We start from the raw sequence: 49,620 nt of genomic DNA on the forward strand, positions 1-49,620 counted from the left end.
CCCCCCTGCCCGGCCACGCCCACATCGCCCACCGCGACGGCGCCCTGCACGTCGAAGGCGTCGCGCTCGACGCGCTGGCACGCACGCACGGCACGCCGCTGTTCGTCTATTCGAAGCAGTGGATGCTCGATGCCCTGGCCGCCTACCAGCGCGGCTTCGAGGGCCGCGAGGCACTGATCTGCTACGCCATGAAGGCCAACTCCTCGCTCGGCGTACTGCGCGTGTTCGCCGAAGCCGGCTGCGGTTTCGACATCGTCTCGGGCGGCGAGCTGTCGCGCGTGCTGGCCGTGGGCGCCGACCCGAAGAAGATCATCTTCTCGGGCGTCGGCAAGACGCGCGCCGAGATGCGCCAGGCCCTGGCGGCCGGCATCGCCTGCTTCAACGTCGAGAGCGAAGCCGAGCTCGACGTGCTCAACGAGGTGGCGCTGGCCGAGAAGGTGCGCGCACCGATCAGCATCCGCATCAATCCGAACGTCGACCCGAAGACGCACCCGTACATTTCCACGGGCCTGAAGGGCAACAAGTTCGGCATCGCGCACGACCGCGCGGTGCAGGCCTACCAGCACGCCGCCCGGCTGCCGGGCCTCGAGGTGGTCGGCATCGACTGCCACATCGGCTCGCAGATCACCGAAGCCTCGCCCTACCTGGACGCCTGCGACCGCGTGCTCGACCTGGTGGAAGCCATCGAGGCCGCCGGCGTGCCGATCCATCACCTGGACTTCGGCGGCGGCCTGGGCATCGACTACAACGGCGAAGTGCCGCCCAAGGCCGATGCGCTGTGGCAGCAGCTGCTCGCCAAGCTCGACGCGCGCGGCTTCGGCCAGCGTAAGCTGGTGATCGAACCCGGCCGTTCGCTGGTCGGAAATGCCGGTGTCTGCGTGACCGAGGTGCTCTACACCAAGCCCGGCGAAGACAAGAACTTCTGCATCGTCGACGCGGCCATGAACGACCTGCCGCGCCCCGCGATGTACCAGGCCTTCCAGAAGATCGTGCCGCTGCGCGAGCGCGCCGGCGACGCACCGACCTACGACGTGGTGGGCCCGGTCTGCGAAAGCGGCGACTGGATCGGCCGCGACCGCGCACTCAACGTGGTGGCCGGCGACCTGCTGGCCGTGCTGTCGGCCGGCGCGTACTGCATGAGCATGGCGAGCAACTACAACACGCGCGGCCGTGCGGCCGAGGTGCTGGTGAGCGGCGCCACAACGAAGCTGATCCGTCGCCGTGAGACGATGGAAGACCAGCTGCGCGCCGAGATCGACGGCTGATCCGGTCTCAGCCGGTGCGCAGCGGCTTCTCGCTGCCGCGCACGGCCACTGCGGGCCTGGCCTGGCGCTTGCGCGCGAAATTCCAGACGCGCCACGCCAGCAGCACCCCGATGATCGCGGCATAGACGAACACTTCGGCGAAGTTGTTCTTGCCCGCGCGCATCCAGAAGAAGTGCAGCAGCCCGAGCCCCGCGATCACATAGACCAGCTTGTGCAGCAGCTGCCAGCGCTTGGCGCCCATCGCCTTGATCGCGCGGTTGAATGACGTGGCCGCCAGCGGCGTCAGCAGCACGAAGGCCGAGAAGCCCACCAGGATGAACGGCCGCTTGGCGATGTCCTTGGCGATCTCGCCCCACTCGAAGCCCATGTCGAACCAGCTGTAGCACAGCAGGTGCAGCACCACGTAGAAGTACGCGAACAGGCCCAGCATGCGACGCAGCCGCGCCAGCGCGTTGAGCTTGGCGATCACGCGCAGCGGCGTCACCGCCAGCACGATGCACAGGAAGCGCAGGGTCCAGTCGCCCGTCGCGCGGATCAGGAACTCGGCCGGGTTCGCGCCCAGCCCGTCGGTGAAGGCACCGAAGGCCAGCCGCGCGAACGGCAGCAGGCACAGCAGGAAGACGACCGGCTTGGTCGCCGGGTGCATGAGCAGCTTGTTCAGCATGGCGCAACGACCGGGCGGGCGCGCCCGCTCAGTAGTTCTTCTTCAGGTCCATGCCGGCGTAGAGCTGGCCGACCTGCGCCTCGTAGCCATTGAACATCTCGGTCTTGCGCCGCTTTGCGAACAGGCCGCCGCCGTCGCCGATGCGGCGCTCGGTCGCCTGGCTCCAGCGCGGGTGGTCGACGTTCGGGTTCACGTTCGAATAGAAGCCGTACTCCTGCGCCGCCGCCTTGTTCCAGGCCGTGCTCGGCTCCTTCTCGACGAAGCGGATCTTGACGATCGACTTGGCCGACTTGAAGCCGTACTTCCATGGCACCACGAGCCGCACCGGCGCGCCGTTCTGGTTGGGCAGCACCTCGCCGTACATGCCGAAAGCCAGCAGCGTGAGCGGGTGCATCGCCTCGTCCATGCGCAGGCCTTCGGTGTAGGGCCAGTCGAGCACGCGCGAGCCGACGAAGGGCATGGTCTTCGGGTCGGCCAGCGTCACGAACTCGACGAACTTGGCATTGCCCTGCGGCTCGACCTTCTTGATGAGCTCGGCCAGCGAATAGCCGACCCACGGAATCACCATCGACCAGCCCTCGACGCAGCGCAGGCGGTAGATGCGCTCTTCCTGCGCGCTGAGCTTGAGCAGGTCCTCGATGCCGTACTTGCCCGGCTTCTTGACCAGGCCTTCGACCTCCACGGTCCACGGCCGCGTCTTGAGCGTGCCGGCGTTCTTCACCGGATCGCCCTTGTCGACGCCGAACTCGTAGTAGTTGTTGTAGCTGCTCGCGTCCTTGTAGTCGGTGAGCTTTTCCATGGTCTGCGCGCCCGGCACGGCCGACTTGGCGCCCGGCAGCAGGGCCAGCTTGTGCGGGCCGGTCGCCTGGGCGAAGGCCTCGCGCCCGGCGAAGGTGGCGAGCGCCGCACCCGCGGCACCGCCGGCCATCAGCTTGAGCAGGTCGCGCCGGCCTTCGTAGGCGGCGCGCGGCGTGATCTCGCTCGACAGCGGATGGGTGAAACCCTGGGTGTCGCGACGGTGCGAACGGGAATGGAACGACATGGCAGGCCTTTCGCGTGAATCGTTGTGCTCAGGGTAGTTCGTGACATGCCCCGGTTTGGTTACGCGCCATGGCGGCGCGTGGTTTCAATTCTTCGCAAAAGGCGCCAGGCCTGCGCTTACAGCGTGCCGTAGCTGTGCAGCCCGCTCAGGAACATGTTCACGCCGAGGAAGGCGAAGGTGGTCACGGCCAGGCCGGCCAGCGCCCACCAGGCCGCCACGGTGCCGCGCAGGCCCTTCACGAGGCGCATGTGCAGCCAGGCCGCGTAGTTGAGCCAGACGATCAGCGCCCAGGTTTCCTTCGGGTCCCAGCTCCAGTAGCCGCCCCAGGCATCGGCCGCCCACAGGGCGCCGAGCACGGTCGCGATGGTGAAGAAGGCGAAGCCGACGGTGATCGACTTGTACATGACGTCGTCGAGCACCTCGTTGGCCGGCAGGCGCGCCGCGATGCGCTTGCGTCCCAGCAGGATGCCCGCGGCGATCAGCGCCGAGATGCCCGCGTAGATCACCCAATAGCTGCCGCCGGCTTCCTGCACGCGCTGGCGGAAGGCCACCGGCACGAAGCACAGCGCCACGCCCAAAAGCCAGATCGGCGTGAGCTTGTACCAGCGGGTCTCGCTCGCCTGCTCCTTGATGAGGTACGCAAACGCGACCATCGCCGCGAGCGCGAAGGTGCCGTAGCCGATGAAGTTGGCGGGCACGTGCAGTTTCATCCACCAACTCTGCAACGCGGGCACCAGCGGCTGGATTTCATGCGCTTCGCGCACGATCGTGTACCAGAGCAGGAAGCCCACCGCCGCGCTCACCACCAGCATCACGAAGGCGCCCAGCGCGCGCGTGTTGTAGCGCTCTTCGAAGTAGAGGTAGAACGCAGCCGTCAGCCAGCAGAACAGCACGAACACTTCGTACAGGTTGCTCACCGGGATGTGGCCGATGTCCGGGCCGAGCTGGTGGCTTTCGTACCAGCGCACCATGGTGCCGATCAGCGCCATCGTCACGGCCGCCCAGGCCAGGCGGGAGCCGATCAGGTCGAAGGTGTCGGCCTGCTGCTTGCCGGCGGCGAAGCCGATCCAGTAGAACAGCGTGCTCATGAAGAACAGCACGCTCATCCAGAGGATGGCCGACTGGCTCGACAGGAAGTACTTGAGCCAGAACACCGAGTCGGCGCGCGCCAAGTCGCCCTGGTAGGAGCTGATGGCCAGCAGCGAGGCCGCGGCCACCACCAGCGTCAGCACCCGCAGCGGGCGCCAGAACCAGCAGATGCCGATGACCGAAATCAGCGCGGCCACGAGGATCGGCTTTTCGTAGCTGTCCATCGAGCCGGCGTGGCGCATGAAGGCGAACGCGCCGCCGGCCAGCACCAGCGCCGCGAACACCCAGTCGAACAGGTTGCGGCGGGAGAGCCAGCTTTCGTGGAGCGTGAGGGTCGTGGTGTTCATGGTGACGCCGGTTCTTCTTTCTTCAGGGCGAGCAACCTGTGCTTCAGGTGCTCGAATTCGCGATCGCTGTCCAGGGTCTTGCGGTTGACCGAGAACGCCATCGTGGCGACCGTTTCGCGGCCGTCGTTGTCTCCAGAGGCGCCGCCGCCGGGTGTCAGCCACACCCACAAACGGCGCTCGCGCACGTACAGCATGGCAAAAATACCGACGATCAGCAACAGACACCCCAGATAGACGATGTTCTTGCCAGGGGCGCGTGCCACCTGGAAGACGCTGGCCTGCACCTGGGTGAAGTCGGTCATCATCATCGCGACCGGCGCCGGGTAGAAGTGCGCGTCGCTCAGGGCCAGCACGGCCTGCGTGAGGTAGCCCTGCGATTTCTCGTCGTTCGGCAGCGCGGCCAGGCCGGCGCCTTCGCGGCTCAGGTTGAGCACTTCGAACAGCACGTCGTTGAGGATGCGCACCAGCACCGTGCCGGCGCGCTCGCGCTCGGCCTCGGGCACGTTGGCCTCCATGAATTCGGCAATCGCCTGCCAACCGCCCTGCGACGCGGCGTCGGCCTTGGCGCGCTCGGCGCCCGAGAACAGCGCCAGCGCGCGGGCGGCCGACACGCGCAGCTGCTCGGCCATTTCGGGGCGCTTGGGGTCGGTCGCCTTGGCGATGTAGCGCTGGATGGCGCGCTCGCGCGTGGCAGGGTCGCCCAGCGCGGTGCGCATGCGCACGAAGCCGTCCATCGAGCCCTGCTCGTCGGCCGGCACGCGCAGGTAGCGGAACGGCTCCTCGGGCTTCTCGCGCATGCCCAGCAGGAACACCGGCTGGCCGTCGCCGGCGTCGACCGGCACCATGTAGTTCTGGTACTCGCGCGCCTGGCCGGCCGCATCGCGCAGCTTGTAGCCGATGCTGGGGCCGATGTTGCGCAGCACCTTGGGCTTGTTGGTCTTGTTGGCCGCGCCCAGGCGCGACTCGATGCCGTGGCGCAGGTCGACCTTGCGCACGTCGGCGCCGCTGCCCATGGCGCCACCGTCGGCGAAGTTCTCGACGTTGATCACCCGCAGCGCGGCGTACTCGAGCGTGAGCTTGTCCTTGCCATTGGTGATCTCGGTGCTCGGGCCACCGATGATGCCCTCGACCTCGAAAGGCTTGGCCGCGGCCGCCATCGGCACCGCCTTGAGCTTCACCGTGGAGCCGCCGTCGTCGAAGCTCGACTGGTAGATCTCCACGCCCTTGTAGCTGGCCGGATGGTTCACCTCGATGCGCGCGGGCACCTGCTCGCCGCTCTCGCGGTCGTGCAGCACCACCTCGCTGGCGAACAGCTTGGGCATGCCGGTCGAGTAGTAGTCGACGATGAACTTCTTCAGCTCGATGGTGAACGGCAGCTCCTGCAGAAGCACGCCGTCGGCCTGGTTCAGGATGGCCACGTTGCCCCGCCCGCCCTCGGGCACGAGGATGTTGCCGCGGAAGGTCGGGTTGGCGGTCGACAGGCGGTGCTCGGGCGCCACGTCGGCAATCATGCCGCCGCCCGTGAACACGCTCTTGCCGTTGAACCAGGTCTGGGCGCGCACCACCAGGTCGCCGTCGAGCAGGCCGCCGATGCACACCAGCACGATGGCGCTGTGCGCGGCGATGTAGCCCAGCTTGTGCGCGCCGCCGGCGCGCGCAGCCACCATCCAGCCGGCCGCGGCCTTGCCGTCGGCGCTGGCGTTGCGCTGCTGCAGCTTGACCTTCCAGCCGCCGCTCACCAGCAGCTGGCCGATGCGGTTGGCCGCCATGTCGGGCGTTTCCGCCAGGCGGTTTTCGGCGCGCTGACCGAAGGCCTTGAGGCTCTGCGCGCGGATGTCTTCCTTGAAGGTGCGCAGGTCGATCAGGATGCGCGGCGTGTTGCGCGCGACGCACAGCGACGTGCTGATCACCAGGAACAGCAGGATCAGCAGGAACCACCAGGCGCTGTAGACCGAGTCGAGCCGCGCCGTGCGGAACAGCTCGGTCCAGAAGGGCCCGAACTGGTTGATGTAGTTGTTGATCGGCTCATGCTGCTTGAGCACGGTGCCGATGATCGAGGCGATGCAGATGACCGTGAGCAGCGCGATCGCGAAGCGCATCGACGACAGCAGTTCCACCGCGGCGCGAAGCAGCTGCGGGCCGCGATGCACGCGAAGGCCATGGGTGGAGACGGTCATCGGGAGGGAACCAGGAAAGAGGAAAAAAACAAAAGGGCGGGCCATCCTCCTGGATCGGCCCGCCCTTTGTTTGGGATTTTTATCGGCGGTTAGTTCACGCTGGACAGCGCGACGGCGGAAATCAGCGCAGGCCGGCGATGTAGTCGGCGACAGCCTTGATTTCGCGGTCGTTGAGCTTGGCGGCCACGCCGTTCATGGGCGAGCTGTTCAGGCGGACGTTGTCGCGGAAGGCCACGAGCTGGGCCACGGTGTAGTCGGCGTGCTGGCCGCCCAGGCGCGGGTACTGGGCCGGCAGGCCGGCACCGTTCGGGCTGTGGCAGCCGGCGCAGGCCGGGATCTGGCGATCGCCGATGCCGCCGCGGTAGATCTTCTCGCCGAGGGCGACCGTGTCCTTCTCCTTCGAGAAGCCCGGCTTGATCTTCTTGGAGCCGACGAACCAGGCGATGTTGCGCATGTCTTCTTCGGACAGCGCCGACGCCAGCGGCTTCATGATGGCGCTCTTGCGCTTGCCGGACTTGAAGTCCTGCAGCTGCTTGAGGATGTATTCGGGGTGTTGTTGCGCCAGCTTGGGGTTGGCTGCGATGGCCGAGTTGCCGTCCGCGTTGTGGCACGAAGCACAGCTTTGGCTGTTGGCCGGCGTCGCATTGAACAGCGTGTCGCCCTTGGCGGGATCGGGCTTGGCCGGCTTGGCGGCTGCCGCTGCGGGGGCAGCTGCATGCTCATCGGCTGCAAAACTCGCGCTGGCTGCGACGCCCATGAGGGCTGCAAGCAGAATATTGGCAAACAACTTCATATCGGGGGCTTCGAATTTATGGCGCAAAACCCCGCGATTCTACAATGGCGCCCCGTTCCGAAAGCCCATTGATGACCTCCCCGCGCGCCAAGTCCGCCGCTTATCCTCCCCGCGCGGCCCCTGCCGTGGACCCGCAGGTCGCTGAACGCGAGCGCGTGGCCCTCGGTTGGCTGCACACCGCCCACTTCCTGACCAGCGCTCCGCAGCTGGAACACCTGCCCCCGGTCGACCTGCCCGAGATCGCTTTTGTCGGCCGATCCAACGCTGGCAAATCGACCGCCATCAACACCCTGACGCAGCAGACACGGCTGGCCTTCGCCTCGAAGACGCCGGGCCGCACGCAGCACATCAACCTGTTCGGCATCGGCAAGCAGAAGGTCGACGACGCCGTGCTGGCCGACCTGCCGGGCTACGGCTACGCCGCCGTGCCGAAGGAAGCCAAGCTGCGCTGGCAGCGCGTGATGGGCAATTACCTCATGACGCGCGAAAGTCTGCGCGGGGTTGTCCTGATGTGCGATCCGCGCCACGGCATGACCGAGCTCGACGAGATCCTGCTCGACGTGATCCGTCCGCGCGTCGAACAAGGCCTCAAATTCCTGGTGCTGCTGACCAAGTCCGACAAGCTCACCCGCACCGAAGCCGCCAAGGTGCTGTCGATTACGCGACTGAACGCCGGCGGCGGCGAGGTCAAACTGTTCTCGGCCCTGAAGAAGCAAGGGGTCGGCGAAGCGGCCGAGCTGCTGTGGCGCTGGGTGCACCCCGACGACGCCGCGCCAGCGCCCGCGCCGCCACCGGCCGACGACGCCTGATGCGCTAGAGGAACCGGCTGCATCGAGCGTCCCGCCTGCGAAGTTCACTATCAAAACAATAGCGACAGTCAACCCAAGGAGACACGAAGCATGATCGAGACCTTCCAACGCAGCCTGCCCAACGGCACCACCCTGAGCTGCCGCGCCGCCGGCAAGCCGGGCCAGCCGCTGATGGTGTTCCTGCACGGCTTCCCCGAAGCCGCGTTCATCTGGGACGAACTGCTCGCCTACTTCTCGGACCCGGCCCACGGCGGCTACCGCTGCGTGGCGCCCAACCTGCGCGGCTTCGAGAAGTCCAGCGCGCCCACGGAAGTGGCCGACTACAAGGCCCACCTGCTGATCCAGGACATCCAGCAGCTCGTGACCACCGAGAGCGCCGACGGCACCATGGCCGCGCTGGTCGCCCACGACTGGGGCGGCGCCTTCGCCTGGGGCTACGCCAACGCCTTCCCGCAGCAGGTCGGCAAGCTGGTCATCATCAATTCGCCGCACCCGGGCACCTTCACGCGCGAGCTGCGCAACAACCCGGCGCAGCAGCAGGCCAGCGCCTACATGCACTTCCTGGCGCGCCCCGACGCCGAAGCCCTGCTCGCGGCCGACGACTTCAAGCGCATGTGGCCCTTCTTCCTCTTGATGAAGGCCGGCCCGGACGGCTTCGGCTGGCTCACCGAAGAGGTGAAGCAACAGTACCGCGAGATCTGGAGCGCGGGCCTCACGGGCGCCTGCAACCTGTACCGCGTGACGCCGATGAAGCCGCCGCTGCCGGGCCAGACCGTCGACAGCATTCCGGTGCTGCCGCGCGAACGCCTCACGGTGACCATGCCGACCTTCGTGTTCTGGGCACTCGACGACGCCGCGCTGCTGCCGGGCCTGCTCGAAGGGCTGGAAGAGTACGTGCCCAAGCTCGAGGTCAAGAAGGTGCCGAACGCCACCCACTGGATCGTGCACGAGCAGCCGCAACTGGTCGCGCGTGAAATCGAAGGCTTCCTGGCCCGCAATCAGTAAATCGGCGGCTCGCCTTCCGGGCGGGTCTTGAAGCGCCGGTGCACCCAGTAGTACTGGGACGGCATCGTGTCGATGTAGCCCTGCAGGCGCTCGTTCATGAGCGCCGTGTCGGCCTCGACGTCGTCGGTCGGGAAGTTCTGCCACGCCGACAGCACCTGGATCTCGTAACCACCGGGCGTGAGCTTCGCCACCACCGGCACCACCTTGGCCTTGCCCAGCCGCGCGAAGCGCGAGAGCGAGGGCACGGTGGCCGCCTGCACGCCGTAGAAGGGCACGAAGATCGTCTGGTCGCGCCCGAAATCCATGTCGGGCAGCAGGTACAGCAGGCCGCCCTTGCGCAGCCCCGCGAGGATGGGCTTGATGCCGTCCACCCGGTTGAGCGCCGCCACGTCGCCGAAGCGCGTGCGGCCTTCGCGGATCCAGGCGTCGACCATCGGGTCGCGCTGGGTCGTGTAGATCGTGGCCGACGGGCGCGCCGTGTGCATGGTGAGCGCGGTGGCCGCGGCATCGAGCCCGTAGAAGTGCGGCGCGAACAGGATCATCGGCGCGTCGCCCTCGGCGATCTCGCGGATTTCCGAGGCCGCGCCCACGATCGTGAGCCGGCTCTTCACCACCTTTTCGGGCGCATGCCACAGCCAGCTGCGGTCCAGCCATGACTGCGCGACGAAGACGAAGGTCTCGCGTGCGATGGCGCGGCGCTCGGCCTCCGATTTCCCGGGGAAGCACAGGGCCAGGTTCCGGTCGACCACGCGCCGCCGCGGCACGGCGATGGTGTGCAGCAGGCGGCCAAGGACCCTGCTGAAGCCGCGCACGAGCGGCAGGGGCAGCGGGGCCAGCACGCGCATGAAGCCGATACCGAGTCGGGAACTGAGGCTCATGGCGCAGCCCCTCCGGCGGCATTGGCCACCACGGCGGGTTCGCCGCGCGGCTCCTTGTAGCGCGCGTAGTCCCACACGTACTGCCCGGGCAGGCTGTGGATCAGGCGGCCGATGCCGTCGTTCATGGCGGCGGCGGCGTCTTCGATGGACGCCTCGGGGTCGGTGAGCGCGGTGCCGACGATCGGCTCGAAGCGGATCACGTAGCCCGCGCCGCGCGGCAGGCGCTCGCACACGCTGAGGAAGCAGGCGGCGCCGGTCTGTTGGGCCAAACGGGGAAGCAGGGTCATGGTGTAGGCGGGGCGGCCGAGGAAAGGCGCCCACACGCCCTGCCCCAGCGGCGGCACCTGGTCGGGCAGGATGCCGGTGTAGCCGCCGCCGCGCAGCGTGCGGATCAGGCCGCGCACGCCGGTGTTGTTGGTCGGCAGGGTCTGCAGACCGGGCCGGTCGCGCGAGCCCGCGGCGATCAGGTCGGCCATCCATTTCTTGCGCGCCGGACGGAACAGCGCGGTGATCGGCCCGAAGTCCGCGAGAAAGCGCTCGCCGATGGCCTGGCCGCACATCTCCCAGCTGCCCAGGTGCGGCGCCACGAGGATCACGCCTTTTTTCGCGCGCATCGCGGCCTCGAAGGCCTCGACGCCTTCCCAGCGCACCACGCGCGTCAGCACGCTCTCGCCCTGCGGGCGCAGCCACAGCCAGGGCAGCTCGGACGCCATGTGGCCGGCGGCTGCGATGGCGGGACGGTACTGCGCGGGCGAGAAGCCGGCGCTCTCGGCGTTGGCCTTGAAGCGGCGGCGGTAGTCCGGCGCGCACCACCAGACCAGCCATCCCAGCAAGGCGCCGAGCCGATGCATCAACGGCATCGGCACGCGGGCAAGCAGGCGGAACAGGGTGATCATTGAACGGGGAGGGGGAGAGAGTCAGGGAGGGTCAAAAGGCGGACGCGCGCGCATGGTATTGCGCGGCTCGAATAGAATGCAAATTGTCGCCGAGTTACGGAACAACTTGCAGGGCGACACCCACAAGCGCGAATGCGATTGTGTCCCGTCGATTCATCGACATCTGCTAAAGCGTTCGCCAGGGCTCCGCAGAGTTGGCAACGCGCCAATTGAACTTCAAGGAGTGACCACAGTGGCGAACGACTTTCTCTTTACCTCCGAATCGGTCTCCGAAGGCCATCCCGACAAGGTCGCGGACCAGATTTCGGACGCGATCCTCGACGCGATCTTCGAACAAGACCCCCGCAGCCGCGTCGCCGCCGAAACGCTGACCAACACCGGCCTCGTGGTGCTTGCCGGCGAGATCACGACCAACGCGCACGTCGACTACATCCAGGTCGCGCGTGACACCATCAAGCGCATCGGCTACGACAACACCGAGTACGGCATCGACTACAAGGGCTGCGCGGTGATGGTCTGCTACGACAAGCAGTCCAACGACATCGCCCAGGGCGTGGACCACGCCTCCGACGACCACCTGAACACCGGCGCCGGCGACCAGGGCCTGATGTTCGGCTACGCCTGCGACGAGACGCCCGAGCTGATGCCCGCGCCGATCTACTACGCGCACCGCCTCGTGGAGCGCCAGGCCCAGCTGCGCAAGGACGGCCGCCTGCCCTTCCTGCGCCCTGATGCCAAGAGCCAGGTCACGATGCGCTACGTGGACGGCAAGCCCCACAGCATCGACACCGTGGTGCTCTCCACGCAGCACAGCCCCGACCAGAGCGAAACGCCGACCAAGATGAAGGCCTCGTTCAACGAAGCCATCATCGAAGAGATCATCAAGCCCGTGCTGCCCAAGGAATGGCTGCAGAACACGCGCTACCTGATCAACCCGACCGGCCGCTTCGTCATCGGCGGCCCGCAGGGCGATTGCGGCCTCACCGGCCGCAAGATCATCGTCGACACCTACGGCGGCGCCTGCCCGCACGGCGGCGGTGCGTTCTCCGGCAAGGACCCGTCCAAGGTCGACCGCTCGGCCGCCTACGCCGCGCGCTACGTGGCCAAGAACATCGTGGCCGCCGGCCTGGCACGCCAGTGCCAGATCCAGGTGGCGTACGCCATCGGCGTGGCCCAGCCGATGAACATCACGGTCTACACCGAAGGCACCGGCGTGATCCCCGATGAGAAGATCGCCGAGCTCGTGCGCGAGCACTTCGACCTGCGTCCGAAGGGCATCATCCAGATGCTCGACCTGCTGCGCCCGATCTACCAGAAGACCGCCGCCTACGGCCACTTCGGCCGCGAAGAGCCCGAGTTCACCTGGGAAGCCACGACGCAAGCGGCCGCACTGCGCGCCGCAGCCGGCCTCAAGTAAGCACTGCGACTACCGGGTCTCAAGGCCCGCCGTCCCCTCGGGGCGGCGGGCCTTTTCCTTTTCGTGGTGCGTTCGCTCAGAAGCGGTACGCGCCGCTCAGGCCCACCGTCCAGTTGCGCCCCGGCGCGGGCTCGTAGAAGCGCGCATTGCCTTCGTTGACGATGACCGAGCCCATGTAGCGCCGGTCGAACAGGTTGTCGACGCGCGCGAAGGCGTTGAAGTCCCAGCGCTCCCACTTCTTCAGGTAGCCGGCGTACAGCGCCGCCACGGCGTAGCCGTGCGCGCTCGCGGTGTTCAGGTCGTTGGCCTGGATGCGGCTCAGCGCGCGCATCTCGACGCCCGCGCGCCAGCCCTCGGGCGGCACCCAGCCGAGCGAGGCGAACAGCGACTGCCGCGCGATGCCCGGGATGCGGTTGCCCGCGTTCACCGCGTTGCTACCCGCGCAAGGCGACGGCGAGCAGAACGCATCGCGGTAGGTCGCGTCCAGCCAGGTGTAGGCGACCTGCGTGCGCCAGTGGTCGGCCGTTTCGTGCTGCCAGCCCAGCTCGAAGCCGTTGCGCCGCGTGCGCCCCGCGTTCTGGAAGGTGGCGCGGCCGCCGCTGTTGGTGGCGGTGACGATCTCGTCGCGCGTGCGGGTGTGGAACAGCGCCGCCGTCAGCAGGCCGCCGCCCAGCCGCGCCTTCGCGCCCACCTCGAGGCTGTCGTTCACCGACGGCCGCAGCCCGAAGTTGAGCCCGCTCGCGCCGCCCGGGCGGTACGACAGCTCGTTGAGCGTCGGCGTCTCGAAGCCCCGGCCGACCGAGCCGTACACCGCGAGATCGGGCGTGGCCTGGTAGCGCAGCGAGGCCACGGGCAAGGTCTTGCTGTAGCTCGCGCTGCCGCTGTCGTTGCGGTTGGCGCCGGCTATGTACAGGTCGTGCGAATCGAAGTGCACGCGGCTGCGGCGCACGCCGGCCTCGAGCGTCCAGCGCTCGGCAAAACGCCAGGCCGCCTGCGCATACGGATCGAGGTTCCAGACCTCGTTGCGCTCGTTGCGGCGCAAGCGCCCCTGCACGCCCAGCAGGGGCGCGGCCACCGGGCCCAGGTAGTTCTCGTAGCCACGGCGGCGCTCGCGCAGGCTGTCGTAGCCCAGGCCCGCCACGAGGTCGAAGGGCCGGTCGGCCAGCTGCAACGCGGCGGTCCAGCGCAGGTCGACGCCGCCGTACTGGCGCGTGAGGTCGATCACGCCGCCCGCATGCAGCGGGCTCTGCTGCGCCGACGGCGGGATCGACTGGAACTGCACGGTCTTGCGTTCGCCGCCATAGACCATGAACTGCAGCGCCTGCTCGGCATTCAGGCGCCGCTCGTAGCGCAGGCCGACCTGCGTCTGCTCGACCGTCTTGCGCGTGTCGTACTGCAGCGCGAGCGGCGCCTTGCGCGGTGCCTGCGCGACCTGCTCTGCCGTCAGGCCCAGCGGGTCCTGCGCCTCGATGCGCACGCTGTTGAACACCAGCGTCAACTTGTCGCCGTTGTCGAGCGCAACGCCCAGCTTGCCGTTCGCGATGTTGCGCCGCGCGGCACTCTGCTCGCGCCAGCCGTCGGTGCGAAAGTGGCTCGCGCCGAGCAGGTAGTCGACCGCGCCCTGCGAACCGCTCACCTGCAGCGACTGGCGCCAGCTGCCGAAGCTGCCGCCCGCCAGCGAGTACGACAGGCGCGGCGCGCCCTCCCCCGATGCGGTGAACGCCTGCACCACGCCGCCCGACGAATTGCCGTACAGCGCCGAGAACGGCCCGCGCAGCACTTCGACGCGGTCGACCGAGCCGATGTCGATGTTCGAGGTCTGCCCCTGCCCGTCGGGCAAGGTGGCCGGAATGCCGTCGACGTACAGGCGCACGCCGCGCACGCCGAAGGTCGAGCGCGCGCCGAAGCCGCGCACCGACAGCTGCAGGTCCTGCGCGTAGTTCATGCGGTTCTGCACCTGCAGGCCGGGCACGGCGCCCAGGCTCTCGGACAGGTTGACCTGCATCCGGCTGTCGCGCATCTCGTCGCCGTCGACGCGGTCGACCGAGCCGGGCACGAGAAACGGAGACAGCGTGCCGCGCGGCGTGGAAACGGTGACATCGCGCAGCGTGCCGGCCGGCGACGTGGCGGGCTGCTGGCCATGCACGGCCAGCGGAGCGCCCAGGATCAGCAGGCGAAGCGGATAGGAGAGTGCGGCATTCATCGGCACCGATTCTGCGTCGGTGCCCTGCCCCTTCCGCCTAGCGGGAACCCGTGCGCGGCGACCGGCGCCAGCCGTACCAGGCGCACACGAGCACCGGAATGCCCAGGCCGACCCAGGCCACCATGTCGCCGAGGCCGCCGTCGCTGAACAGCGCGGTGATGAGGCCGACCGTGGTCATCACGCCCAGCGCGATGGGCCAGCCCCACATGCGCCAGAAGGACTGGTGCGGTGCCTTGTGGTGCGTCGTCATGCCTGCACCTTCATGGCCGGTGCCGGGTCAGGCTGCGGGCCCGATACCGTGGCGGGCGCCGCAGTCGTCGTGGTCGTCCGGGCCGGCACGGTGTTGCCGCGCTTGAGCCACAGGTACAGACCGCTGCCCAGCACGATGATGGTCGCAATGTCCAGCAGCGCCCACAGGATCTGCATCGGCATGCCGCCGTAGTCGCCGAAGTGCAGCGGCTGCGACACCAGCAGGCCCGTGAGGTACCACGGCATCTTCGGCGCCGCCGTGACCTCCGCCGTCTTGGCATCGACCAGCACCGGCTGCAGCAGCTTCGAGGTGAAGGGCTCGTTGCCGCGCAGGAAGAAGGTCGTGTGGTGCGGGCTCGAGAACGAGGTGCCCGGGAACGCGATGAACGACAGCTTCATGCCCGGCGCCTTCTGCATCGCACCTTCCATCGAGCGCTGCAGCGAGCCGCGCTCGGCCACCGGCACCACCGGCTCGTTCTTGTAGGGCGCGAGCAGCGTGCTGAGCTGGTCGTACTGCCAGTACTTGATGATCAGGTCGGCCCAGGTGTTGATCATGCCGGTGGAGCCCACCACGAACAGCCACACCAGCGTGACGATGCCCAGCAGGTTGTGCAGGTCGAGCCACTTCAGGCGCGGGCGCTTCTCGCGCCGCACGGTGCCGAAGTCGAGCTTGCGCATGAACGGCGAATACAGCACCACGCCCGAGACGATGGCCACCAGCAGCAGCAGTCCCATGAAGCCCAGGAACAGCTTGCCCGGCAGCCCGGCGAACAGGTCGACGTGCAGCTTGAACATGATGTACATGAAGCCCTGGCTGAACTCCGGCTGCGCCAGCACGACGCCGGTGCGCGCATCGACCGCCACCGACTTGAAGTCTTCGGTGGGTTCGGGCGTGGGCGTGAGCGTGACGAACCACAGGCCGTCGTCGTCCTCGGGCTGCGAGACGAACTGCACCACGCGATCGGGGTGCTTGGCGCGGCCGATCTCGACCACCTTGTCCAGGCTGATACGCGGCGTGTTGGCCGGCATCTTCGGCGCCTCGACCTCGGTGCCCAGCAGGTGGCCGATCTCGTGGTGGAAGATCAGCGGCAGGCCGGTGATGCACAGCAGCAGCATGAACACCGTGCACACGAGGCTGCTCCACTTGTGCACCCAGGCCCAGGTCTTGATCTTTCGGCTGTCCATGTCGTCGTGCGTCGTTGGGTGGAGAAAAGGCTAGAAGCGGTAGGTGGCGCTCGCCACGATGTTGCGTCGCGCACCGTACCAGCAGTCGCCGCGCGACAGGCAGGTGCTGAAGTACACCTTGTCCGTCACGTTGTTGATGTTGAGCGCATAGCGCCACTGGGCCGTATCGTAAGCAAACACCAGGTCGGCCAGTGCCACGCCGGGAATGCGCGGGCCGGTGCCGAACTGGGTGTCGCGGAACGAGCTCATCACGCGCACGCCAGCGCCGGCCGAGAAGCCGCTCATGCCGGCCACCGAGAACCTGTACTTGGCCCAGAAGCTGGCCTGGTGCTTGGGCAGGCCTTCGATCTGCGCGTCGGCATCGGTGTAGTTGTAGTGGGCGATCAGGTCGAGGTTGGCGCCCACCGAGCCCTTGGCTTCCAGCTCCACGCCCCGGGTCTTGGTGAGGCCGCGCTGCGAGAACACCTTCGGCTGCTCTTCGACGATCTGGTTCTTCTCGCGCAGGTCGTACACCGCGGCGCTGAAGGCCATGGCGCGATTCTTCGGCTCGTACTTGACGCCCGCTTCCCACTGCTCGCCGCGCAGCGGCGAGAAGATGCGGCCTTCGCGTGGCGACTGCGGCGTGAACGACTCGCTGTAGCTCAGGTACGGCGACCAGCCCGAGGGATGGGCGTACATCACGCCCAGTCGCTTGGTGGTGGCGCTGCTCTTTTGCTCGTCGCTGCCGGCGGCGCTGGACACGGCCCGGTCATGACGCAGGCCGGCCACGAAGATCCAGTTGTCGAGCTTGATCTGGTCCTGCAGGTACAGGCCGGTCTGGCGCTGGCGGGTGCGCGGACGCGCCACACGCTCGGGCTCGTCCACGTGGCCGTACACCGGCGCATAGAGGTCGATGGTGTCCGCGGTGGTACCGCCCCAGACGTTCTCGCGTTGGCGCGCGAAGTCCGCGCCCACGAGCAGCGTGTGCTGGAGCGCGCCGGTCTGGAAGTGGCCCTCGACGTGGTTGTCCAGGGTCTGCGTGCGGTTGCGCGTCAGCTGGCTGTCGAAGTAGCGGGGGAACACGCGCTTGAAGATCGGGTCGGTCGACCAGCTGTCGAAGCCGCTGAACGCGCCGCCGTAGTGGTAGCGGTTGTCGTTTTCGTTCTTCGCGTAGCGGAAGTTCTGGCGCACGGTCCAGCTGTCGTTGAACTTGTGCTCGAACTGCCAGCCGAAGGTCTGGCGCTCGCTGTTGTAGTAGTCGCCGGCCTCGCCGATGAAGCGGCTGGCGGGCACGCGGCCGTTCGGGTTCGGCAGCAAGGTGCCTTCCCACGGCAGGAACTGCGAGCTGCTGCCGCTCTTGTCCTTCTGCCACAGGCCCTGCAGCGTGAGCGAGGTCGCCGCGTTGGGCCGCCAGGTGAGCGAGGGCGCGATCACGCTGCGGTCGTCGGGCACGTTGTCCACCTGCGAATCGGACTTGCGCTGCAGCGCGATCAACCGGTACGACAGCGAGCCGTCGGCATTCAGCGGACCGGTCAGGTCGGCCTGCACCTGCTTGCGGCCGAAGCTGCCGAACTGCACGCCCACCTCGCGCTGGGCCTCCTGCAGCGGCCGCTTGCTGACCATGTTGACCACGCCCGCCGCGGTGCCCGCGCCGAACAGCATGCCCGAGGGGCCGCGCAGCACCTCGAGGCGCTCCAGCGTGTAGGGCTCGGTGCGCGTGGTGCTGGTGTAGTAGCCGTAGGCCTGGCGCAGGCCGTCGAGGTAGATGTCGGGGTAGGCGCCGCGCACGCGGATCGAGTCGGTGCGCGAATCGACACCGTAGGCGTCGGAGCGCACGCCTGCCGCGTAGTTGAGGGCGTCCTGCAGGTTGTTGGCGCCCTGGTCGACCATCTGGTCGCGCGTGATCACGGTGACGGACTGCGGCGTTTCCGACAGCGGCGTGTCGGTCTTGGTGGCGGTGACGGCGTTCTTCGCGCGGTAGCCGATCACGGGCGAGGTGGCGGTTTCGGCTTCGGCATTTGCATCGACGCGCACTTCAGGCAGCGACCCCGTGCCGCCCGTTTGCGCCAGAACGTGCTGCTGCGCGTAGATCGCCAGGCAGCCCACCAGCACCGAAGCGGCCCTGCGCCGCGCCCTCATTCTTGCCATGTTTTTATTGCTCATTGAACACTATTGATAACAATTCGCATTCTATTGTCAAGAAAGTCGCGGTCCACGGGTTTTCCAGCACACGGGGGCGAAGCGTTGCAAAACCGCCGCGGTCGCCGCCGCGAGCCGGGCTACGATGCCGCCCGGACGCCCTTGCGTGCGCTGACAGGCCCCATGCTCAAGCTCCTCGCCTCGTTGTTTCCCGCGCTGCGCGGCCCGGCGCTGGTGCTGGTCGTGCTGGTGCTCACCGGCTGCGCCGGCCTGCCGCCGCGCCTGCCCGATGGGCCGCCCTCGATCGCCATTCCCGCCTCGGCCGCCACCCCGCTCGGCCATGCCGCCGCCAGCCTCGATTCGCCGCCTGACGGCCTGTCGAGCATGCGGCCGCTGATCGAGGCCTCGTTCGCGCTCGATGCGCGGCTGGAGCTCATCCGCCGCGCCCGGGCCTCGCTCGACGTGCAGACCTACCAGCTCGGCAACGACAAGACCGGCCGCCTGCTGCTGCGCGAACTGCGCGACGCCGCCCGGCGCGGCGTGCGCGTGCGGCTGCTGCTCGACGACTTCTACACCGCCGGCATGGACCGCCTGCTGCTCGGGCTGGCCGCCGAGCCGAACGCGCAGGTACGGCTGTTCAACCCTTTCGTGAACGCGCGCGATCACTCGTCGCTGCGCTGGCTGGAGTTCTTCGGCGATTTCCGGCGGCTCAACCACCGCATGCACAACAAGCTGTTCATCGCCGACGGGGCCATGGCCATCGCCGGCGGGCGCAACCTCGCGGACGAGTACTTCCTGCGCAGCGAGAGCGCCAACTTCATCGACTTCGAGCTGCTGCTGGCCGGCCCGGTGGTGCCGCAGTCGGCCGGGATCTTCGACACCTACTGGAACAGCGACGTGGTCTACCCGCTGCAGCGCATGGCCGGCACGACGCTCACGCCCGACGAGCTCAAGGCCGCCTTCGACGCCGCGACCTCGCCCGCCTTCGCGCCGCTGCCCGATCCGCTGGCCGCCACCGACCTGCTGGGCGACCTGCCGCTGGGTGCGCAGCTGGACAACATCGGCGAGACGCGCTGGATCCGCGCCGAGGCCACCGCCACCGCCGACAGCCCGAACAAGGCCCTGGGCACGATGGCGCGCCCGCAGGAGTCGCTGGCGCAGCGCTTCCACGAGATGCTGGGCGCCGCGAAGTCGAACGTGGTGGTGATCTCGCCCTACTTCATTCCCGGCGACGAGGGCATGGAGCGCATCCGCATGGGCCGCGACCACGGCCTGAGCATCACCGTGGTCACCAACTCGCTGGCCGACAGCGACGAGCCGCTGGTGAACATCAACTACAACCGCTACCGCGTCGACATGCTCAAGCTGGGCGTGAACCTGTACGAGGTGAGCACGCAGCAGCTCAAGCGCAGCGGCCAGTTCCGCAGCCTGCTCAAGAAGGCGCGCGGACGCCTGCACGCCAAGCTGGCGCTGGTCGACCGCCAGTGGGTGCTGCTGGGCTCGATGAACCTCGACCCGCGCTCGGCCCTGCTGAACACCGAGTTCGGCGTGCGGGTGCGCAGCTTCGAGCTCACGCAGGCGCTGCTCTTCGCCTACCAGCTGGACGACATGGAAGGCGTGTACCGCGTCGTGCTCAAGCCCGACGGCCAGAACGTGCAATGGATCGGCACCGGCGACGTGCACAACGAGGTGCTCGACAGCGAGCCCGACTCGAGCATGCTCACACGCCTGCAGCTGCTGCTGTTCTCGTGGTTCGTGCCGACCGACCAGCTGTGAGCGGCGAGCGGGCGGCCCCGCGTCGCATCCTTGCCACAAATGCAAACGCCTCGCATTTAGCTCTTTAGAATCCAGCCCGCCGCGTCCAGCGGCCGTCATGGCGTACAGCCACGGAGCTTCTTCCGTCCGTGCTGCGCCATTGCCTCACCCAGACATTTCCAGTTCAAGGCAGGGCACGACAACGCCCTTCGTCTCTCGCGACGAAGGGCGTTGTCGCGTACGGCTGCGCCTGCGTGGCGCCGCCCTCCAAGAACAAGCACAACCGGACAACATGAAGCCCTCCTCCCGCACCGCCACCCGCCCCGCCACCCCCTCGCGCCCGCTGTGGCCCCTTTCGCTGCTGGCCGGCGCCGCCCTCGCGTCGCTGTCGGGCGTCGCGCTGGCACAGACCGCCGCCACGACGCTGAAGGAAGTCACCGTCAGCGCCGAGGACGACAAGGGCTACGCTCCCGCCGCCGCCAGCACCGCCACCAAGGGCAGCGCGCCGCTGCGCGACGTGCCGCAGGCCGTCAACGTGCTGCCCGAGCAGCTGCTGCGCGACCAGGGCGCCGTGTCGATGCAGGACGCCCTGCGCAACGTGCCGGGCGTGAGCTTCAACCACGGCGACGGCCAGCGCGACCAGGTCGTGATCCGCGGCTTCAGCGGCATCTCCGACTGGTTCGTGGATGGCGTGCGCGACGACGCGCTGTACTTTCGCGACCTGTCGGACACCGAGCGCATCGAGGTGCTCAAGGGCCCGGCCGCCGTGCTCTACGGCCGCGGCTCCTCGGGCGGCCTGATCAACCGCGTGACCAAGAAGCCCGTGTTCGAGCGCCGCTTCGGCGAGGTCTCGCTGGGCCTGGGCAGCCACCACTACACGCGCAGCACGATCGACCTGAACACGCCCATCGGCGAGAACATGGCCTTCCGCCTGAACGTGGCGGGCGAGCAGTCGGACAGCTACCGCGACCAGCAGTTCACCGACCGCCACAACATCGCGCCCTCGCTGGCAATCAGGTTCAGCCCGCAGACCGACCTGCTGCTGCAGTACACCAACCTGCGCGACCAGCGCCTCACCGACTTCGGCATTCCGGCGCTCAACGGCCGCCCGGTCGACGTGCCCATCGGCGCCTACTACGGCTCGGCGCACGGCAAGCGCGACGACACCGTGACCAGCAAGGTGCAGACCTTCACCGCCACGCTGAACCACCGCTTCAGCGACGCGCTGAGCCTGCGCAACACCACGCGCTATTCGAGCTACCACCTGGACCGCAACAACACGCTGCCCAGCGGCACCACCGACCCGGTGCGCCTGACGGTGGGCCGCACGCGCGGCATCGTCGACCGCGACGAGAGCGGCTGGTTCAACCAGACCGACCTGACCTGGCGCAACGACCTGGGCGGCTTCAAGCAGGAGTGGCTGGTCGGCGCCGAGTTCGGCGTGCAGCGCAAGCGCCTCTTCAGCGTGTCTTCCGCCACAGGAGCGCAGCGCGTGAACCTGTTCAGCCCGGTGGCGGACCCGCTGCCGATCCCGCTGGCCACCTACCTCGCCGACGGCGCGATCCCGAGCAACAGCGAGTTCAAGACCGCGGCCGTGTACTTCCAGGACCAGATCACGCTGGCGCCGCACTGGAAGGCGCTGATCGGCGGGCGCTACGACGTGTTCAAGCAGGACACCAGCTTCGAGCGCAAGCTCGCGCCGCTGGAACGCACCGACCGCAAGTTCAGCCCGCGCGCCGGCGTGGTGTGGCAACCCGACACGGTGCAGTCGTACTACGTGTCGTACAGCCGCTCGTTCCAGCCTTCGGGCGAGAACTTCGCGCTGTCCACCGGCAACATCGACAACGCGCCCGAGATCACCGTCAACAAGGAAATCGGCGCCAAGTTCGACCTGCTCGACGGCGGCCTGAACCTCACGACCGCGCTGTTCAACCTGGAACGCTCGGGCATCAAGAACACCGACCCGAACAACCCGCGCCGCCAGATCAACGTCGGCACGCAGCGCACCAACGGCCTGGAGCTTGCGCTCAACGGCCGCCTGCCGGGCCGCTGGGACGTGAGTGCGGGCTATGCCTACCTCGACGCGAAGATGACCAAGTCGCTCGCCACCGTGAGCTCGCTGCAGCTGCCCGTGGGCGCCGCGATCCCGGTGCAGGGCAAGACCGCCGCGCTCACGCCGCGCCACTCGGCCTTCGTGTGGGCCATGAAGGACCTCGGCCACGGCTTCAGCGCCGGCGGCGGCCTGAACTACGTCAGCGCGCGCTATGCGTCGCTGAGCAACCTCGTCACGCTGCCCTCGTACCTGACCGCCGACCTCGCGGCCAACTACAAGACCGAGCGCTACGAGATCGCGCTGAACCTGAAGAACATCGCCAACCGCAAGTACTACGTCTCGGCCCACGGCAGCGTGGACAACCTGATCCTGCCGGGACCGGGGCGCGAGGTGCAGCTGACGCTGCGCGCGAAGTTCTGAGAAGGCCTCAGGTCGCCGCCGCCGTCCTGCGCCGTTGCAGCCACGTGACCCACCAGGCGCCCGCCGTGCACAGCACCAGGTAGACGACGGCGACCAGGATGTAGACCTCGACCACGCGCCCGTCGCGTTGTCCCACTTTGCTGGCGGCGCCGAGAAAGTCGTTCAGGCTGATCACGTAGACCAGCGAGGTGTCCTTGAGCAGCGCGATGGTCTGGTTGATGAGCGAGGGCGTCATGTTGCGAAAGGCCTGCGGCAGGATCACGTGCCGCATGGCCTGCCCCGGCGACATCCCCAGCGACTGCGCCGCCTGCATCTGGCCGGCGCGCACGCTGCCGATGCCGGCGCGGATGATCTCGCAGTAGTAGGCGGACTCCGCGAGCACGAACGCCACGAGCGCGGCGTAGATCGGCCCGACGCCGAGGTTCGGGTCGCCGGTCACGGCGCGCAGCACCACCGGCATCAGGAAGTAGATCCACAGGATCGTGAGGATCAGCGGGATCGAGCGGAACAGGTTCACGTACCCCGCCACGAGCGCCGCCACCGGCCGCGGCGCGAAGATCCGCGTGATCGCCAGCAGGGTTCCCAGGCCGATGCCCGCGGCCATGGAGGCCGCCACCAGCAAGGCGGTCATCTGCAGGCCCTGCAGCAGGTAGGGCCAGGCGCGCTGCAGGGCGACCCAATCGAAGTCGTAGCCCATCACGCGGCGCCCAGCAGCCCGGGCACGCGCACCCGATGTTCGATGCGGCGCATCAGCACGATCACGCCGTAGGTGATCGCCATGTAGATGAGCGTCGCCACGATGAAGGCCTCGAAGGGATGGGCGCTGAACTCGCTGAGCTGGCGCGTCTGCCCGGTGAGCTCCATGAGTCCGATCGTCAGCGCGACGGCCGAGTTCTTGAACACGTTCAGGAAGTCGGACGTCAGCGGCGGGATGACGATGCGCAGGGCCTGCGGCAGGATCACGTAGCGGTAGGCCGCCACGGTTCCCAGGCCCATCGCCATGGCCGCCTGCTTCTGGCTGCGCGGCACCGACTCGATGCCCGCACGCACCTGCTCCGCCGCCTTCGCCGCCGTGTAGAGCGTGAGGCCCACCAGCACGGTGAGGAACTGGTTCGCGGTCGGGTTCATCTGCTTGATCGCATGGCCCCAGGCGGTCGGCAACAGCTCGGGCACCACGAAGTACCAGAGAAACAGCTGCACCAGCAGCGGCGTGTTGCGAAAGCAGTGGATGTACACCGCCGACAGCGTGCGCGCCGTCCGGTGGGGCAGCGTGCGGGCCACGCCGGCGATCAGGCCCAGGCCCAATGCCAGCGTCCAGGCCAGCAGCGACAGCGCGACCGTCCACAGCAACCCGCGCACCAGCATCAGGCCGTACAGGCCCTCCCCCGTGACCGAGGGTTTGAAGAAGATCAACCAATCCCAGGTGTAGTGCATCGCGAAAGGTGCCGGGAGGCGGTTCGGTTCGTGAAGGGGTGGCCGCGCCCGCGCCTTACAGCGGCTGGTCGCTCGGATGGCGCACGAGGTCCTGCATGTCGGGCGACATCGGGAAGTTGACCGTCACGCTGCCCTTCACCGCGATGGGCTTGAGGAAGTACTTCTCGTACAACGCGGTGAACTCGCCCGATCGCATCATCCCGGTGATCACGCCGTCCACGAGCTTCTTGAACGCCGCGTCGCCCTTGCGCAGCATGCAGCCATAGGCCTCCTTCTGCTGCGGCACGCCGACCACCTCCCAGTCCGCCGGGTTCCTGGCGCGGGCGATGTTGCTGAACAGAATGATGTCGTCCTGCGTCGCGGCCACCGCGCGCCCCGTCTCCACGGTCAGGAAGTTCTCGTTGATGTCCTTGGCCAGGATGATCTGGATGCCCCACTTGTTCTTCTCGTTGAGCTGCCGCAGCATGCGCTCCGCCGTGGTGCCCGCGCTGACCACGACGTTCTTGCCCACGAGGTCGGCCCAGTGCTTGATGCCCGAGTTCTTGCGCACCAGCAGCCGCGCGCCCACGACGAAGAAGGTCGTCGAGAACGACACCTGGTTCTGCCGCTCGGCGTTGTTGGTGGTCGAGCTGCACTCCAGGTCGACCGTCTGGTTGGCCACCAGCGGAATGCGCGTCTGCGGCGTGACTTCCAGGGTCTTGACCTCCAGCCGGGCGAGCTGCAGGTCCTTCTTCACCTGGGCGACCACGCGCTGCGAGATTTCCCAGGCGAAGCCGGCCTGCTTGTTGTGGTCGTCCAGGTAGTTGAACGGGATCGAGGCGCCGCGCGTGGCCACGGTGATCGCCCCGGTGTCCTTGATCTTCTTGAGCGTGCCGTCCAGCGGCGATGCGGTCTGCGCGGCAACGCTTGCGCACAGCGCGAGGCCGGCCATGGCGAGGAAGGAACGGATCAACGCAGCGTGAAGGGTCGGCTTGAAAGTCATCGCAGGCTCCAGGTGTCGGGGATCAGAGATCGAAACGCGTGGCGCAGGCGTCCAGCGCGCCCAGCAGCTCGTCGCGCAGGGCCTGGGGGTCGTCCAGGCCGATCGACAGGCGAATGACCGGCCCTTCGACGTCGCAGAAATTGCGCCTGGCGAGTTCTTCCGCCGGGTAGAAGGCCGCGATGCTGCGCACGCCGCCCCAGCTGGCGCCGATGGCAAAGCGCTTCAGGCCGGCGAACAGCGCCCGGTAGGCGTCGTAGGGGCAGTCCACGAGCTGCAGCGACATCACGCAGCCGGGCTGCGTGAAATCGCGCGCCCACAGCGCATGGTCCGGCGCGCCGGGCAGCGCCGGAAAGAGCATCCGGCGCACGAGGCGGTGCGCGGCGAGTTGCCCGGCGATCAGGCGCGCGCTGGTGGCCTGGCGCTCCATGCGCACCTGCATCGTGTCCAGGCCCCGGGCCACCAGGAAGCAGTCCTCCGGGCTCACGGCCAGCCCCATCAGCGACTGCAGGCCGCGCAAGGAGCGGTACAGGCCTTCGTCCTGGGTGGTGACGCTGCCCATCAGCACGTCGGAATGGCCGCCCATGTACTTGGTGCATGCGTGAACGCACAGGTCGACGCCGTGCGCCAGCGCGGCAAAGCCCAGCGGGCTGGCCCAGGTGTTGTCGATGGCGGTCAGCACGCCACGGGCGCGCGCCACGGCGGTGATCGCCGGCACGTCCTCCACCTCCATCGTCACCGTGCCGGGCGACTCCAGCCAGATGAGCCGCGTGTTCGGGCGCACGAGGCGCTCGATGCCCGCGCCGATGCGCGGCGCATAGAACTCGACCTCGATGCCCAGCGCCTGCAGCCGCTCGACGGCAAAGGACTTGGCCAGGCCATAGGCGGCATCGGTCATCAAGAGGTGGTCGCCCTTCTGGAGCAGTGCGAGCAGCACGCCGCAGATGGCCGCCTGTCCGGAGGGAAAGACGATGCCGTGCGCGGCGCCGTCCAACTCGGCGATGCGCGCCTCGAGGGCGCGCTGCGTCGGCGTACCCGTCGTGCCGTAGCTGAAGCCGTCCGGCAGGCGGGTGCGGCGGTGCACGAAATCGTCGAGCGAATCGAAGACGACCGTGGAGGCGCGCCACACCGGCGGCGCCAGGCTGGCGAAGGCAGCGTCCGCAGGGGACGTGCCGGGATGGGAAATGGATGGGTTCACGATGGAAGTCAGTTCGCGGGGGCCGACTCGATGAGCTGCAGCGCGTGCTTCATCTGCTCGACGGCCATGGTTTCGAGATCGGTGTAGACCTTCATCTCCACGCCCAGGCGGGTGAAGGTTTCGCGGGCGGTGGCGATCCGGGCCGGGTCCTGGGTCTTGGGGTTGGCCAGCGCCGCCTCCAGGCGCTTGTACTCGCTGGTGAGCAAGGCCGGCTGCTCGCCGAGGGCACGCAGGCCGGCGTTGGTCATCGAACGGATGCGCAGCAGCATCTTCACGTCCGACTGCTCCATCTCGCCCTGCGCCCGCTCCAGCGCCAGCTTGGCGGCCACCGCCTGCGGGCTGTCGGGCTTGCGGGTGGCCGCAAGGGTCTGGAACCTGGCGACGTCGCTGGAAAAGTCGTGCGCCCACACGGGCGCCGCACACGCCAGGACCGTCACTGCAAGCGCTGTTCGAAGGTTCATCTCGCGTCTTTCGGGAAGTGGCTGAAGACACCGACTCTAGGACGCTGGAGATAATCCGGATCGCGCCCGAAATTCTTTCTCCATAAGCGGTTGTTATATGTTGCTCCGAGAGATCGAGGTGTTCCGTTCCGTGATGTCCGTGGGCTCCGCGAGCAAGGCGGCGGCGCTCCTGGGCGTGACGCAGCCGGCCATCAGCCAGTCGCTGCGCAGGCTGGAGGAAGCTGCGGGCTTTCCCCTGTTCCGCCGGCTGCGCGGCCGCCTGCACCCCACGCCCGAAGCGCAGGCGCTGCTGGCCGAGGTCGAGCGCGTCTTCGTGGGCTTGAGCAGCATCGAGCACCGCATGCGCAGCCTCAAGCGCTTCGGCGTCAACACGCTGCGCATGGCGGTGTACCCGGCCTTCGGCCTGAGCTTCGTGCCGCGGGTGCTGTCGCGGCTGGTGGCCGAGCGCGGTGACGCCGACGCCCGCCCGCAGATTTCGCTGCAGGTGCTCAGTTCGCGGGAGGTGCACGAGGCCGTGCTGGGGCGCCAGGTCGACTTCGGGCTGATGGCCGACGAGATGCCGACGACCGGCCTGGAGCACTCCGAATTCGCGCGCTTTCCGGGCGTGGTGGTGATGCATGCGAAGCACCGGCTGGCCCGCGCCAGGACCATCCAGCCGCATCAACTCGCCGAAGAGCCCTTCCTCGCGCTCAACCCGGAAGATGCGTCCCGGCGCCGCCTGGAGCGGGCGCTGGCGGACTGCAACGTCGCGTTGAGCGTGCTGGTCGAGACCCCTTACGCGGCCAGCGTGTGCGAGATGGCCCTGAGCGGCATGGGCATCGGCGTCGTCAATCCGGTCACCGCGCTGGAGTACGCGCAGCGCGGCCTGGCCGTGCGCCCGCTGTCGCTGGAGGTGTCCTTCGCTGGCCTGCTGGTGCTGCCGCCGGGACAGCCGCTGTCCGGCCTGGCGGTGCGCGTGCTCCAGCTCATGCGCATCCAGCTGGCCGAAGACCAGAAGGCCCTGGCGGGCCTTCTCAAGCCTCGCGCCAGGTAGCGCCGCGCAGGCGCAAGGCATTGGTGATCACCGACGCCGAGCTCAGGCTCATCGCCAGCGCCGCGATCATCGGCGACAGCAGCCAGCCGGTGAACGGGAACAGCACGCCCGCGGCCAGCGGCACGCCCAGCGCGTTGTAGAGGAAGGCGAAGCCGAGGTTCTGCTTCATGTTGGCGATGGTCTGCTCGGAGATCACGCGCGCCTGCGCAATGCCGCGCAGGTCGCCCTTGACCAGCGTCACCTGGGCGCTGTTCATCGCCACATCGGTGCCGGTGCCCATCGCCACGCCGACGTCGGCCTTGGCGAGCGCGGGCGCGTCGTTGATGCCGTCGCCGGCCATCGCGACGATGCGGCCTTCGCGCTGCAGCCTGTCGACCAGCGCGAGCTTGTCGGCCGGCTTCACTTCGCCGTGCACCTCGTCGATGCTCAGCTTCGCGGCGACGGCCCGGGCGGTGGTCAGCCCGTCGCCCGTGGCCATGATGACGCGCAGGCCCGAAGCCTTGAGCGCGGCCAGCGCCTCCAGCGTGGTGGGCTTGATCGGGTCCGACACCGCGAGCAGGCCGGCGGCCTGGCCGTCCACCGCCAGGAACATGACGCTCGCGCCCTCGGCCCGCAGGGCCTCGGCCTGCGGCTTGAGGTCGTCGACCCGCACGCGCAGCTGTGCCATGAGCGCCGTGTTGCCCAGCGCCAGCTTCCGGCCGGCCACGGCGCCGCTCACGCCGATGCCGCTGCTGGATTCGAAACCCTCGGGCGTGTCCAGCGCCAGCTGGCGCTCGCGCGCCGCCCGCACGATGGCGTCGGCCAGCGGGTGCTCGCTGCCCTGGTCCAGGCTGGCCGCAAGGCGCAGCACCTCGTCCGCGGTGAAGCCCGGCGCAGGCACCGCGCGCTCGAACTGCGGCCGGCCTTCCGTCAGGGTGCCGGTCTTGTCGACGATGAGCGTGTCGACCTTGCGGAAGTTCTCGATCGCCGCGGCATCGCGGAACAGCACGCCCTGCGTGGCCGCCTTGCCGGTGGCCACCATGATCGACATCGGCGTCGCGAGGCCGAGCGCACAGGGGCAGGCAATGATGAGCACCGCCACGGCATTGATGAGGCCGTAGACCCAGCTGGGCTGCGGCCCGAAGAAGCCCCAGGCGAAGAAGGTCAGCACCGCGATGGCGATCACCGTCATCACGAAGTAGCCGGCGACCTGGTCGGCCATCCGCTGCATCGGCGCGCGCGAGCGCTGGGCTTGCGCGACCATCTGCACGATGCTTGCGAGCACGGTCTGCGAGCCGACCTTTTCCGACTGCATGACGAGGGCGCCGTTGGTGTTGAGCGTCGCGCCGATGAGCTTGTCGCCCACGCGCTTGGTCACGGGCAGCGGCTCGCCGGTGAGCATCGACTCGTCGACCGCGCTGCCGCCTTCGATCACCACGCCGTCCACCGGCACCTTCTCTCCGGGGCGCACGCGCAGCTTGTCGCCCACGTGCACGTGGCCGATGGGCACGTCTTCCTCGGTGCCGTCGGCGCCGATCCGGCGCGCCGTCTTGGGCGCGAGCCCCAGCAGCGACTTGATCGCCGCGGAGGTTTGCGAGCGCGCCTTGAGCTCGAGGATCTGGCCCAGCAAGGTGAGCGAAATGATCACCGCCGCCGCCTCGAAGTAGACCGACACGCGCCCCATCGACACGAACGACGCGGGGAACACGCCCGGCGCCACCGTGGCCACGACGCTGTAGACAAAGGCGGCGGCCGTGCCCAGGCCGATCAGGGTCCACATGTTCGGGCTGCGGTTCGCCACCGACTGCACCGCGCGCACAAAGAACGGCCAGCCGGCCCACAGCACGATGGGAACAGTGAGCACGAGCTCGATCCAGCTTTGCGTGCCCATCTCGAACCACTGCAGGCGGTGGCCGGCCATGGCGAGCACGGTGACGACAACGCTGAGCGGCAGCGTCCAGAAGAAGCGCCGCTTGAAGTCTTTCAGCTCGGGATCTTCGCCCTCGTCGAGGGTCGGCATCTCGGGCTCCAGCGTCATGCCGCACTTGGGGCAGTTGCCCGGGTGGTCCTGCCGGATCTCCGGGTGCATGGGGCAGGTGTAGACCGTGCCTTGCGCGGCGGGCTGCGCGGGGTCCGCGGGCGCATGCCCGTGCGATGCGTGGTGATCGTGGTGGCCGTGATGACCGGGGGGGTGTCCTGCGTGCCTGGTGGACGTGTCGTTCATTCGCGTTCTCCGACAGGAAAGGGGGAAGCCCTTGAGGGGGAAGCGATCAGTGTCCAGGTTGACACGATGTGAAGGTCAAGCCCTGTCGCGCGATCCCCTGGAAGAAAAAGCGCCGGCATGGCGGCCGGCGCGTGAAAGACGCGCGCGCATCACGCTCACTTGCCGGCCTTGCCCACCAGCACCGCGCCCTTCATTCCGGCGTCGTAGTGGCCCGGTTGCAGGCAGCCGAAGTCGACCTTGCCGGCCTGGGTGAACTGCCAGACGATCTCGCCGGTCTTGCCCGCGGCCAGCGTGACCATGTTCGGATCGGCGTGCTCCATCTCGGGGTTCTTCTTCATGGCCTCGTAGTGCGCCAGCAGCGCCTTCTCGGTCCCGAGCACGAGCTCGTGCTTCAGGACGCCGGAGTTCTTGACGACGAAGCGCACCGTCTCGCCCTGCTTGACCTTGATGTCCGCCGGCGTGAAGCGCATCGAGTCCGTCATGTCGACCTGGACCGTGCGCGTCACCTTGGCGGCCACGCCGGGCTTGCCGACGGCGGCCTCGGCATCGTGGCCGTGGCCACCGGCATGGGTGCCCGAAGCAAAGGCGCCGGCAGCGGCCAGTGCGGCTCCTGCGGCGAAAACGGTGTTGCGGAAGGTGTGTGTCATGGTGTCCTTGGAGGTTGCCGGGATGCCGCGACTCTAGGAAGCCAAGCCCGTCCACCACCGATCACCCGGATTACAAAAAAGCAATCTGCGCGCGCGACCTCCGTGCATCGGCGACATGGGCACGGCCTTATTTTGCCCGGGCAAAATACCTCAAAGCTTCCCGGCCGAAGGCACCCGGCCACCCGGTATTTCCCCGGAAAAGCACGTCGGTGCCAAACGGCGGCAAGGGCGCCGCCCTTGAAAGGTCATCGAATGCCCTTATGATTAGCACTCGCTGCTGACGAGTGCTAACAGCCCTCCCATCCAGTCGACAGGTCGCCGGTTTCTCCGGCGCCCGACCACAAACAAACCCGTTTCTTACCCTTCCAGGAGATGCAATGAAACTTCGTCCTTTGGCCGATCGCGTGATCGTCAAGCGTGTTGACAGCGAAACCAAGACCGCCTCTGGCATCGTCATCCCCGACGCAGCCGCCGAAAAGCCCGATCAGGGTGAAGTCCTGGCCGTGGGCCCGGGCAAGCGCAACGACAAGGGCGAACTGGCCGCACTGACCGTCAAGGTCGGCGACCGCGTCCTGTTCGGCAAGTACAGCGGCCAGACCGTCAAGGTCGATGGCGACGAACTGCTCGTGATGAAGGAAGACGACCTGTTCGCAGTCGTCGAGAAGTAATTCTTCTCCTCCTTTCGATCTCATCCAAATTCAATCCATTCGGAGTTAATTCATCATGGCAGCAAAAGACGTAGTCTTCGGCGGAGAAGCCCGCGCACGCATGGTCGAGGGTGTCAACATCCTGGCCAACGCAGTCAAAGTGACCCTGGGCCCCAAGGGCCGCAACGTGGTGCTCGAGCGTTCGTTCGGCGCCCCCACCGTGACCAAGGACGGTGTGTCCGTGGCCAAGGAAATCGAACTCAAGGACAAGCTGCAGAACATGGGCGCCCAGCTCGTGAAGGAAGTGGCCTCCAAGACCAGCGACAACGCTGGTGACGGCACCACGACCGCCACGGTCCTGGCACAAGCCATCGTTCGCGAAGGTTTCAAGCTGGTGGCTGCCGGCATGAACCCGATGGACCTGAAGCGCGGCATCGACAAGGCTGTCACGGCCCTGGTCGCCGAGCTGAAGAAGGCTTCCAAGCCCACCACCACCTCCAAGGAAATCGCGCAAGTCGGCTCCATCTCGGCCAACAGCGACGAAACCATCGGCAAGCTCATCGCTGACGCGATGGACAAGGTCGGCAAGGAAGGCGTGATCACCGTGGAAGACGGCAAGTCGCTGGACAGCGAACTCGACGTCGTCGAAGGCATGCAGTTCGACCGCGGCTACCTGTCGCCCTACTTCATCAACAACCCCGAGAAGCAATCGGCGCTGTTGGACAACCCCTTCGTGCTGCTGTTCGACAAGAAGATCAGCAACATCCGTGACCTGCTGCCGGTGCTGGAGCAAGTCGCCAAGGCGGGCCGTCCGCTGCTGATCATTGCCGAAGAAGTCGAAGGCGAAGCCTTGGCTACGCTGGTCGTGAACACGATCCGCGGCATCCTGAAGGTCGTGGCTGTGAAGGCTCCTGGCTTCGGCGACCGCCGCAAGGCCATGCTGGAAGACATCGCCATCCTGACGGGCGGCAAGGTCATCGCTGAAGAAGTGGGCCTGACGCTCGAAAAGGTGACGCTGGCCGACCTGGGTCAAGCCAAGCGCATCGAAGTGGGCAAGGAAAACACGATCATCATCGACGGCGCTGGCGCTGCTGGTGACATCGAAGCCCGCGTGAAGCAAGTGCGCGTTCAGATCGAAGAAGCGACCAGCGACTACGACCGTGAAAAGCTGCAAGAGCGCGTGGCCAAGCTGGCCGGCGGCGTGGCAGTGATCAAGGTTGGCGCTGCCACCGAAGTCGAAATGAAGGAAAAGAAGGCTCGCGTCGAAGACGCCCTGCACGCCACCCGCGCTGCAGTGGAAGAAGGCGTTGTGGCTGGCGGCGGCGTGGCGCTGCTGCGTGCCAAGCAAGCCGTGGGCGAGTCGGTCAAGGGCGACAACGCTGATCAAGAAGCCGGCATCAAGCTGGTGCTGAAGGCCATCGAAGCGCCCCTGCGCGAAATCGTGAACAACGCCGGCGGCGAAGCCTCGGTGGTGGTGAACGCTGTGCTGGCCGGCAAGGGCAACTACGGCTTCAACGCTGCGAACGACACGTACGGCGACATGCTCGAGCTGGGCATCCTGGACCCGACGAAGGTCACCCGCACCGCACTGCAGAACGCCGCTTCGGTGTCCTCGCTGCTGCTGACGACCGAAGCCATGGTTGCTGACGCACCCAAGGACGAGTCCGGCGCCGGCGGCGGTGGCATGCCCGACATGGGCGGCATGGGCGGCATGGGCGGCATGGGCATGTAATTTCGCTCGCCCCCAGGCTGCGCGGCACTTCGTGTCCGCTACGCCAACCCCCTACCGGGGCAACACCTGCGGCCCGGCAAAGCCGGTTCCGTGGTGTTTCGCGAAATAGAAAAAAGCCCCGCTTCGGCGGGGCTTTTTTCATGGGGCAATCAGATGCGCTCGCTTATCGAAACTGGTCGCGCAGCGCCATGTACAGCACCTGGAATCGCGCATGCCGCGTCCTGTGCCCATCGGCCCCTTCGGACGAAGGCACCAGTTGCTGCTTGACCGGCGGCAGCGTGCACACCTCGGCCACCGCGCCGCCATCGGCCAGCCATGCCAGGCGCGCCGCACCGAGCGCCCCGCCCGTCTCGCTGCCTGCGTAGAGCGTGAGCTCGACCTGGAAGATGTCGGCCAGCAACTGGCCCCACCAGATGCTGCGCGCACCGCCGCCCACCAGCGCGACTTCGCGCAGCGGCATGTCGGCCGGCAAGCGCAGCGTGTCGAAGCCATCGCGCAGCCCGAAGCTCACGCCCTCGACCACGGCATAGGCGATCTCCGCGGGGCCGTGCGCATGCGTGAGGCCGAACAGCACCCCTTGCGCATTCGGGTTGTTGTGCGGCGAACGCTCGCCCGACAGGTACGGCAGGAACAGCGGGCAACGCGCCCGGTCCGCCAGCGCGACCGACGCCGCGGCTTCGAGCAACGCCGCCTCGTCCGCGAACTTGAAGGTCTTCGCCGCCCAGCTCACCGCGCTCGCGGCCGAGAGCATCACCGACATCTGGTGCCAGCGCCTGGGCAGCGCGTGGCAGAAGGCGTGCATTGCCTGCGCGGGGTTCGGCAGGAAGCGGTCGGTCGAGACGAACACCACGCCCGACGTGCCGAGCGAGACGAAGCCCTGCCCCGGCTCCACGAGCCCCATGCCGACCGCACTGGCGGCGTTGTCGCCCGCGCCGCCGGCGATCTTCACGCCCTCGCGCAGCCCCCAGCGCGCCGCCAGTTCCGGCTTGAGCAGCGCGGAGACTTCACTGCCCTCGACCAGCCGCGGCATGTGATCGCGCGTGAGCCCCGTGGCGGCGAGCAGTTCGTCGGACCAGTCGCGCGCGCCCACGTCGAGCCACAGCGTGCCGGCCGCGTCGGACATCTCGCTGACCGCCTCGCCGCTGAGCATGAAGCGCAGCCAGTCCTTGGGCAGCAGCACGCGCGCCACGCGGGCGAAGACCTCGGGCTCGTGCTCGCGCACCCACAGCAGCTTGGGCGCGGTGAAGCCGGGCATCGCGAGGTTGCCCGCGATCTCGCCCAGGCGCGGCACGGCGCGCGTGAGCGCCTCGCACTGCGCACCGCTGCGGCCGTCGTTCCAGAGGATGGCCGGGCGCAGCACCTCGCCCGCCGCGTCGAGCAGCGTGGCGCCGTGCATCTGGCCCGACAAGCCGATGGCGCGCACCTGCAGCAGCGCCTCGGCGTGCGTGGTGTGCAGCTCGGCCATGACCGCCTCGAGCGCCTGCCACCACTGGGCAGGCGCCTGCTCGGACCACAGCGGTTGCGGCCGGTCGACCGTGAGCGGCGCGCGTGCCACGCCGACGATGCGGTGATCGTCCGCGAGCAGCAATGCCTTGAGCTCGGACGTGCCGAGGTCGAGTCCCAGATACAAGATGGTCTCCCTGATGGCGCCTTCGGAGCGGGCGCGTTCGCCTTGAAAGAAGTCAGCCGAAGCGCGTGTCGGCCTGGCGCCTGAACTCGCTCGGCGTCATGCCCTTGATTTCGAGAAAGCGCCGGTTGAAGTTCGCCACGTTGTTGAAGCCCACCTGGTAGCAGATGTCGGTCACGTAGTGGTCGGTCTGCATCAGCAGGTGGCAGGCGCTGTTGATGCGCACGCGGTTCACGAAGTCGGTGAAGCTGTTGCCCGTCGAACGGCGGAAGAAGCGGCTGAAGCGGCTCTCGCTCATGCCCAGCTCGGCGGCCACGTCCGACATCGAGATCGAGTCGGTCATGTTGTTGGTGATGCGGTTCACGATGTCGTTGATCTGGTCGACCTGCGCATCGCCGTCGCTGCCCTGCACGCCCTGCATCTGCACGCTCGACAGCAGCCGGTAGTCGGTGCACTGCGCCAGGTCGGCCATGAACTCGCAGAACAGGCCCAGGCGGCGCACGCCGCGCGCGGCCTTGATGGCGTCCCAGTGCGCCAGCGCCTGTTCCGACATGCCGAAGAACTCGATGCCGTGGCGCGCGCGGTCGAGCAGCGGCATCACGTCGCGCAGCTCGGGAATCTCGGCGGCCGCGCGTTCGATGGGCTCGTGGCGGAACTGGATCACGCGGTCGCGCCCGGCGGCGCCTTCTTCGGGCACGTCCAACGAGATCCAGTTGTGCGGCAGGCGCGGCCCGCACAGCACGAGGTGGCCGGGCTGGAACGGCCCGATCCAGTCGCCGATGAAGGCCTTGCCCGAGGTCTCGGTGATCAGGTGCAGCTCGTAGTCTTCATGGAAGTGCCATCGCACCAGCGGGCTCGGAAAGCCGTGCGCGAGGCAGCGCACCAGGCCGGTTTCTTCCGGGGCCTCGTAGCCCAGCGACGGGGAGCGCGCGAAATCGCGCTCCAGCTCGGGTTGACGTTGGCGAGGGATCGCGCGTTTGCGGGTGGTCGTGGTCATGGCGGCACGGATCGATCAGGGCCGGGAAGCGACGGCCTCGTTGTCTTCCTGCGAAAGCGCCGTGCGAACGGCTTCCAGCGTCGGTGGATCGGCGCCCTCGCGGGTGCAGTTCAGGGCCGCGGCGGTGGCGGCAAAGCGCATCACGGCACGCCAGGCGTCGTCGCCCAGTTCGGCCAGTTGCGCCGGATGCTCGACGCCATGCGCCAGCAGCGCCACGGACAGCCCGGCGGTGAAGGTGTCGCCCGCGCCGATGGTGTCGACCACCTCGACGCGCGGCGCGGCCACGGTGAGCGGCGCGCTGCCGGTGCGCCACAGCGTGGCGCCGGCACCGCCGCGCGTGACGACCACGGCGCGCGCGCCGGCCGTGAGGCATTCGGCCGCGAGCGCATCCACGGGCCGCCCGGGGGCGAGCAGCGCGGCGTCTTCGTCGCTGAGCTTGACCAGGTCGGCCATGGCGAACCACTCGCCGACGCGGGCGCGGTAGGCGGCCATGTCCGGGATCAGGCTGGGCCGCACGTTGGGATCGAACACGATCACGCAGCGCCCCGTGTGGGCGGCCACGAGGTCGGCGATGCGCGACGACGCCGGCTCCTGCAGCAGCGAGATCGAGCCGAAGTGCAGGAAGCGGCATTCCGCGGGCAGCTGCGGCAGCGGCTCGGGCGCCCAGGTCGCGTCGGCGCTGCCGCGCGTGTAGAAGGCGTAGCGGTTGGTCTGCGGCGTGCGCTCGACGAACGCCAGCGTCGACGGCGCGTCGCTGCGCAAAATGAGCCGGGTGTCGACGCCGTTGCGTTCGAGAAAGGCCATCAGCCGTTCGCCGAACAGGTCGATCGACAGCTGCGTGAGAAAGCCGGTCGGCTGCCCCAGCCGCGCGCAGGCCACGGCCGTGTTCAGCGGCGAGCCGCCCTCATGGCCGAGGAACGCCAGAGTGCCGCCTTCGCCGGCGGTGAAATCGATCAGGGCCTCGCCCGTGAGTGCAATGCGCATGGTGCTTGGATTTTCTTCTTCTGTCAGGGCAAGGCGCGGGCGTCGGCCAGGAAACCCGCTTCGGCAGCCAGGGTGGCGGGATGGTCGAGCAGCTCGGCAAACAGGCGCGGCGGGATCGTGATGGCGCCCACGCCCAGCCCCAGCAGCGCCAGGTAGGCCGCGCGAGAACGGATGCTCGCCACCAGCAGCCGCGTGCGGGGCGAAGGCCGTTGCGCCACCAGCGACTGCATCTGCGCGATGAGCGCCAGCCCGTCGATGCCGGCGTCTTCGAGCCGGCCGAGGTATGGCGCCGCATAGGCCGCGCCCAGTTGCGCGGCGAAGTGCGCCTGCTCGGGCGCGTACACGGCGGTCCAGGTGACGGGCACGCCCTGGGCGATGAGCCGCGCGCCGGCATCCAGGCCTTGGCGCGTGGCAGGAATCTTGATGACGAGCTGGCCGGGGTCGAACTGCGGCAGCAGGACGGCGGCGTCTTCCAGCATGCCCTCGACCTCGCTCGAATACACCTGGGCCTGCACCTGGCGCGCGCCCAGGTCGATGCAACGTTTCAGCAGACCGGGCACACCAGCGCGGCCCACGCCGGCACGTTGCAGCAGCGTCGGGTTGGTCGTCACGCCGTGCACCACCGGGTGCGGCAGGCAGGCCTGCAGCTCGGCCAGGTCGGCGCTGTCGAGGTACAGGTGGAAGTCGTCGTTCATGCGAAAGGAAGGTGGGTTCAGCTCATGACATTGCCGCCGTCGACATTGAGGGTCTGCGCCGTGATGTAGCGCGCCTCGTCGCTGGCGAGAAACACCGCCGCCCCGGCAATGTCGCCCGGCACGCCCATGCGCCCGAGCGGCACGGCGAGGCCGACACGCCGCTTCTTCTCGCCCGGCGCCAGCCCCTCGGCCTTGGCGAACAGGCTGTCGACATGGTCCCACATCGGCGTGTCGACCACACCGGGGGCGATGCCGTTGACGCGGATGCCGTGCGGCGCCATGGCCAGCGCGGCGCTCTGCGTGTAGCTGATGACGGCCGCCTTGGTCGCGCAGTAGTGCGACACCAGCGCCTCGCCGCGGCGCCCGGCCTGCGAGGCCATGTTGATGACCGACGCGCCCGGCGTGCCGGCCTCGACCATGTGGCGCAGCACGGCCTGCATCACGAAGAACATGCCCTTCACGTTGACCGCGAAGAGCTTGTCGAACGAGGCTTCGTCGCTGTCGAGCAGCGGCGCGAGATCGAACACGGCGGCGTTGTTGAAGAGCGTGTGGACGGGACCGAAGGCGACCTGCGCCTCGGCCAGCATGTGCGCGATGGCCTGCGTGTCGGTCACGTCGGCCGCGATGTAGGCGAGCGCGTAGGGATGGGCTTGCTGCAGCGCGCGCACGGCCTCGGGCGCGGCGGTCGCGCGGTCGATCACGCTGCAGCGCGCGCCTTCGGCGATGCAGGCCTCGGCGACGGCGAGGCCGATGCCGCCGCCAGCACCGGTCAGCAGCACATGGCGGTCTTGCAGGCGGCCGCTCATGGCGCGGCCTTCTCTTCAATGAAGCGCGCCACACGCTCACCGGCACGGCGCACCGCATCGACCAGCCGCGCATCGCCCGCGAGGCTGCCCCACAGCCCGACATCGGCGCACAGCGCCGCCACCGGGTCGGCCGCGTCGCACATGGCATGCGCCACGGCATCGTCCATGCTCTGGTCCTGGTAGGCATAGGGCAGCGCGCCCCGGTGCCAGCGCTGCAGGAACGCGAGGAACAGCGCGGGCAGCATCGCCACGCTGTCGATGCCCTGCCCGGCTGCCAGGCGCTCGCGCACGGTCGGCGCGATGAAGCCCGGGATCTTCGAGAAGCCGTCGGCCGCCACGCGCTGGTTGGTGTCGCGGATCGCAGGGTTGCCGAAGCGGTCGAGCACCACGTCGCGGTAGGCCGCGAGGTCGATCGGGCTCGGGCTCAGGCACGGAATGACGTCGTCGGTCACGTAGTCGAAGGCCATCTGGCGGATGGCAGCGTCGTGCGTGCCTTCGTGGATGAAGCCCAGCCCCGCCAGCGTGCCGGCCCAGGCGATGCAGCTGTGCGTGGCGTTGAGGATGCGGATCTTGGCTTCTTCGTAAGGCTGCACCGACTCGACCAGCTCCACGCCCACGCGCCCCCAGTCGGGCCGGCCGGCGATGAAGTCGTCTTCGATCACCCACTGGATGAAGCTCTCGCCCGTGACCGCCGCGCCGTCGTCGCGGCCCGTGGCGGCGCGCACGCGCGCGCGCAGCTCGGGCGGCGGGCGCGGCGTGATGCGGTCGACCATCGCGTTCGGGCAGCGGGTGTTGGCATCGACCCAGGCCTGCAGCGGCGCGTCGCCGACGAGTGCGATGAACTCGAGCAGGCCCGCGCGAAAGCGGTCGCCGTTGTGGCGCAGGTTGTCGCAGTTCAGCAGCGTCACGGGGCCCGCCTGCGCGGCATGCCGTGCTCGCAGGATCGCGCAGACCGCGCCGTAGATCGTCTCGCCGGCCTCGCCGCGCCGCGCGCGTTCGATGTCGGCCGCGAGGTCGGCGAACGACAGGTCGAGCTTGCCCTTGGTGTCGAGGTAGTAGCCGGCCTCGGTCACGGTGAAGGAGACGATGCGCGTGGACGGCGCCGCGCCGCGCGCGATCACCGGGGCCAGCGAGGGCTCGTACGGCAGCACTTCGCGGATCGCTTCGATCTGCTCGTAGCGGTACTCGCCGGCCGGCGACACGGTCTCGAGCGTGTAGCGCCCGCCCTGGGCCTGCAATGCCGCGACGACCTCGGCCATGTCGGGCCGGATGTTGGCGCCCGACAGCGACCAGCGGGTGTCGCCCGCATCGATCAGCCGCTGCAGGTAGACGGCCTGGTGGGCGCGGTGGAACGAGCCGAGGCCGAGGTGAAGCACCGTGAATTCCGAAGGCGCCGGTGGGGTGGGCACGAGGCCCGCTGCTGCGAGGGTCACGGGGAAGGTCCGTTGAAAGTGAGGGGCGTCGGATCAGGCGGCCACAGCGCGGCCTTCGCGGCTGAACAGGTGCAGCACGGACGGGTCGAGCTCGACCGCCACGTCGTCGCCGGCCTGCAGCGGCGTGCGTTCGTTCTGGCGCGCGATGAGCGGCACGCCGCCCACGTCCACGTGGATCAGCGTGTCAGCGCCCAGCGCCTCGATGAGCTCGACGCGGCCCGGCACGCCGGCGGCCGCGCCCTGCTTCGGATGCACGCGCAGGCCTTCGGGGCGCACGCCCAGGAAGCCGTCGCTGGGCAGGCGCCCACCGGTGGCGGCGGAAAAACTCGGGATCGCACTCGCCGCCACCATGTTCATCGACGGCATGCCGATGAACTGCGCGACGAACTGGTTGGCGGGGCGGTCGTACAGCTCCAGCGGCGTGCCGACCTGTTCGATGAGCCCGTCTTTCAGCACCACCACGCGGTCGGCCAGCGTCATGGCCTCGACCTGGTCGTGCGTGACGTAGATGGTGGTGGCGCCGAGCGCCCGGTGCAGCTTGTGGATCTCGACGCGCGTGTTGCCGCGCAGCGCCGCATCGAGGTTCGACAGCGGCTCGTCGAAGAGGAACACCTTGGGCGCACGCACGATCGCGCGCCCGATGGCCACGCGCTGGCGCTGGCCGCCCGACAAGTCTTTCGGCGTGCGGTCCAGGTACTGCGTGAGGTTCAGCGTCTTGGCCGCGTACTCGACCTTCGTCTTGATCTCGTCCTTGGCCACGCCCGCGAGCTTCAGCGCGAAGGACATGTTGTCGTACACGCTCATGTGCGGGTACAGCGCGTAGCTCTGGAACACCATCGCCAGGTCGCGCTTGCCCGAAGGCGTCCAGGTGATGTCCTTGCCGTCGAGCAGCAGGTTGCCGCTGGTGATGGGTTCGAGCCCCGCGATCAGCCGCAGCAGCGTCGACTTGCCGCAGCCCGAAGGCCCGACGAAGACGATGAACTCGCCCTTCTGGATCTGCAGGTCGACGCCCTTGATGATGTGGACGTCGCCAAAGCTCTTCTTGATGTTCTTGAGTTCGAGGTAGGCCATGAGATGTCTCCCTTTCTTTACTTGACGGCGCCGAAGGTCAGGCCCTGCACGAGCTGCTTCTGGCTGAACCAGCCGAACACGACGATGGGCGCGATGGCCATCAGCGAGGCGGCCGACAACTTGGCCCAGAACAGGCCTTCGGGGCTGGAGTACGAGGCGATGAGCGTGGCCAGCGTGCCGGCCTTGGCGGAGGTGAGGTTCAACGCCCAGAAGGCCTCGTTCCAGCTCAGCACCAGGCACAGGAGGCCGGTCGATGCGAGCCCGCCGACCGACAGCGGCATCACGACGTGGCGGAACTCGGTCCACAGGCTCGCGCCGTCCATGCGCGCAGCCTCGAGGATCTCGTTCGGAATGTCCTTGTAGGCGCTGTAGAGCATCCACACCATGATCGGCAGGTTCGACAGCGTGAACACGATGGTGAGCGCGGTGAGCGAGTCCAGCATGCCCGCGGTCTGCGCGAGCACGTAGATCGGCACCAGCGCACCGACGGCCGGCATCATCTTGGTGGAGAGCATCCACATGAGGATGTCGCGCGTCTTCTTCGTGCGAAAGAACGCCATCGAGTACGCGGCGGGTGCGGCGATCAGCAGGCCCAAGATGGTCGAGCCCAGGCTGGTGATGAGCGAGTTGCGCGCATACAGCAGGTAGTCGCTGCGACGCTGCACCTCGCCGAAGTTGTCGAGCGTGGGCTCGAAGATGAACAGCGGCGGCACGTGAATGGCCTGCAGCTCCGTCTTGAAGGCCGTGAGGAACAGCCAGCCGAGCGGGAAGAACAGAAGCAGCGCCACGGCCCACGCACCGACGGTGCGCAGCAGCTGGGGAAGGAAGTTGCTGGGTTGCATGGTCGTTCCTTCAGTCCAGGTTCTTGCCGATGATGCGGATCAGGAACACCGCGACGATGTTGGCCAGCACCACCGCGAACAGCGCACCGGCCGACGCCACGCCCACGTCGAAGTTCATGAGCGACTGCTTGAAGATCATGTAGGTCATGTTCGTGCTCTCGTTGCCCGGGCCGCCATTGGTGGTGATGGCGATCTCGGCGAACACGCTGAGCAGGAAGATCATCTCGATCATGATCACCACGGCCATCGGGCGGCCCAGGTGCGGAATGGTGAGATAGAAGAAGCGCTGGAACGAACTCGCGCCGTCCATGCGCGCGGCTTCCATCTGTTCGCGGTCCAGCGACTGCAGCGAGGTGATGAAGATCAGGCAGGCGAAGGGCAGCCATTGCCAGGCCACCATGATGATCACGGAGAACAGCGGCACGTCGGTGAGCCAGTCGACCGGCTGCGCGCCGAAGAAGCGCCACACGTCGGCCAGGATGCCGTAGATGGGGTTCATCATCATGTGCTTCCACAGCAGCGCATTCACTGCGGGCATGACGAAGAAAGGCGAGATCAGCAGCACGCGCACGATCCCGCGGCCCGGGAAGGGTTCGTTCACCAGCAGCGCGAGCAGCACGCCGAACACCACCGTGATGACGATCACGCTGCCGATCAGCAGCAGCGTGTTCCACGTGGCCGGCCAGAAGTCGGGGTCGGTGACGAAGTAGTGAAAGTTCTCGATGCCCGCGAACGTGCGTTCGCCGGGCTGCATGAGGTTGTAGTTCACGAAGGAGAAGTACAACGTCATCAGCAGCGGCACGATCATCCACAGGAAGAGCGTGAGCACGGCGGGCGCCATGAGGGCGCGGGGCAGGAGTCTTTTCATGGTCTGTTCCTCTCAGGCTGCGGCCCTCTCCCCGCGGGGAGAGGGGAAGAAGCGCGGCTTACTTGTAGTAGCCCGCTTTCTTCATTTCGCGTTCCGCAGCGAGCTGCGAGGTCTTCAGCGCCTGGTCGACCGTGACCTTGCCCGACAGCGCCGCGCTCATCTGCTGGCCCACCGCCACGCCGATGGCCTGGAACTCGGGAATGGCCGCGTACTGCACGCCCACATACGGCGACTTGGGCAGCGTGCTGTCGCTGAGGTTCGCGCTGTCGATGGCCTTCTTCTCGGCGGCGGCGAACTTGGCGACCTTCTGGAACTCGGGGTTCGCGTAGGTCGACTTGCGCGTGCCGGTGGGCACCGTGCCCCAGCCGTGTTCCTTGGCCACGAGGTTGACGTACTCCTTGGAGGTCGCCCACTTCACGAAGGTCTGCGCGGCGGCGCCCTTGGTCGAGCTGGCGGGAATGGCCAGGTTCCAGGTCCACAGCCAGTTGGCGCCCTTGGGTGTCACGGCGACGGGTGCCTGTGCGAAGGCCACCTTGTCGGCCACCTTCGACTGCTTGGGGTCGCTGATGAACGAAGCGGCGATGGTCGCGTCGACCCACATGCCGCACTTGCCTTCGTTGAAGAGCGCGAGGTTCTCGTTGAAGCTGTTGGCCGAGGCGCCCGGCGGGCCGTAGGCCTTCATGAGGTCGACGTAGAAGTTGATCGCGTCCTTCCAGGGCTTGGTGTCGATCTGCGGCTTCCACTGCATGTCGAACCACTGGCCGCCGTTGGTGTTGACCAGCGTGGTCAGGAAGGCCATGTTGTCGCCCCAGCCCGGCTTGCCGCGCAGGCACATGGCGTACAGGCCGCCCTTGGGGTCATGGATCTTGCCGGCCAGCTCCTTCACCTGCGCCCAGGTGGGCTGCTCGGGCATCTTGAAGCCGACCTTGTCGGCCAGGTCCTTGCGGTACATGAGCATCGAGCTCTCGCCGTAGAACGGGGCGGCGTACAGCTTGCCTTCGTGCGACAGGCCGGCGCGGATGGCGGGCAGCAGGTCGTCGGCGTCGTAGGCGGCATCGGTGGCGATGGGCTGCAGCCAGCCCTTCTTCGACCAGATCGGCGCCTCGTACAGGCCGATGGTCATCACGTCGAACTGGCCGCCCTTGGTGGCGATGTCGGTGGTCACGCGCTGGCGCAGCGTGCCTTCCTCGAGCGTGACCCACTTGAGCTTGATGTCGGGGTTGGCCTTTTCGAAGAAGGGCGTGAGCTTCTGCATCTCGATCATGTGGCCGTTGTTGACGGTCGCGATCACGAGTTCGGTGGCGGCGTGGGACACAAGGCCCGTGCCGATGAGTGCGAGGGCGAGGCCCGCTTTCAGAAAGCGCTTCATGGTGTCTCCTTGGGTGAGCGACGCCTCGGTATCGTGGTCGCCGTGCCCGGATTCTGGAGAAACGCGCTTGCGATTTTGGTATTTCGAGCAGCCCAACCAGTACTCTCTTGCACCAGTTGGCTAGTGAAATCCCTAGTTAACGCAATTCAGGATGGAAAAACGTCCGACTGAAGTTCTCGCCCGTCACGCGTGCCCACCCAGCAGCTGGCGCCGGAACTGCGCCGCCGCCGGCGACAGCGCCCGGTCCTCGCGGGTGATGAGGCAGATCGGCGGCACGCGCACCGGCAGCTCGACCGGCACGGTGCGCAGCACGCCCAGCCGGCCGTAGTGGTTGGCCTGCGAGGCCGGCATGACGGCGGCCATGTCGGAGTTCTCCAGCAGCGCCGTGATCGCGATGGGCGATGCCGTTTCGATGATGTCCAGCCGCGCCTGGATGCCCGCCTCGCGCATCGCCGCCTCGAAGCGCCCGCGCTGCGGCGAGCCCGGCGGCTGCAGCACCCACGACCAGGTCGCCATCTCGGCCAGCGTGACCGTGGCCGCGCGCTCGAACACCGGGTGCGCCGCGCGCACCACGACCACCTGCGACTCGCCCAGGAGCGGCACGCTCGCGTACTTCGCCTCGTCGTGGCCGTCGGTGAGGCGGCCCAGCACGAGGTCGACGTCGCCCTGCTCCAGCTGCGCCTGCATCAGGTCGCTGGTCTCGACCACCACCGACACGGCCACCTGCGGATGGCGCAGGTGGTACGCAACCAGCGCCGGCGCCAGCAGCTCGGGCACGGCGCCCGGCACGCTGCCCACGCGCAGCGCACCGCTCAGGCCGGAACGCAGCGCGAGCATTTCCTCGCGCGCGGTGCCGAAGTCGCTGAGCACGCGGTGGGCGTAGCGGATCAGGATCTCGCCGTAGGGCGTGGGCGCCATGCCGCGCGCCAGGCGCTCGAAGAGCTGTTCGCCCAGCGACTCCTCCAGCTGCTGCAGCAGCTTGGTGGCCGCCGGCTGGCTGATATTCATCGCCTCGGCCGCGCGGCCGAGGTGGCGGTGCGCATCGAGCCGGGCCAGCAAAAGCAGCTGGCGCGGCCTCACATGCAGCATCAGCGAAGCGTCGGTGAGGCCGGGTTTCATGCACAAAAGTATATGGAGCTTCGGCCTTTTTCGATTGGATCGCGCGACAGAAGCTCCGTAGGCTCGGGCCCACAACAAGCAGGAGACGACGCGATGACCCTCTTTCCCCTGGCCCGCGGTGCCGGCCTGGCGGCGCTCTTGGCGCTGGCCGCCTGCCTGAGCGCGGGTGCGCAGCCGGCCTACCCCGACAAGCCGCTGCGCATCCTGGTCGGCGCCTCGCCGGGCGGCGGCACCGACATCCTCGCGCGCGTGCTGGCCGACAAGTTCGCGCCCGTGCTCAAGCAGCCCGTGACGGTGGAGAACCGCCCCGGCGCATCGAACACCATCGCCGGCGAACTCACGGCCCGCGCGCCGGCCGACGGCGCCACGCTGCTGCTGGCCACCAACACGGCGCAGGCCGTGGCGCCGCACATCCTCAAGCTCAAGTACGACCCGCTGAAAGACCTGCAACCCATCGGCCTCGTGGCCGTGATGCCCAACGTGCTGGTGGTGTCGGCCAGCTCGCCCTACAAGTCGGTGAAGGACCTGCTGGCCGCGATGGCCGCGAAGCCCGGCGGCTTCAAGTACGCGTCGTCGGGCATCGGCAGCACGCAGCACGTGGGCGGCGAAGCCTTCAACCTGGCCACGGGCATGACCTCGATCCACGTGCCCTACAAGGGCAGCTCGCAGGCGCACATCGACATCATCTCGGGCGAGGTCGAGATGATGTTCGACAGCACCTCGTCGGCCATGGGCCAGATCCGCGCCGGCAAGTTCCGCGCACTGGCCGTGAGCGCGCCGCAGCGCTCGCCCGAGCTGCCCGATGTGCCGACGCTCGCCGAGCAAGGCGTCAAGGGCGCCGACGTGTCGACCTGGTACGGCCTGTACGTGACGGCCGGCACGCCGCGTCCGGCGGTCGAGCGGCTGAGCGCCGAACTCACGCGCACGATGGGCCTGGCGGACGTGCAGTCGCGCATCAAGGCCCTGGGCGGCGAGCCCGGCACGCTGACCGGCGAACCCTTCGCGGCGATGAACCGGCAGGAGTTCGACCACTACGGCCGGCTCGTGCGCGACGCGCGCATCAAGGCCGAGTGAGGCCGTCTCTTCCCCCTTCTTCTTTCCTCAGACATCCGACCATGCCCACCCCCTCCTCCACCCCGCGCGTGACCTCCGCCAAACCCCGCATCGCCGTGCTGCTCGGTGACCCCAGCGGCGTCGGCCCCGAGATGGCCGTGAAGCTGCTGGCACGCCAGCGCAACCTCGACGCCGCGCGCGTGCTGCTGATCGCCGACCCCGTCGTGCTGGCCGCGGGCGAGCGCGTGGCGGGCGCGAAGCTGGCACCGCTGCAGGTGAACACCCTCGACAGCCTGCGCTTCGAGGACGGCCGCCCGAGCCTCCTCGTGCGCGACTGGATGGCGGGCGAGGAGCCAGTGCTCGGCGAATCGAACGAGCGCTCGGGCCGGGCCTCGTTCGAAGCGCTGGAGCTGGCCACGCAGGCCGTGCGAAACGGCCAGGCCGACGCGATCCTCTTCGCGCCGCTCAACAAGCATTCGCTGCGCCTGGGCGGCCTCGTGCACGAGGACGAGCTGCGCTACATGCAGGAGCGCTTCGCCGTCACCGGCTTCGTCTGCGAGTTCAACCTCACCGGATCGCTGTGGACCTCGCGCGTGACCTCGCACATTCCGCTGAAGGACGTGGCGCGGCACATCACGGTGGAAGGCGTGCGCGACGCCGTGAAGATCATCGCGTCGGCACTGCGCCGCGCCGGTGTGGCACACCCGCGCATCGCCGTGACCGGGCTCAACCCGCACGCGGGCGACGGCGGCTCGATCGGCATGGAAGAGATCGAGATCATCGCGCCCGCCATCGAACAGCTGCGCACCGAAGGCCACGACGCGCGCGGCCCCTTCTCGCCCGACACCGTGTTCATCGGCGCACGGCGCGGCGACGTGGACGCGGTGGTGTCGATGTACCACGACCAGGGCCAGATCGCGATGAAGCTCATGGGCTTCGAGCAGGGCGTGACCTTGCACGGCGGCCTGCCCGTGCCCGTGGCCACCTCGGCCAGCGGCAGCGCCTTCGACATCGCCGGCCAGGGCGTGGCGCAGATCGAAGGGCTGCAGCAGGCTTTCGACCTGTGCGTGCGGATGGCAAGCGGTGCGCTAACGCCTGCATCCGTCGAAGCGGCAGTGGCCTGAGCCTGGCGCCCCAAAGAAAAAGGGCCGCGTGTGCGGCCCTTTGAAGGAAAAAGCTCAGGCGCTCGGCGGTTCGCCGTAGGCGTTGCTCTCCGGCTGCGACGGCTGAACGAAGAAATAGATCAGCACCAGATTGATCAGCGGGATGATCGACAGCAGCAAGAACCAGCCGCTCTTGCCGATGTCGTGCAGGCGGCGCACGCCCACCGCGAGGGCGGGCAGAAGCAGGGCCAGCGCTGCAATGAAGTACACGTACTCATGGATCAGGCCCGTCACGACGAGCACGCCGAACTGGGCCAGAAAAAACCACCAGAACTCGGAACGCGACGCACGACCCGTGAAATCGGTGTACTTGGCGATGCACGTCTTGACCGCTGTTTGAAAGTCCATTGACTCGCTCCTCTTGATGAATCCCAGGGAAATTTCCCCGGGGCCATCATATCGGCGCACTGTGCAACGACAAACTCGGCCAAACCGGCCACCGCGCTGCAAACCAATGGCCTAAAGGCCTAGTGAATAGAGCCTTTGGCCAAGGCTCGCAAGGCTTGCAGTGACGTGCGCCGTCAGGTGCTCAGCCGCTGCAGCAGGCCGGCCGTCGAGGCATCGAGCCCCGAGACATCGCCCGAGGCCAGGCGCGGTTCGATGTCGCGCGCCAGCACCTTGCCGAGCTCGACGCCCCACTGGTCGAAGCTATTGATGCCCCACAGCGCGCCGCTGGTGAACACGCGGTGCTCGTACATCGCGAGGAAGGCGCCCAGCGCTTCGGGCGTGAGCTTCTCGAACACGAAGAAGGTGCTCGGCCGGTTGCCCGGGAAGTTCTTGTGGCCGCCCTCGTCGAGCTTGCCGACCATCAGCGCCTGCGCCTGCGCGAGCGCGTTGGCCAGCAGCTTGGGGTGGTGGCCGTCGAGGTCGTGCGAGGCGTCGCGCACCGCCATGAACTCGAGCGGGATCACGTCGGTGCCCTGGTGCAGCATCTGGAAGTAGGCGTGCTGCCCGTTGGTGCCGGGCTCGCCCCAGAGCACGGGCGAGGTGCCGAAGGCCAGCGGCGCGCCGCTCGCGTCGACCTGCTTGCCGTTGCTCTCCATCTCGAGCTGCTGCAGGTAGGCCGGCACGCGCTTCAGGGCGCTGTGGTACGGCGCGATGCTGCGGCTCGTGAAGCGGTGGAAGTTGCGGTACCAGACGTCGAGCAGGCCCAGGCGCACGGGCAGATTCTGCTCGAGCGGCGCGGTGCGGAAGTGCTCGTCCATCGCGTGCGCGCCCGCCAGCAACCGGCGAAAGCCGTCGGCACCGATGGCCAGCGCGATCGGCAGGCCGATGGCCGACCACAGCGAGTAGCGGCCGCCCACCCAGTCCCAGAAGCCGAAGGTGGTGTCGATGCCGAACTGCTTCGCGGCCTCGACGTTGGTGGTGAGCGCGGCGAAGTGGCCGGCGATGTCGGTGCCACCCGACTGTTCGTACCAGCGCTTGGCCGAGAGCGCGTTGGTCATCGTCTCGGCCGTGGTGAAGGTCTTGGAGGCGACCAGGAACAGCGTGTGCTCGGGCGCCAGGCCCTTGAGCACGCCCGCCAGTTCGTGGCCGTCGACGTTCGAGACGAAGTGAAAGCGCTTGCCTGGCGCCACGAACTCCGCGAGGGCCAGCACGGCCATCTGCGGGCCGAGGTCGGAGCCGCCGATGCCGATGTTGACCACGTCGGTGATCGTGTGGTCGCTGCGCACCTTCTCGGCGTAGGCCAGCATGGCGTCGAGCGTGGCGTGCACCTCGCGCAATTCGTGGGCTGTCTGGCGGCCGGTGGCAGCATCGGCCGGCGCGCGCAGCAGCGTGTGCAGCACGGCGCGGTCTTCGGTGTTGTTGATGTGCGCGCCCGCGAACATGGCGTCGCGGTGGGCCTCGAGGCCGCATTCGCGCGCCAGCGTGAACAGCAGCGCCTCGGTGCGCGCGTCGATGAGGTTCTTCGACAGGTCGGCGAAAACGTGCGGCGCCTCCTGGCTGAAGCGCGCGAAGCGCCCGGCGTCCTCCACGAAGGCATGGCGAAGGTCGAACTGGCGACCGGCCGTGTCGAAGCTGGACTGCAGTTGCGCCCAGGCCGGCGCGCGGTCACAGCGCAGGGTCATGGTCATGTTTACTTGCCGCTTTCCTGCATGAGCTTTTCGAGCTTCACGGCGTCGGCCGCGAAGGCGCGGATGCCTTCGGCGAGCTTCTCGGTGGCCATGGCGTCTTCGTTGAGCGCGAAGCGGAAGCCCGCCTCGTCGTAGCCCACCTTCTCTGCGTTGCCGCTCGCGGCAGCCTTGGCGTCGAGCGCGTGCGTGAGCGGCTCGTTGCTCGCGGCCAGCTCGGCCAGCAGCTCGGGGCTGATGGTCAGCAGGTCGCAGCCAGCGAGCGCCTGGATCTGCCCCACGTTGCGGAAGCTCGCGCCCATGACCTCGGTCTTGATGCCCTGCTGCTTGTAGTAGTTGAAGATTTCGCGCACCGACTTCACGCCCGGGTCGTTGGCGCCCGCGCTGGCGGCTTCGTCCCACTTCGCGCCGGCCGACTTCTTGTACCAGTCGTAGATGCGGCCCACGAAGGGCGAGATGAGCTGCACGCCGGCCGCGCCGCAGGCCACGGCCTGCGCGAACGAGAACAGCAGCGTGAGGTTGGTGCGGATGCCCTTCTGCTCGAGCAGGCGCGCGGCCTCGATGCCTTCCCAGGTGGAGGCGACCTTGATCAGCAGGCGCTTCTCGGTGTCGATGCCTTCGGCCTTGTACAGCGCCACGATGCGCTCGCCGCGGGCCACGGTGGCGGCGGTGTCGAACGACAGGCGTGCGTCGACTTCGGTGGACACGCGGCCCGGGATGATGGAGAGGATTTCGGTGCCGAAGCGCACCAGCAGGCGGTCGATGACCTCGTCGAGCGGCTTGCCGGCATGGGCCTTCACGGCTTCATCGAGCAGCGGCCGG

General features: G+C 68.1%; 43 protein-coding genes. 11 read left to right on the forward strand and 32 right to left on the reverse strand.

What is annotated here, in order from left to right:
- Positions 1-5 precede the first annotated feature (5 nt).
- On the forward strand, positions 6-1,265 hold the full coding sequence (lysA, locus tag AC3WQR_RS23075; RefSeq protein WP_492743946.1) for a diaminopimelate decarboxylase: 1,260 nt from the start codon (positions 6-8) through the stop codon (positions 1,263-1,265).
- A gap of 7 nt (positions 1,266-1,272) precedes the next feature.
- Here the strand turns inward: lysA and msrQ are convergent, their stop codons facing one another.
- The 5 genes from msrQ to AC3WQR_RS23100 form a co-directional block, all read right to left on the reverse strand.
- Positions 1,273-1,926, reverse strand: coding sequence for a protein-methionine-sulfoxide reductase heme-binding subunit MsrQ (gene msrQ, locus AC3WQR_RS23080; protein WP_492743948.1), 654 nt, complete (start codon positions 1,924-1,926; stop codon positions 1,273-1,275).
- A 31-nt stretch (positions 1,927-1,957) separates the two neighbouring features.
- Positions 1,958-2,971, reverse strand: coding sequence for a protein-methionine-sulfoxide reductase catalytic subunit MsrP (gene msrP / locus AC3WQR_RS23085; RefSeq protein WP_159278438.1), 1,014 nt, complete (start codon positions 2,969-2,971; stop codon positions 1,958-1,960).
- A 116-nt stretch (positions 2,972-3,087) separates the two neighbouring features.
- Complete coding sequence (gene ccsB, locus AC3WQR_RS23090; protein WP_095743751.1) at positions 3,088-4,407, reverse strand: c-type cytochrome biogenesis protein CcsB; 1,320 nt, start codon at positions 4,405-4,407, stop codon at positions 3,088-3,090.
- Positions 4,404-6,584 carry a cytochrome c biogenesis protein ResB gene (locus AC3WQR_RS23095; protein ID WP_492743907.1) on the reverse strand — a complete coding sequence of 727 codons (2,181 nt, stop codon included), beginning with the start codon at positions 6,582-6,584 and terminating at the stop codon, positions 4,404-4,406. The genes ccsB and AC3WQR_RS23095 overlap by 4 nt, the downstream gene beginning before the upstream one ends.
- A 121-nt stretch (positions 6,585-6,705) precedes the next feature.
- The gene (locus tag AC3WQR_RS23100) at positions 6,706-7,377 is read right to left on the reverse strand and encodes a c-type cytochrome (RefSeq protein WP_095743749.1); all 672 of its coding nucleotides are present in this window, start codon (positions 7,375-7,377) and stop codon (positions 6,706-6,708) included.
- 71 nt (positions 7,378-7,448) lie between these two features.
- On the opposite strand from AC3WQR_RS23100, the gene yihA reads away from it, so the two are divergent.
- Both yihA and AC3WQR_RS23110 read left to right on the forward strand, forming a co-directional pair.
- Positions 7,449-8,186: a ribosome biogenesis GTP-binding protein YihA/YsxC gene (yihA, locus tag AC3WQR_RS23105; RefSeq protein WP_307584259.1), complete on the forward strand. Its 738-nt coding sequence runs from the start codon at positions 7,449-7,451 to the stop codon at positions 8,184-8,186.
- A 90-nt stretch (positions 8,187-8,276) separates the two neighbouring features.
- Positions 8,277-9,191 (forward strand): alpha/beta fold hydrolase, encoded by a 915-nt coding sequence (locus AC3WQR_RS23110; protein ID WP_492743909.1) that lies wholly within the window; start codon positions 8,277-8,279, stop codon positions 9,189-9,191.
- Here AC3WQR_RS23110 and AC3WQR_RS23115 read toward each other — a convergent pair.
- Both AC3WQR_RS23115 and AC3WQR_RS23120 read right to left on the reverse strand, forming a co-directional pair.
- Positions 9,185-10,069, reverse strand: a complete 885-nt coding sequence (locus AC3WQR_RS23115) for an LpxL/LpxP family acyltransferase (protein WP_492743911.1) — start codon at positions 10,067-10,069, stop codon at positions 9,185-9,187. The two genes, AC3WQR_RS23110 and AC3WQR_RS23115, sit on opposite strands and share 7 nt — an antisense overlap.
- The gene (locus AC3WQR_RS23120) at positions 10,066-10,965 is read right to left on the reverse strand and encodes a lysophospholipid acyltransferase family protein (protein WP_492686189.1); all 900 of its coding nucleotides are present in this window, start codon (positions 10,963-10,965) and stop codon (positions 10,066-10,068) included. Before AC3WQR_RS23120 ends, AC3WQR_RS23115 begins: the two co-directional genes overlap by 4 nt.
- A 232-nt stretch (positions 10,966-11,197) precedes the next feature.
- Between AC3WQR_RS23120 and metK the strand changes: the two genes are divergently transcribed.
- The gene (gene metK / locus AC3WQR_RS23125; protein ID WP_062471813.1) at positions 11,198-12,382 is read left to right on the forward strand and encodes a methionine adenosyltransferase; all 1,185 of its coding nucleotides are present in this window, start codon (positions 11,198-11,200) and stop codon (positions 12,380-12,382) included.
- Positions 12,383-12,458: 76 nt separating this feature from the next.
- Here the strand turns inward: metK and AC3WQR_RS23130 are convergent, their stop codons facing one another.
- The 4 genes from AC3WQR_RS23130 to AC3WQR_RS23145 are packed head-to-tail and all read right to left on the reverse strand — an operon-like array spanning position 12,459 to position 18,146.
- Entirely contained in the window at positions 12,459-14,585 is a 2,127-nt protein-coding gene (locus AC3WQR_RS23130; protein WP_492743913.1) for a TonB-dependent receptor domain-containing protein, read from the reverse strand.
- Between the two features lie 37 nt (positions 14,586-14,622).
- Complete coding sequence (locus AC3WQR_RS23135) at positions 14,623-14,835, reverse strand: hypothetical protein (protein WP_070059960.1); 213 nt, start codon at positions 14,833-14,835, stop codon at positions 14,623-14,625.
- Positions 14,832-16,019 (reverse strand): PepSY-associated TM helix domain-containing protein, encoded by a 1,188-nt coding sequence (locus AC3WQR_RS23140; protein ID WP_492728418.1) that lies wholly within the window; start codon positions 16,017-16,019, stop codon positions 14,832-14,834. Before AC3WQR_RS23140 ends, AC3WQR_RS23135 begins: the two co-directional genes overlap by 4 nt.
- A gap of 30 nt (positions 16,020-16,049) precedes the next feature.
- Complete coding sequence (locus AC3WQR_RS23145) at positions 16,050-18,146, reverse strand: TonB-dependent siderophore receptor (protein ID WP_487847984.1); 2,097 nt, start codon at positions 18,144-18,146, stop codon at positions 16,050-16,052.
- 174 nt (positions 18,147-18,320) lie between these two features.
- On the opposite strand from AC3WQR_RS23145, the gene AC3WQR_RS23150 reads away from it, so the two are divergent.
- Complete coding sequence (locus AC3WQR_RS23150) at positions 18,321-19,913, forward strand: phospholipase D family protein (protein WP_492743916.1); 1,593 nt, start codon at positions 18,321-18,323, stop codon at positions 19,911-19,913.
- Positions 19,914-20,184: 271 nt separating this feature from the next.
- The gene (locus tag AC3WQR_RS23155) at positions 20,185-22,365 is read left to right on the forward strand and encodes a TonB-dependent receptor (protein WP_492743918.1); all 2,181 of its coding nucleotides are present in this window, start codon (positions 20,185-20,187) and stop codon (positions 22,363-22,365) included.
- A 7-nt stretch (positions 22,366-22,372) separates the two neighbouring features.
- On the opposite strand, the gene AC3WQR_RS23160 is transcribed toward AC3WQR_RS23155, so the two are convergent.
- From AC3WQR_RS23160 to AC3WQR_RS23180, 5 genes are read right to left on the reverse strand one after another with little or no spacing between them, the layout of a single operon-like run.
- Positions 22,373-23,062 carry an amino acid ABC transporter permease gene (locus AC3WQR_RS23160; protein WP_095948311.1) on the reverse strand — a complete coding sequence of 230 codons (690 nt, stop codon included), beginning with the start codon at positions 23,060-23,062 and terminating at the stop codon, positions 22,373-22,375.
- Complete coding sequence (locus AC3WQR_RS23165; protein ID WP_062471835.1) at positions 23,062-23,799, reverse strand: amino acid ABC transporter permease; 738 nt, start codon at positions 23,797-23,799, stop codon at positions 23,062-23,064. Before AC3WQR_RS23165 ends, AC3WQR_RS23160 begins: the two co-directional genes overlap by 1 nt.
- Before the next feature lie 55 nt (positions 23,800-23,854).
- Entirely contained in the window at positions 23,855-24,781 is a 927-nt protein-coding gene (locus tag AC3WQR_RS23170; protein WP_492743921.1) for a transporter substrate-binding domain-containing protein, read from the reverse strand.
- Positions 24,782-24,803: 22 nt separating this feature from the next.
- Positions 24,804-25,976: a trans-sulfuration enzyme family protein gene (locus AC3WQR_RS23175; RefSeq protein WP_492743923.1), complete on the reverse strand. Its 1,173-nt coding sequence runs from the start codon at positions 25,974-25,976 to the stop codon at positions 24,804-24,806.
- A gap of 8 nt (positions 25,977-25,984) precedes the next feature.
- The gene (locus AC3WQR_RS23180; RefSeq protein ID WP_159278448.1) at positions 25,985-26,437 is read right to left on the reverse strand and encodes a hypothetical protein; all 453 of its coding nucleotides are present in this window, start codon (positions 26,435-26,437) and stop codon (positions 25,985-25,987) included.
- A 97-nt stretch (positions 26,438-26,534) separates the two neighbouring features.
- On the opposite strand from AC3WQR_RS23180, the gene AC3WQR_RS23185 reads away from it, so the two are divergent.
- Positions 26,535-27,470 (forward strand): LysR substrate-binding domain-containing protein, encoded by a 936-nt coding sequence (locus AC3WQR_RS23185; RefSeq protein ID WP_070059966.1) that lies wholly within the window; start codon positions 26,535-26,537, stop codon positions 27,468-27,470.
- Here AC3WQR_RS23185 and AC3WQR_RS23190 read toward each other — a convergent pair.
- A complete protein-coding gene (locus tag AC3WQR_RS23190; RefSeq protein ID WP_492743927.1) occupies positions 27,451-29,673 on the reverse strand; it encodes a copper-transporting P-type ATPase in 2,223 nt (740 codons plus the stop codon). The genes AC3WQR_RS23185 and AC3WQR_RS23190 overlap by 20 nt on opposite strands.
- 155 nt (positions 29,674-29,828) lie before the next feature.
- A complete protein-coding gene (locus AC3WQR_RS23195) occupies positions 29,829-30,320 on the reverse strand; it encodes a cupredoxin domain-containing protein (protein ID WP_095743735.1) in 492 nt (163 codons plus the stop codon).
- Positions 30,321-30,697: 377 nt separating this feature from the next.
- Between AC3WQR_RS23195 and AC3WQR_RS23200 the strand changes: the two genes are divergently transcribed.
- Positions 30,698-30,988 carry a co-chaperone GroES gene (locus tag AC3WQR_RS23200; RefSeq protein WP_056572926.1) on the forward strand — a complete coding sequence of 97 codons (291 nt, stop codon included), beginning with the start codon at positions 30,698-30,700 and terminating at the stop codon, positions 30,986-30,988.
- Positions 30,989-31,043: 55 nt separating this feature from the next.
- Complete coding sequence (groL, locus tag AC3WQR_RS23205) at positions 31,044-32,699, forward strand: chaperonin GroEL (protein ID WP_042579049.1); 1,656 nt, start codon at positions 31,044-31,046, stop codon at positions 32,697-32,699.
- Between the two features lie 163 nt (positions 32,700-32,862).
- On the opposite strand, the gene xylB is transcribed toward groL, so the two are convergent.
- From xylB to AC3WQR_RS23260, 11 genes are all read right to left on the reverse strand, one after another.
- Positions 32,863-34,329, reverse strand: coding sequence for a xylulokinase (gene xylB, locus AC3WQR_RS23210; protein WP_492743929.1), 1,467 nt, complete (start codon positions 34,327-34,329; stop codon positions 32,863-32,865).
- 52 nt (positions 34,330-34,381) lie between these two features.
- Positions 34,382-35,323: an AraC family transcriptional regulator gene (locus AC3WQR_RS23215; protein WP_070059980.1), complete on the reverse strand. Its 942-nt coding sequence runs from the start codon at positions 35,321-35,323 to the stop codon at positions 34,382-34,384.
- 15 nt (positions 35,324-35,338) lie between these two features.
- Positions 35,339-36,307 (reverse strand): carbohydrate kinase family protein, encoded by a 969-nt coding sequence (locus AC3WQR_RS23220; protein WP_492743931.1) that lies wholly within the window; start codon positions 36,305-36,307, stop codon positions 35,339-35,341.
- 23 nt (positions 36,308-36,330) lie between these two features.
- Positions 36,331-37,002 carry a transaldolase family protein gene (locus AC3WQR_RS23225; protein WP_492743934.1) on the reverse strand — a complete coding sequence of 224 codons (672 nt, stop codon included), beginning with the start codon at positions 37,000-37,002 and terminating at the stop codon, positions 36,331-36,333.
- A gap of 17 nt (positions 37,003-37,019) precedes the next feature.
- Positions 37,020-37,808 carry an L-iditol 2-dehydrogenase gene (locus AC3WQR_RS23230; protein ID WP_492743936.1) on the reverse strand — a complete coding sequence of 263 codons (789 nt, stop codon included), beginning with the start codon at positions 37,806-37,808 and terminating at the stop codon, positions 37,020-37,022.
- The gene (gene dalD / locus AC3WQR_RS23235) at positions 37,805-39,184 is read right to left on the reverse strand and encodes a D-arabinitol 4-dehydrogenase (protein ID WP_492743950.1); all 1,380 of its coding nucleotides are present in this window, start codon (positions 39,182-39,184) and stop codon (positions 37,805-37,807) included. Before dalD ends, AC3WQR_RS23230 begins: the two co-directional genes overlap by 4 nt.
- A gap of 90 nt (positions 39,185-39,274) precedes the next feature.
- Positions 39,275-40,312, reverse strand: a complete 1,038-nt coding sequence (locus AC3WQR_RS23240; RefSeq protein ID WP_307638362.1) for an ABC transporter ATP-binding protein — start codon at positions 40,310-40,312, stop codon at positions 39,275-39,277.
- Between the two features lie 17 nt (positions 40,313-40,329).
- Entirely contained in the window at positions 40,330-41,154 is an 825-nt protein-coding gene (locus tag AC3WQR_RS23245) for a carbohydrate ABC transporter permease (RefSeq protein ID WP_013539656.1), read from the reverse strand.
- 10 nt (positions 41,155-41,164) lie between these two features.
- Complete coding sequence (locus AC3WQR_RS23250; RefSeq protein WP_070059984.1) at positions 41,165-42,022, reverse strand: carbohydrate ABC transporter permease; 858 nt, start codon at positions 42,020-42,022, stop codon at positions 41,165-41,167.
- Positions 42,023-42,080: 58 nt separating this feature from the next.
- Positions 42,081-43,391 carry an ABC transporter substrate-binding protein gene (locus AC3WQR_RS23255; RefSeq protein ID WP_492743938.1) on the reverse strand — a complete coding sequence of 437 codons (1,311 nt, stop codon included), beginning with the start codon at positions 43,389-43,391 and terminating at the stop codon, positions 42,081-42,083.
- A 183-nt stretch (positions 43,392-43,574) separates the two neighbouring features.
- Complete coding sequence (locus tag AC3WQR_RS23260; protein ID WP_447741320.1) at positions 43,575-44,510, reverse strand: LysR family transcriptional regulator; 936 nt, start codon at positions 44,508-44,510, stop codon at positions 43,575-43,577.
- 93 nt (positions 44,511-44,603) lie between these two features.
- Between AC3WQR_RS23260 and AC3WQR_RS23265 the strand changes: the two genes are divergently transcribed.
- Together AC3WQR_RS23265 and AC3WQR_RS23270 are read left to right on the forward strand one after the other, a co-directional pair.
- Complete coding sequence (locus AC3WQR_RS23265) at positions 44,604-45,584, forward strand: Bug family tripartite tricarboxylate transporter substrate binding protein (protein ID WP_492743940.1); 981 nt, start codon at positions 44,604-44,606, stop codon at positions 45,582-45,584.
- 41 nt (positions 45,585-45,625) lie between these two features.
- Positions 45,626-46,687 (forward strand): 4-hydroxythreonine-4-phosphate dehydrogenase PdxA, encoded by a 1,062-nt coding sequence (locus AC3WQR_RS23270; protein WP_492743942.1) that lies wholly within the window; start codon positions 45,626-45,628, stop codon positions 46,685-46,687.
- Between the two features lie 54 nt (positions 46,688-46,741).
- On the opposite strand, the gene AC3WQR_RS23275 is transcribed toward AC3WQR_RS23270, so the two are convergent.
- The 3 genes from AC3WQR_RS23275 to AC3WQR_RS23285 form a co-directional block, all read right to left on the reverse strand.
- A complete protein-coding gene (locus AC3WQR_RS23275) occupies positions 46,742-47,074 on the reverse strand; it encodes a DUF805 domain-containing protein (protein ID WP_062472662.1) in 333 nt (110 codons plus the stop codon).
- Positions 47,075-47,247: 173 nt separating this feature from the next.
- The gene (gene pgi, locus AC3WQR_RS23280) at positions 47,248-48,801 is read right to left on the reverse strand and encodes a glucose-6-phosphate isomerase (RefSeq protein WP_139700956.1); all 1,554 of its coding nucleotides are present in this window, start codon (positions 48,799-48,801) and stop codon (positions 47,248-47,250) included.
- Between the two features lie 2 nt (positions 48,802-48,803).
- Positions 48,804-49,620, reverse strand: an 817-nt coding sequence (locus AC3WQR_RS23285) for a transaldolase (protein WP_492743944.1), incomplete at its 5' end; no start/stop codon positions are given.

The sequence above is a fragment of the Variovorax sp. FW305-3-2-15-B-LB1 genome (assembly GCF_058787635.1).

Coding starts and splice junctions, on each gene's coding strand:
- msrP (WP_159278438.1), bottom strand. CDS start 2,971: ATGTCGTTCCATTCCCGTTCGCACCGTCGCGACACCCAGGGTTTCACC.
- ccsB (WP_095743751.1), bottom strand. CDS start 4,407: ATGAACACCACGACCCTCACGCTCCACGAAAGCTGGCTCTCCCGCCGC.
- AC3WQR_RS23095 (WP_492743907.1), bottom strand. CDS start 6,584: ATGACCGTCTCCACCCATGGCCTTCGCGTGCATCGCGGCCCGCAGCTG.
- AC3WQR_RS23100 (WP_095743749.1), bottom strand. CDS start 7,377: ATGAAGTTGTTTGCCAATATTCTGCTTGCAGCCCTCATGGGCGTCGCA.
- yihA (WP_307584259.1), top strand. CDS start 7,449: ATGACCTCCCCGCGCGCCAAGTCCGCCGCTTATCCTCCCCGCGCGGCC.
- AC3WQR_RS23110 (WP_492743909.1), top strand. CDS start 8,277: ATGATCGAGACCTTCCAACGCAGCCTGCCCAACGGCACCACCCTGAGC.
- AC3WQR_RS23115 (WP_492743911.1), bottom strand. CDS start 10,069: ATGAGCCTCAGTTCCCGACTCGGTATCGGCTTCATGCGCGTGCTGGCC.
- AC3WQR_RS23120 (WP_492686189.1), bottom strand. CDS start 10,965: ATGATCACCCTGTTCCGCCTGCTTGCCCGCGTGCCGATGCCGTTGATG.
- AC3WQR_RS23130 (WP_492743913.1), bottom strand. CDS start 14,585: ATGAATGCCGCACTCTCCTATCCGCTTCGCCTGCTGATCCTGGGCGCT.
- AC3WQR_RS23135 (WP_070059960.1), bottom strand. CDS start 14,835: ATGACGACGCACCACAAGGCACCGCACCAGTCCTTCTGGCGCATGTGG.
- AC3WQR_RS23140 (WP_492728418.1), bottom strand. CDS start 16,019: ATGGACAGCCGAAAGATCAAGACCTGGGCCTGGGTGCACAAGTGGAGC.
- AC3WQR_RS23145 (WP_487847984.1), bottom strand. CDS start 18,146: ATGGCAAGAATGAGGGCGCGGCGCAGGGCCGCTTCGGTGCTGGTGGGC.
- AC3WQR_RS23150 (WP_492743916.1), top strand. CDS start 18,321: ATGCTCAAGCTCCTCGCCTCGTTGTTTCCCGCGCTGCGCGGCCCGGCG.
- AC3WQR_RS23155 (WP_492743918.1), top strand. CDS start 20,185: ATGAAGCCCTCCTCCCGCACCGCCACCCGCCCCGCCACCCCCTCGCGC.
- AC3WQR_RS23160 (WP_095948311.1), bottom strand. CDS start 23,062: ATGGGCTACGACTTCGATTGGGTCGCCCTGCAGCGCGCCTGGCCCTAC.
- AC3WQR_RS23165 (WP_062471835.1), bottom strand. CDS start 23,799: ATGCACTACACCTGGGATTGGTTGATCTTCTTCAAACCCTCGGTCACG.
- AC3WQR_RS23170 (WP_492743921.1), bottom strand. CDS start 24,781: ATGACTTTCAAGCCGACCCTTCACGCTGCGTTGATCCGTTCCTTCCTC.
- AC3WQR_RS23180 (WP_159278448.1), bottom strand. CDS start 26,437: ATGAACCTTCGAACAGCGCTTGCAGTGACGGTCCTGGCGTGTGCGGCG.
- AC3WQR_RS23185 (WP_070059966.1), top strand. CDS start 26,535: ATGTTGCTCCGAGAGATCGAGGTGTTCCGTTCCGTGATGTCCGTGGGC.
- AC3WQR_RS23190 (WP_492743927.1), bottom strand. CDS start 29,673: ATGAACGACACGTCCACCAGGCACGCAGGACACCCCCCCGGTCATCAC.
- AC3WQR_RS23195 (WP_095743735.1), bottom strand. CDS start 30,320: ATGACACACACCTTCCGCAACACCGTTTTCGCCGCAGGAGCCGCACTG.
- AC3WQR_RS23200 (WP_056572926.1), top strand. CDS start 30,698: ATGAAACTTCGTCCTTTGGCCGATCGCGTGATCGTCAAGCGTGTTGAC.
- groL (WP_042579049.1), top strand. CDS start 31,044: ATGGCAGCAAAAGACGTAGTCTTCGGCGGAGAAGCCCGCGCACGCATG.
- AC3WQR_RS23215 (WP_070059980.1), bottom strand. CDS start 35,323: ATGACCACGACCACCCGCAAACGCGCGATCCCTCGCCAACGTCAACCC.
- AC3WQR_RS23220 (WP_492743931.1), bottom strand. CDS start 36,307: ATGCGCATTGCACTCACGGGCGAGGCCCTGATCGATTTCACCGCCGGC.
- AC3WQR_RS23225 (WP_492743934.1), bottom strand. CDS start 37,002: ATGAACGACGACTTCCACCTGTACCTCGACAGCGCCGACCTGGCCGAG.
- AC3WQR_RS23230 (WP_492743936.1), bottom strand. CDS start 37,808: ATGAGCGGCCGCCTGCAAGACCGCCATGTGCTGCTGACCGGTGCTGGC.
- AC3WQR_RS23240 (WP_307638362.1), bottom strand. CDS start 40,312: ATGGCCTACCTCGAACTCAAGAACATCAAGAAGAGCTTTGGCGACGTC.
- AC3WQR_RS23245 (WP_013539656.1), bottom strand. CDS start 41,154: ATGCAACCCAGCAACTTCCTTCCCCAGCTGCTGCGCACCGTCGGTGCG.
- AC3WQR_RS23250 (WP_070059984.1), bottom strand. CDS start 42,022: ATGAAAAGACTCCTGCCCCGCGCCCTCATGGCGCCCGCCGTGCTCACG.
- AC3WQR_RS23255 (WP_492743938.1), bottom strand. CDS start 43,391: ATGAAGCGCTTTCTGAAAGCGGGCCTCGCCCTCGCACTCATCGGCACG.
- AC3WQR_RS23260 (WP_447741320.1), bottom strand. CDS start 44,510: ATGAAACCCGGCCTCACCGACGCTTCGCTGATGCTGCATGTGAGGCCG.
- AC3WQR_RS23265 (WP_492743940.1), top strand. CDS start 44,604: ATGACCCTCTTTCCCCTGGCCCGCGGTGCCGGCCTGGCGGCGCTCTTG.
- AC3WQR_RS23270 (WP_492743942.1), top strand. CDS start 45,626: ATGCCCACCCCCTCCTCCACCCCGCGCGTGACCTCCGCCAAACCCCGC.
- AC3WQR_RS23275 (WP_062472662.1), bottom strand. CDS start 47,074: ATGGACTTTCAAACAGCGGTCAAGACGTGCATCGCCAAGTACACCGAT.
- pgi (WP_139700956.1), bottom strand. CDS start 48,801: ATGACCATGACCCTGCGCTGTGACCGCGCGCCGGCCTGGGCGCAACTG.